Raw genomic sequence first — 46,032 nt, forward strand, 5'->3', positions numbered from 1 at the left:
AGTCTCTGCGAACACCGGCCCTATCCAACGACGCACACGACTCGGCGGAATGCTCAGCTACTACCAACGAGCGGCTGCGTGAGGTTCTCGTTCGGGAAATTGGACATTACGGGATGCCAGCGAGCAGCCAAGGGCTCACCGCATCCAGCAGGAGTTTGGCGAGCGGCGTTCCGACCCCGAACAAACCGGCAGCGGCCAACGCCGCCGCAACGCCCGGGTGTCGTAACAGCTTCATGCCCGGACGCTCGGCTGAACCCCGCTCGGTTTCCTGGGTCTACTTGCCGTGTCCGCTGCGTACAAGGTCATTGTACCCGGCTTCACGTCGTATGCCTCTCCGACTTCACGCGCCATCCCATCGCCGCGGCTACCCGTCTTACCGAAGTCGAACGATACGCTTTTCGATGGGTATCCCCTTTCGCTGGTTGGTTCATTGTGTGCCGCTTTCGCGGGCGGAGGGTGGTTATAGCCGAGCATCCGATAGCGGGTAGTGGAATAGGATTGAGAGTAGTTGCAACGGCAGTACCTGCGGTTTGGCTCGCCCTCGCATGGCAAGGGGGACGAGCACGCCGTGGCAGATCGACCTGATGGTCCTTGCGAAGCTGCTGCCTGTTCACTTGTCTCCTGAATTGGGGGCGACTTCGATACTTCCGTTCCTACGGGCAGTACGTATCTTTCGCCTTGTCTACTTATGGATGCGTCTCTCGTTTATAGTGGACGCTATGCGCGAGTCACTTTCGCACAGCTCAGCGATGAATGTTAAACCGGGGTACGTCGGCGAAACTTTCCGCACCCTGATCCGGCGGAATGACATTACTTCGATTGTGGCGCAGACTATCAGAACTGCTGGTTGACCTCGATCTGGTTTGCTAATGCAATAGAGGCACAGCCGGGCAACGATGAAACAACTTTTCGCCGACGAAGATATTGCGAGCTGATGTGGCGAAGCGGGCGCAGGTAGTTAAGGCTCGGGCATCAAGTCGGACTGAAGAGGAGCAGAACAGTGGCAAGCGAAATCAAGCCAATTCGCCGCGTGGTGACCGGAAACGATGCTCAGGGACGCTCGCGCGTCATCTTCGATAGTGCAGCGCCGAACGTAAATCCGGGAGCGATCCGGCCGGGAACGTGCATGACGGACGTGTGGGTGTACGACAGATGCCCGATACCGCTCGCGGACGATCGCGATTGTGGGCGGCTTCCGTTCAATTTCGAGCCGCCAGAAACCGGTGGACACCTGCGGATCGTGCAGTCCCCACCCAAACCCGAAGGCTACGATGTCTCCAGAGATCCCAACGCAGTGCCGCTGCACGAGCCGCGCAGGCGCTCGGGCGGCACGTGGGATCGGGGCGGCGCGAACGGCTACTCCTCGCCCGTTCACAAGTCGGAAACTGTCGATTATGGCGTGCTGTTGGAAGGCGAGCGCGTGCTCGTGCTGGACAGGAGCGAGCATGTAATGAAGCCGGGCGACGTCGTCGTACAACTCGGCAACTGGCATGGATGGCAGAACCCCCGTGAAGGCAGCCTCATGGCTTTCGTCATGATGGGCGCGCGGTTCGAGCGCTGACGATGAGCAATGCCACCGCGAAAACCGTGCGCCGGATCGTTACGATCGACGATGAGGAGGGCAAGTCGGTCGCCATCGCAGATAGTCCATCCCCCGACGTGCGGACCGACCATGCGCGGCCGGGTTATTCGTCGGCACGTATCTGGGTTACCGACCGCACGCCCGCGCGTATTGCGCGTATTCAAGGCGTACGCGAAACCGACCGCACGCCCGCGCGTATTGCGCGTATTCAAGGCGTACGCGAAACGCTCGACATGCCGCACACGATGGAGCCGCCGCCGCGCGGTTCGGTGTGCCGAGTGGTGACTTTTCCGCCCGATAAGGATTTCCGCGATCGGGTCACGGCACGGGACGTGGAGGCGTTCTTCCGCTCCATGGGCTCCCCGGGTGCCTCGACGTATACGCCCGATGCTCCGCACCCCTATATGCAGAAAACGAATACGCTCGATTTCTGCCTCGTGCTCGAGGGCGAGATCACGCTCGTTCTGGATATGGGGGAAGTTGCTTTGAGGGCAGGAGATACCGTCGTCCAGCGCGGGACAAATCACGCGTGGAGCAACCGCTCGGATCGCCCTTGCGTGGTTGCGTTTTCATCGCACGATGGCCGCTGGTAACGCATGCCGCGCAGGCAGGCAGCTCACGGGTGTGCGGCCTCACGTTTGCCGCGGCTGCGCCACCGGCGCAGGCTGTTGATGTGTCGCTCGGCGAGCCCGGCGTGCGCATTGATTGATGGGCCTGCCGCTATTCGATTCGTCCATTCACCGCCCGTATGAAATACCGCATCAACGAGCTCTTTTGGTCCATTCAGGGCGAGGGCGCAAATGCCGGCACAGCTTCGGTCTTCGTGCGGTTCTCCGGGTGCAATCAGTGGACGGGACGGCACGTCGATCGCCCGAAGGGCTTCGCCGACTGCGCCCGCTGGTGCGACACGGACTTCTTCCACGGTGAGCCGGTGACGCATGACAAGCTCGTCTCGCGGATCAGCGCGTTGCGCCAAGACGCGCAATTGGTCGTATTTACGGGTGGCGAGCCGGCACTGCAACTCACGTCCGAGCTGGTCGAGGACGTGGTTGCCTTGGGGTTACGCTGCGCAATCGAAACGAACGGGACCGTGGAGCTTCCTCGCGGCGACTACTGGGTCACCGTGAGCCCCAAAGGCGGCAAGCACGAGCTCCTCGTAACGCATGGAAGTGAGCTCAAGCTCGTGTACCCGCAGCTGGGGGTTCAGCCACCAGAGGTGGAGGCACTCGAGTTTCAGCACTTCTTCTTGCAGCCGCGCGACAACGCCCCGGAACACGCCGCGGCGTGCCTCGAATACATTCGGCGGCATCCGCGATGGCGGCTGAGCGTACAGATACATAAGCATCTCGGACTGAGATGAGAGTCAAGGCGGAAGTATCGATCGTGCGCAAGTTCGTCGCCGCGCATTCGCTGCCGACAATCGGGGTGGGCGAGCGACACGAACACTTGTACGAGGTTCACTGCGGCTATTCGAGTCGAATCGAAACACGAGTGGGCTGCGCGCGGCCGCTGCAACAGATTGCGAGCGAAATAGACGCAGTCGTCGCACGGATACAGGGAAAAAATCTGAACGTTGTGTTGCCGGTTCCGCCCACAGCGGAAATGGTGGCTTGCTGGCTGCTCGCTCACCTCCCTTCGCATTGGGAGTGGGTTGCGATCAAAGCGTACGATGGATTCGAATGCAAGATTACGCGCGAAGACGCTGAGCCATCCTTCAAGCTATTACGCGGGAAACGCAGTCGCGTGGTCAAGCGCTTGCGCGCGGGTGGACCGCGAGCACTTCGGTGATCTCAAAGTCGCCGACGGTTCACTCGGCAACCCGAAGTCGGCGCATTGCTCGTTAAAGATAATGATTGTAAAGACGAGGCCACTGACGGCGTTTCAAGACGTTCGCCGGCCGGTTGACGTCGCTATTCCGCTATTCCAACCGCGAACCGGAAGCTCTGATGACCTTGCCCCATTTGGCGACTTCCTGTTTGAGGTGTGCGTCCATCGCCTTCGGAGTCGACCCCATGGGCTCGAAACCCAAGTTCACCAGTTGCGAGCGGAAGTCGTCCGTGGCCAGAACAGCCGAGATGTGCTTGTTCAGGAGCGCGATCGTACTTGCGGGCGTATGCCGTGGCGCAACAAGTCCATACCAGTTGTCTGCGCTGTAGCCCGGCAGCCCGGATTCGGAGATGGTCGGCAGATCCCCAGCGGCGCGAAAGCGGCGATCGCCGGCGAGGGCGAGGGCCTTGAGCTTTCCGGAGCGCACGTGTGGGAGGCTCGAGCTGAGCGTCGCGATCATGACCTGCGTTTCTCCGCTCATCACGGCAGTGAGCGCGGGCCCAGCGCCTTTGTAGGGAACATGGACGAGCTTGATACCCGACATCGAATTGAACAGCTCGCCCGCCAAGTGGTTGATGCCGCCTGCGCCGCCTGAGGCGTAGTTGAGCTTGCCCGGCGAGGCCTTAGCCAGCGCGATGAGCTCGCGGATGGACGAGGCGGCGACTGAAGGATGAACGACGATGAGCAGCGGACCGGAAGCGACGAGCGACACGGCCGAGAAATCGCGCACGGGATCGTACTGAAGATTCGTGTAATAGCTCGCGCTCATCGCATACGACGCCGTTATGAGCAACAGCGTGTACCCGTCGGGAGAGGCCTTCGCTGCGATCGCCGCGCCCAGGGTGCTCGCTGCACCTGGGCGATTGTCGACGACGAAGGTCTGGCCCAGGCTGTCGCCCAGCTTCTGTGCGAGCAGCCTGCCGACGATGTCCGTGCCGCCGCCTGGCGGGAATGGAACGATGAGACGAACCGGTCGCTCGGGATAGGAGGCTGCGTCGGCAGCATGGACGCCGGCGAGGGGCCACACAAGAATGGCGGCTGCCGCTGTCACCAGTACATCACGCGCAACTACAAGGGCGTTCTTTATCCACATCACGATTCCTCTGCGATTTTTACGGTCACACAGCGCGTGTCCCCCCAGGTGGGAACGAAAACGGTGTGGTTGCCTGCGCCGCCGGCGACGAGAATTTGCACGTCTTCGGTACTATCGGCCAGCGGAACCGCGTCTGGTTCACGCTGTTGAAACCAGCGCGCGCGCCTGCTTTTCACCAAAGTAATGGTCTCGGGGTTGAGCGTTTGCAGGGGAATCCGTGTCCGTTCGAAAAATGCTCTCTTCACGTCGCGCTTGGACAATCCCGCAGCACCGAGCACGGCCGCCTGCTCCGGGCCGAAGATGATCAATGGCTCGCCGCCGGAGTAAAGATTCTTCAACCCCTCGCGGGGAACGGCGCGCGCGAGCACGTCCAGTATCTGCTCTGCGCTCGTGCGGGCATAGTGAATCACGTCCTGCGTGCCCGCGACGCCGATCACCGAAACGGTGCTGTCATTTGCCGCATAGCCGCGATCCACGTGAAAGGGCGCCCACGGGCTTTGCCTCTCGTTCTCAGCGATGCACAAGGAGTACTTGCCGGGCTGGCCATGACAAGCCTTGTCGAGCTTACCCGGTACACCGCCGCCGATATTCACAAGCACAAAGCGTAATGCGCGACCTATCGTTGCATTGCTCTTCCAGCCCTGGCCCAGCACATTGAATCCGGAATTGATCTCGAGCTGCTGGGCAATGGGGCCGTTGACGATGATCATCGGGGCGACCGGGTTTGTGGTCGCCTGCATCGGCAGGAGATTGAACGCAGGGCTGATCATCGCCTTGATTGCCGCAAGCACCACCGGGAAATGCCGCGGCTCGCAGCCTGCCATCACCGCGTTCACGGCGATCTTCTCCACGGTTGCGAGGCCCATTTTGGGCGCAATCACGCCCACCACATGGTCGTGGGGCTGCCGTACCGACGCGAGCAGCGCTTGCACCTTGCGCTCGGTCGGCACGGCAATGGGCAGGCCATCGGTCCAGCCCTGCGCGTAGAAATAGTCGTTCACCGCCTCCCATGATCCGGCAAGCGGCAGAACGCGCGGCGGCGTCTGCTCGAGGCGGCGCTCAAAGGTATCGGCGGGTGCACCTAACCTTGCCGTGATCTCCGGTAATACCTGGCGGCTGCGTTCGAGCACCGCTTCGCGCCCGAGATCACCGAAGGGGTGCGGTACGACGGCCAAGGTTAATCCGGGCACGCCCAACGCCGCCGCCACCTCCTTCGCGAGCTCAGCGAAGGCATTCGTCACGACGGTCAGTGTCGCAACGCCGGCTCGCTCGAGCTCTACCGAGTCATGGACACTCCATGACGTGCAGGAGCCTCAGTCCCCGACGGCGTTCACAACGAAGCGGCAGCGACCGGCGAGGGAGGCGATATCCGGGGCGGGGCCCGCAGACCGGGGCTTGGCGACGCTGACGATATTCGGCTCGCCGACTGTGGCCAGTTCGCGCGCCAGCGCTTGCACGAACCAGGAGACGTTCGGTTTGCTGTTGTCGATGAGGCCGATGCTGCGTGCCGCACCGGTACCAGGCCGAGGACGGGCGGCATGCGCGGGAACAGGCGTAAACGCATTGGCGATGGGGCTCAGGATGGGTTGCTTACGGGTTGGCATTTTGGGTTTCCTCTGCGAAGTGGCGCCGCACGCGACACAGACTCAGGTATGCACGAATCCGGGTCCGGCGCCACGATGCCGCATGAGCCGTTTCGGGTCACGGCGGAGTCAAGCTGGCACGCTGACTCTCCGGTATCGATTTGAGATCGCCTACCCACCCGAAAGCCGAGTTGCACCATAGCTGCTGTGAGGGCTTAAGTTGCGCCCGCTGGCGAATCGATCCGATGCGCAGCCCATAATGCTGCTCGGAGTTCTCGTCGGGCGGCGTGGCGTACATCTGCGTGCCGCATCGCGGGCAGAACCAGTGTGCGCGTTTGCGGCCACTGTCGGCAGTCTTGATGTAAATCGTCGGTTCGCCGCCGAGCAGCCGGAAGCTTCCTTTCTTAGCCAGAACGACCATGCGGAAGGCCGAGCTGCTCAGCACCTGGCAATCGGTGCAGTGGCAGATGATGACTTTGGACGGATCGATCTCGGCGCAGTAGGTGATGTAGCCGCAATGACAGCTTCCGTCGACGTGCATTTCAGTGCTCCGGCCGCGTGAATCGGACCGAGCACGCTACATTGCGTAGCGGTTACAGTCAACGGACGGCACGTCGGTGCCTTGCTGCAGCTTGTCGCCTCGGAGACGCGTGTTCATCCACCTTGGCATTACCGCTTGCCCGTCTGCGCCGCCGCCTGCATTCCGACCTCTACGGTCTTACGGTCCAGATGCGATGCGAACATCCGGATGAAGTCGTATACGTAAGCTCGAAGATAGTCATTGCGTCGTACACCGAGGTAGATAATGTTGGGCTCGAATAGATGGCTCGCGTCCATAGCCCGCAGCCGGGTGTCTCTCGATGTGTCGTAGGCAAGCGTCGCCACGATGGCGATGCCCATGCCGCGCTCCACGTACGCCTTGATCACATCGCTGTCGATTGAGCTCAGGACGATGTCGGGCGAGAGTCCGCGCGCCGCGAACGCCTTGACGATGCGCGATCGCCCGATGAACGGTGCGTCGTAGGTGATGATGGGATAACGTGCCAGTTTCTCCAGAGTAAGCTTTCGCACCTTCAGCAGCGGGTGATTGCGAGGAGTCAGCACGATGCGGTTCATCGAATAGCATTCGAACAGCACCAGACCCAACTCCTCCTCCGAGAACTCCGATCCGATGCATAGGTCGGCCTCACCGCTCGAAACCAGTTGGTTCACTTCGGCAGGCGTGCCTTGCCTCAGCATCAGCCGCACTTTCGGATAGCGCTGAAGAAATTCTTCCGCGATGCTCGGAAGAGCATATCGCGCCTGCGTATGGGTCGTGGCGACGGTGAGGGTACCGCTGTCCTCGTCGACGAAGTCTCGGCTGATCTTGGTGAGCGTGTCTGCGTCCTGAAGCATTCGGAGAGCGACGTCGACGATGGCCTGACCGGGGCGGGTCAGGCCGCGCAGGCGCTTTTGCTTGCGAGCAAAAACGTCGACCCCTAGCTCGCGCTCCAGGGAACGAAGCTGACGGCTCACGGCAGGCTGCGGCATGTTCAGCGCTTCGGCCGCCCTGGACACGCTCAGTCCGCTGCGCACGATGGTGACAATGATCCTCAGCTGCTCCAGTCTCATCCCAAATAACAGTTCTGATATAGGAGCATTCAATTCTAGTCATTGAGTGGACATAGGGCGAGTGGCAACATGCAGCGTTTCGATGCCGGAGGCTTGTGGTGGAACGACTGTACGTGTTGAATCCGTCCGTCGACGACGGGGGACAGGAACTCACGCTCGCGGCGCCGTTGAACCAACTGCGCAACGCGAAGATCGCGTTCGTCGACAACAGCAAGGTGAACGCGGACCTGTTCCTGAGCCATGTCGGCCCCCGGCTGGAAAGCGACTATGGTGCACAGGTCGCCTTTACGGTTCGCAAGCTCGCCCCGAAGGATCCGCTGTCGGAGGGCGAATTGAAGCGCCTGGCGGAGTGCGATGCCGTCATTCAGGGTTTCGGCGACTGCGGCACGTCCACTTCCATGAGCGTTGCCGACGGCGTGCGCCTGGAATCGCTCGGTATTCCCACGGTCACGGTCTGCAGTAGTGCCTTCTCGCATGCCGCTCGATCGCAAGCGGTCGGACGCGGTCTGGGGGCGCTGCCCATCGTCGAGATTTCGCACCCGATGCACACGGCGCCGAAGGGGGTGGTGCTGGAGCGGGCGGAATCCGCCATGTCCAATCTGGCTGCGGCCTTGACGCAGCGCCCGGCGTCGCAAACGGCGCAGCCCACGCCGAGCGTCGCCCCCGAGTTCCCGCTCGACCAGTCTCCGGCTGGCTTGCAGGAGTTTTTCTTCGACAACGGCTGGACCGACGGACTCCCCGTGGTTCCTCCGACGCGCGCTGCGGTGCGCGCGATGGTGGAGGCCTCACAACGCGATGCCGCGGAGACGATCGGCCCCATACCCCCGCGGATGCGCTCGGCAACCATCGAAAAGCTGGCCATCAACGCCGTGATGGCAGGATGCCGCCCGGAGTATTTTCCGGTGGTGCTGGCGGCGCTCGAAGCGGCCCTCGACGACGGCTGCCGGCTCTACGGCATCCAGACGGCTACGAACAACGGCACGCCGCTCGTCATCGTCAACGGCCCGATCGTGGCGAAGCTCGGGCTCAATGCCCGCGGCAACGTCTTCGGCCAGGGATTTCGCGCGAACGCCGCCATCGGCCGGGCTCTGCAGCTCATCCTTCGCAACATCGGCGGCGACCTGCCGGGCGATACGGACATGTCCACCCAGGGCCAGCCCGGCAAGTTCACTTTCTGCATCGCGGAGAACGAAGCCGAGAGCCCGTGGCCGCCCTTGCACGTCGAGCGTGGATTCGCCTCCGGCGACAGCACCGCCACGGTCGTCGGCGCCTCGGCCGGCCACAACGTGTTCACCTACGGCTGCGAAACCGGCGCAGAGATCATGGAGCATTTCGTCGGTGCCATGACGGCGCTCGGCCACAACAACGTGATCTTCCCCACCGGGCCGATGCTGGTGATCGGCCCTGAGCACGCCGGCGTTTTGGCCCGCGACGGCTACGACAAGCCGCGCATCCGCGAAGAGATCTTCAGGCGCGCGCGCATTCCGCTGTCGCGCTTCGCCGAGCGTACCGTGCGCGGGCTCAAGCACCGGCGCTCACGTTGGTTCACGCAGTTCCCGGATGCGACGGACATCGGCGTGGCGGACGATCCCTCGCACGTACTCATCGTCGTGGCCGGTGGCGCGGGCATCCATTCGCAGTTCGTGCCGACATCGTTCAGCTATCATGCGGTGACCCGGCGCATATCGCCTTGAGTCGATCTCCCGGGAAAATGCGAGGAGGAATGTTGTTGAAGGAGCATGTCTGTCTGGTCCTAACGGCCGCCGCCTTCGCCTGGTCGACAAGCGCGGCAAGTCAACAAACGTCGTCCGCCAAGGCGGACCCTGCGAGCATCGCGTCCTACCCCAGCCGCCCGGTGCGCTTGATCAACCCGTTTCCGCCCGGAGGCGGCTCGGATGCCGTGGCGCACCTGGTGAGCCAGCGCTTGTTCGGTCGCTGGAATCAGAATGTCATCGTCGACAATCGTGGCGGGGCAGGCGGTGCGATCGGAACCGGCATGGCGGCAAATGCGACGCCGGATGGCTACACGCTGGTGATGGCGACCGCCAGCACCGTGGTCGTGAATCCGCTCATCAACAAAGTCCCGTTCGAGCCGCTCGAGGACTTCGATGCGATCATACTCACCGCGTCGGTTCCGCTGATTCTCGTCGTCCATCCGTCCGTACCCGTGAAATCGGCGCAGGAGCTTGTCGCGCTGGCCAAATCCCGCCCGGGCACGTTGAACATATCGTCCTCGGGAGAGGGCACCATCAGCCATCTGGCGCTGGAGCTTTTCAAGCTCACCACCGGTGTCGACATGGTGCACGTGCCTTTTCGCGGCGGCGGTCCGGCCCGCAACGCGTTGCTCGGCGCCCAGGTGCAGGGCAACTTCGCTAACCTGCTGTCGGCGTCACCTCACGTCAAAGCGGGTAAGCTGAAGGCGCTGGGTGTTACCACGCGCAAGCGGGCGACTGGGTTGCCCGAAGTGCCGACCCTGGCCGAAGCCGGTATCTCCGGATTCGAAGTCGTCCAATGGAACGGGTTGCTTGCGCCGAATGGCACGCCCAAGCCCATCATCAACAAGCTCAATGCCGAGATCAACGCGATCCTTGCAACCCCGGAGATGCAAAAAATATTGATCACGAGCGGCGCCGAGCCCGAAGGCGGCACGCCGGAAGAGTTCATGAAGTTCATTCGCGACGACATCGCGAAATGGACCAAGGTTGTTCGCGCATCGAAGATCAAGGTCGACCGGTGAGCGGAGCGTCGCCGAGCCGTGGACCCGGCGAGGATCGCCGATCGCGGGCAGCTGCTGGCGAGCGGCCACGCGTGTACGTGATCGGCACCGGCGGCAGCATCTCCTGCATCGGCGAGTCGCGCATCGATCTCATCGACTACAACTACGCCGACAAACATTTTTCCATCGAAGAGATGCTCGCGCGCATTCCCGAGGCATGCGAGAAAGCGGAGGTGCGGGCGGAACAGTTCCTGAATGTGTACGGCGGCGACGTCACGCCGGACCAGTGGCTGACGCTCGCTCGGCGCATCAATGCGATCTTGCGGGAAGATCCACAAGCGGCCGGGGTGGTCGTAACGCATGGCACCTCGACACTGGAAGAGACGGCGTACTTCCTCAACCTGACGGTGAAGGCCGAGCGTCCCGTCGTGGTGACCGGCGCGATGCGACCGCCAACCGCCATCAGCACCGACGCCGACATGAATCTCTATGACGCGATCCGCGTTGCCGCGAGCCCGGAAGCATACGGCAAAGGGGTTCTCGTCGTCCTCAACAATCACATTCTGGCTGCGCGCGACGCGGTAAAGACGAGCACGTCGCGCCTGGAGACGTTCACGTCCAACGAGTTGGGCGTTCTCGGCTACGCCGATTCCGACGGCGGAGTCGTGTTCTACCGATCGCCTGTGCGCCTGCATACCACGAGTACCGAATTCGACGCGGACCGGATCGATGCGCTCGCGCGGGTCGATCTCGCTTACGCCTACTCGGGCGCCGACGGCACGGCGATCGAAGCGTTCGTGAAAAGGGGCGCTCGGGCGATCGTCGGCGTGGGTCTCGGCAGCGGCAGCGCGCCGCGTGCTTTTCTAAAGGCGCTCGAAGCGGCGCGCGAGCAAGGGGTTGTCGTGGTCGTGGCGAGCCAGTCGTTCAACGGCCGAGTAATGGCCAAGCGGACCTTCTTGTCTCGCGGGTTCGCCGTTGCGGACAACCTGCCGGCCAAGAAGGCGCGTATCGTGCTCATGCTCGCGCTTGCCGCACCGCGCTCGCGGGACGACATCCAGCGCATGATGCTCACCTACTGAATTCACAGGAGCCGCCATGAGCCAGAAGCGTGGAGAACCCGGGCCAGCCACCAGCCGAATCGACATTGCCGGCGTCCCGGTATACGTGCCGATCGGCACAGCCGACGTGCCCGCCCGGCGGCTTGCCCAGCGTATCCCCAGTCTCGACGGCGCGCGTATCGGCATCCTGGATAATTGCAAGGAATTCGCGGATGTCGTCCTGCGGGGGGTCGCCGAAGCGCTGCAAGCGCTTCATCCCAATGCGACGATCCGAACCTGGCAGAAGAGCTATCTCGGTATCGCTTCGCCGTACGCCGAAGAGATGGCCGCGGAATGCGACGTGGTCATCAACGGTGTAGGCCATTGAGGTTCTTCGACCCCTTGGACCGCGCGTGACGCGGTCGCGCTCGAAGACCTCGGCATCCCGACGACAACGATCGTCAGCACTGCTTTCGCTCCGCTGGCCCAGGTCGTGGCCGAAGGAATCGGCCACATGAGCTTGCCGATCATCGTCATCCCTCATCCCGTGGGCAATCGCGACCAATCGCGTATCCTCCATGCCGGGCGGGACATCGCGCAGGAGTGCGAACGCGTCCTGATTACAGAGGCCGGTGGGCTCGCACGGGAATTCGAGGGCAAGCAGTATCCGCTGCCTCGCGGCGTGATGCCGCGATAAGGCGCGAGCGGAAGATCCTGGACACGCGCAATCATGAACCACGCTTCTGCGCCCATCGTCGAATCGGATAGGACCTTCGACGAGATCAACGAGTACTTCTACGAGCGAGGGTGGAGCGACGGCCTGCCGATCGTGCCCCCCACGCAAGCCCGCGTGCAGGCGATGCTCGCAGGGATGCCCTGGCACGCTCCGGACGACATCATCAGCGTCGTCCCGCCCCGCATGGGTCGCGCGAGCATGCAGCAGATCGCGGTCAACGCCGTAATGGCCGGCTGCCGTCCGGAGTACCTCCCGGTGGTGGTTGCGGCACTGCAGGCGGTATCGGAGCCGGAATACGGTCTTGCCCACCGCCAGACGACCACGCACGCCGGCGCGCCGCTCATGATCATCAACGGGCCCGTGGTCCAGCGTCTGCGTATCAACTGCGGACGGGGGTTGCTCGGGCCGGGCTGGCGCGCGAATGCGACCATCGGGCGGGCATTGCGGCTCGTGCTCATCAATATCGGCGGCGCAGGCCCGGGCGTGGACGCGTCGCAAACCGGCCATCCCGGCAAGTACACCTACTGCATCGCCGAGTACGAGGAAGCGAATCCCTGGGAGCCCCTGCACGTGGAGCGCGGCTTCGAGTGCGGCCAGAGCGTGGTGACGGTCGTCAATACCGAGGCGCCGCACAGCATGACGGAGAACGTCCAGACGGACCCGGACGAGATCGTGCATACCTTTGCCTCCTCGATGGCGACGCTCGGTGTCAACAATCTGTATTCCCAAGGCACGCCGGTTCTCGCACTCGGCATCGAACATGCGCAGCACATCGCCTCCGCGGGGTGGAGCAAGCACAGGCTGCAAGAGGCGCTATTCGAGCGCGCACGCCAGCCCTGGGGACTCGTCAAGAACCGCGGCAAGTCCAAGGGACCGCGATTTCCGGAATTCGTCGATCGCAACGACGACAGCTCCATGGTCCCCATCATTCGCGAACCGTCGGATCTCGTCGTCATCGTGGCGGGCGGCGCCGGGGGCAAGTCGATGTTTCTCCCGACCGCCGGCGGTCAGAGTCTGGCGGTGTCGAAGCTCATCGAGAACGGATGAGGCGTAGCGCCGATCGGGGCCGATTTCCGGCTGCTGGCTCGCACACGCACCCAGCATAACTTGTGCTCAGCTGCGCGAAGCATGAAAAAGGAAGAAGCAATGATGTCAATGGCGTTCAATGCGGCTGCCGTGCGCTTGTGTGCGCTCGCGATGATCCTGATTCCCGGCGGCCATGTCGCGGCCCAACAGCCGTATCCGGCCAAACCTGTCCGAATGATCGTGCCTTTCGCGCCCGGTGGCGGCACCGATACCCTGGGACGGCTGCTTGCCCAGAAGCTGAGCGAACTTTGGAACGTCCAGGTGGTAGTCGACAATCGGCCAGGCGCCGGATCGACCGTCGGGACCGACGTGACGGCGAAGGCGGCGCCGGATGGTTATACCATCGGCGTCACCTCGATGTCGCACGCCATCAACGCGACGCTCTACCGCACGCTGCCGTACGATCCGATCAAGGACTTCGAATTCATTGTCCTCACCGTGCGCGTTCCCAACGTTCTGGTCGTGCACCCCAGCGTGCCGGCGAAATCGGTGAAGGAATTGGTCGCTCTGGCGAAGTCCCGTCCGGGAGAGCTTGTCTTTTCTTCATCCGGCGTAGGCGGCGTCTCACACCTCTCCGCGGAGGTCTTTGCGGCCACCGCTGGGATCCGCATGCTGCACGTTCCCTACAAGGGTGCAGGGCCGGCCATGATCGCGCTTGTCAGCGGCGAGTCGCAAGTCATGATGGCAACCGTGCCCGTGCTGCTTCCTCAGATGAAAGCCAAGCGCGTTCGCGCACTCGCGATTGCGAGCCTGAAGCGCTCGCCGCTTCTGCCGGAACTGCCGACCATCGCCGAGTCAGGGCACCCCGGCTTCGAGACGGACTCATGGTATGGGCTGCTCGTCCCCAAGAGCACGCCGCGCGCGATCGTACAGAAATTGAACGCAGACTCGAATCGTGCTCTGGATTCGGCCGATCTGAAGGTCGCGCTCGCCAAGCAGGGTGCACAACCGGCCGGCGGGACGCCGGACGAATTTCTGCGCTTCGTTCAGGCCGAGATGGCAAAGTGGCGTAACGCCATCCTAGATGCGAAAGTGCCATTGGCGAATTGAAATCGGAGATGACCCCCGCGACTGCGTCGTGTCTCGCTCCTCCGTGTGTGCAAGGCGGGTTATATTGATTATCGTCGATCGGCCGCTCGACCAGATCGGCTTCTTGGTAAAGGTTGTTGGCAATGGCACGACGCTCACGACTGACGAGGTAATCGCAACGATGACGCCATGATAGGCCTGTGGTGCGCAATGATTCGTGCATGGCGTTCGAGAACTCGGTGTCGCTGCAGACCCGCGTTGAATTTGGCAAGACGAGCGAATGCGGCACTTGGGCGAGCGCAACCTTCGTAGTGTTCTGGAATGTCTTCACGTGGGGGCATGCTGTTCTTGTGCTCGTTCGAATTTCGTCCCGAGCCGAGAACCTGGCCTTAGGACAGTCGAGCCGTTTACGCGCATCGCCACAGCCGCCGACTGAGGCAATCATCGATAAGACGAACGCTGCACAAGTCGAACGACTTGGCGTAGCGAGGCGTCGTCTCAGTGGGGTTGTCAGTTCGCTTGCGAAGATCTTCGGTCGCATCCTCAAGGCCCACGACAGCCACTGTGAAGTCAAAACTTTGCGCGAGACGTCTGGCCGGATCGTGCGAACCACATTATGGAGCATGGCCTTGTGCGGATGTGCGGGGGTATCATGGCGACTAAAGGAATAGACATAGTGCACTCGGAAACTATTGCGCTTTTCCTGTCGCTCGCAGTCCCGGGTCATTGAACTCGAGAATGCAGTCGCTGGCTTCGACGCGTGTATTTCTTGGCTAGTGGTCCTGGCCGTCGTCCCTATCCCGAACCCATCCGTTGCGGAGACGAGTTGAATATGAGTAAGCAAGAAACTCTGCTGATGTATGTGCCTTCCGCCCAGAGCGAACCGCACTATGAGCCGTACGGGTGGCAGCATTGGCCGGAATTTCCGTACATGTCGTATCAGTTTCGTCGGGCACTGGGTGAAACGCAGGAAGGGGGCGGTGCAGTCAGCGAATGCTTTCAAGCGGCCAGCCGCATGCAACCGGGCAATAAGGAAAGCTGGCACGCGGAATGGATCAAGGTCGGCGACCGTAACCGGCAGCGCGGTGACGAGGCGGAGCGGGCCGGTCACATTCGAACGGCGATGAATTGCTGGCTGCGCGCAGCCAATTACTACCGGCACGCGGAGTTCTGGCTACCACCGGACGATCCGCGGCGGCTCGCCACGTTCACGCTGTGTGAGCAGATGTCTCACAAGTTCCTGGCGCGCCTTGAGCCACCCGGAGAGGCGATCGAAGTACCGTACGAGAACGGGAAGACGCTGTATGCCTACTTTGTCCGTTCGCCTTGCGGCGGGGACAAGCAGCCGGTCCTCATCTCGTTTGGCGGACTGGACTCGTTCAAGGACGAGCTCTGGTTCATGGCAGGACGCGGAGCGGTGCAGCGAGGCATGTCGATCTTGATGCTGGATGGGCCGGGACAGGGCGGGACGCTGCGCCGACACGGTCTGTCAACGCGCTACGACTACGAAGTCCCGATCGGTTACTGCGTTGATTACCTCGCTTCGCGCAATGACGTGGATCCCAGCCGTATCGCAGTGTGCGGCTCCAGCCTTGGCGGATTCTATGCGGCCCGTGCGGGCTGCTACGAGCCGCGCCTCGCGGCATGCATCTCACACGGCGGGAACGCGAACGTCTACGAGAACTATCTGCGCAGAGACGAAGACCACGAGATGGCTTATCAGATCAAGTGGGTCTACGGCGCCAAGTCGATGCTGGAAGTGCGTGAGAAGGCGCGCGCGTTCCAGATCGGCGACGGCTTTGCGCGCATGAAATGTCCTTACCTCATTCTTCATGGCGGCCATGACGTGCTCGGGGTAGACCGCGCACGGCTTGCCTACGACAGCGCCAAGGCACAAGGCGCGAACGTCACGCTGCGTTTCGTCAGCGCCGAAGAGACAGGGGCAGACCACTGCCAGCACGACAACCCGACCATCGGTCAGGAGATCATGCTGGACTGGCTGGCGGACATGTTCGGCATCGATCAGAGCAGGCTGGCGCAAACCATCGTGTAGTCGGTCAGGTTGAACGACTGAGACTTATAAGCCATCAAAGGAACCATGGAGATGATGAAATCTGGAATCGCAGGATCGCTGTTCGCGGCGGTCGGTATGTCAGTGTGGGCCATCGCGGGCGGCGCGCTTGCGCAGTCGTGGCAACCGCAAACGAATGTCGAAATCATTATTGGATCCAGCCCCGGCGGGAGCTTCGATATCACCGCGCGGGCCATGCAGCGGATCTTCGAAACGACCAAGTTGGTGAATCAGTCGGTCACGGTCGTGAACAAACCGGGCGGGAACAATTCCGTCAGCTGGGTGTACCTGAACGGGCATGCCGCCGACGGCCACTACTTGGCGCTTGTCTTCCCGACACTCATTACCAACAAGCTGATGGGCAGAAATCCCATCTCCATCGAAGACGTTACACCGATTGCGCACCTCTACAGCGACTACATTGCATTCGGGGTGCGCGCCGACTCTCCGTTGAAGACGGCAAAGGATGTGGCGGAGGCGCTGCGGAAGGATCCGCAATCGATATCCATGGGGCTTACTGCCGTCGGAACAGCGCACCAGATCACGGCCGCCCGTCTCGCCAAGGCGGCCGGCGTCGATGCCAAGCAGCTGAAGTTCGTAGTGTTCAAGGGCGCGGGCGATGCCAAGACTGCAGTGCTCGGCGGCCACGTCGACGTGGTGATTTCGGCCCCGGCGAGCTTCGCGGGCGACCTCGATGCCGGGAAACTGCGCGTGCTGCTGGTCAGCTCGCCCAAGCGTATGGGCGGCGCACTCGCGGGCATCCCGACATTGAAGGAGCAGGGGTACGATATCGTCGTGACCAACTGGCGCGGGTTCGCTGGTCCAAAAGGGCTCGATGCGCCCAAGGTCGCCTTCTGGGAAGGCGTCTTCGAGAAGCTCTCCCAGAACGAGGAATGGAATAAGATCCTGCAAAAGTATGGCTGGGAGAACGAATACATGAATAGTCGCGAGTTCGGAAAATTTCTCGCGTCGCAGCGCGAGGAGCTGCAGGCGGAATTTTCCGCGCTCGGTCTGCTGAAGAAATAGCGGCTCCCTAGTTCATGCGCTGCTGCAGCTCCATTGCCTGATCGAGGTACCGTCATGCCTGAGATAGAGAAATATTCAGACGCCTTTTACTCCATGGCTTGGTATGGCCCGAAGGGCTATCCCGAACATCTCAATTCGGGCCGGTGCTATATCACGGGCCTGCTTGGAATGCTGCGTTATCACGGCGAACCGGATGTGCTATTCGCCGATGGAACCAGCGGCGACGGATTTTCGTTCCGTTGGTGCCCCGCATGGGGTGCCCCCGCCTTCAATGGCGGCAAAGGCGCTTTCCACGAGATCTGGGAATACACGCCACGTGCGCTGGGGTTCGTCGGCCACTGGGAAGAGGACCATGAGGGCGGCTGGGAGGAAGCGTGGGAGAAGCTTCGCTCGCTCATCGACCGTGGCATTCCTGTTCAGATTGCAACGCATTACAGCGTGATCCGTCCATACGGGGATGCGACATCGCCCGCCCTGGCGCTGCGCGGTACACGTCCCGGCAACAAGTATGCTTCCGGGCACCATATCATGGTGACCGGCTACGATGCGGAGCGAGGCACGGTCACCATCTACGAGCCTAACGACGTTCTGCCGCACGCGCGTTACGCCTGTCCGGTTGCAGCGCTGCGACAGGGCTGGGAGGAGGCGGCGCAGCGTGTCGACAACCGTTATCGCGAATGGAAACACCATCACCCATGGGCGAAGTCATGGAGCCTGCACGACGGGTACGGTCCCTATCAGATGTTGTGGGTCGAGTCGGGGCGCGACCCCAGCTGGGACATTGCCGTCTCCATCAGGCACAGCTTTCGTCGAAACTTGAAGATTCTGCGCGGTGATTATCCGAAGCCATACGCCATGTTCGGCAACCAGTGGATGATTCCGCATTGGGAAACCGGCGCGCCCGGCATGGCGGCCTGCGCCGAAGCCATACGCAATGGCGAGCTGACCGACATCATCGGCCCGATCGGCGAGCGGCGGCAGCTGTTCGCACAGGGGCAGATTCCGAACCACGGGGTATTGGGGCGCGTGGCTGCGGCGGGTTACCTCAAGCGCGTTGCGGCGGAGCTCAGCAAACGCAACCTAGCGTCGGACGCGGTGCGCGCGGCCGCCGATCTCATGGGCCAGTCGTCGGAAATCTTCCGCAAGCTGCGCTATGAAGGCGACCTCGAGAGGGCCGGCTCGTTGCTGGCGAGCATCGCCGACAAGGAACTGCAGGCCCTGGCGATGATGGAGCGTGGCTGGGAAGTCGTGCGCACTCTGCCCGCGGAACCTGCGACCACGGCTATCAGCAAAGTCGCCTGAGCGGGGCGAGCGCATTGCACTTCACATGGCGTGCTGCGCCCGCTCTTCTCTTCCCGAAAGCCCTACCTTGCTGCGGTATCCTTTGCCTTGGGACATGGAAGGGCTCGGGAGAGGAAGCGAGCGCTTCGTGCGCTCGATAGCTTCCTCTTTCACAAGATCTTCAACGGATTGATCGAAGCTTGCGTTGATCGATCTTAAACCGGTCTCCGAGCCAATCGGTCACCAGTTCTTGGCCGATGGTCGGATTATCGTGCTGACAGTGGTCTGCTCCCGTTTCCTCGGCCGTAACGATTCGCAGCGTGACGTCCAGCTTCTTTTCGGTTGCATAGGCATAGACCTTGTTGGCGCGTTGTACGCCATTTACGTCATGACCTCCATGCACGATCAGATAGGGACATCGCATCTGCTCCAGGACGCCTTCCAGTTTGAACGGCCGGGTCTTTTCGATCGCCTCGTCAATGGTGTTCGCGCCAAACACCCACATGACATGCCGTGATTTTTCGGGGGACCGTACATCCGGTCGGCTGCTGTATCCCTCATGAATGCTCCATATGGCACCGTGCGATATACAGGCCGATATGCGAGGTTCCATGGAAGCGGCTCGGGCAGCGTAGTAGCCGCCCAGGCTCGATCCGCAAACTGCAATGCGGCCCGGGTCCACGTCCTTGCGCGTGAGGAGCCAGTCAATGCAGCGCCCCACCGGAACCTCGTAGTCGTGCCGTGTGGCAATGCCATGGCGGCGCAACGTTCCGCCCTGTCCCGGCCCATCGAACATCAGGACGGCAATCCCGCGTTGCAGGGCGCCGTGCCCGACCATGAACCAGAGCTCGTCCTTGTACGAGTCCAGCCCCCCGCAACAAATCAGCACGGGCTGGCGATCCCCGCCGTACGGAGACTTCACGAAGTAGCCGTATAGCCCTACGTCGTTTTCGTACGGAATGGTGACCGTTTCTCCCGGGGGATCAAGCTGGGCCAAGTAATTCTTAGACATCGACTCGCACTTCTCGAAGGTGGCGAGTCGACGAGGGTCCTTCGGATCGAGAAAGAATTCGGCATGCCGGTAGTAATTGGCCGCGCGCAGCCAACAGTTCATAGCCGTGCGGATATGCCCTTGCGAGCGCGCCTCCTCGGCCCGACCGCGGTTGCGCTCTGCCACGCGCAACCACTCGTCGTGCCAGGACTCCATGTCACCTGGAATCATCCGGCTCGCGGCCTGAAAGCATTCGCTGACCGCGCCGCCGCCCTCCTGCGTTTCACCCAGCGCTCGGCGCAGCTGAAACGACATGATGGGGTACTCCGGCCAGTGGTGCCAACCATACGGTTCGTAATGCGGTTGGCGATTTTCGGTGATCTGGCTGATCGCCGCCTTTTCAACTTCGTTCATGGCCGTCTCCGTTCATTGGACCTTGGACAATCCGAGATCGGTCAACAGGGAGCGCAACTCATCATACTGCTCGCTCATGAATTTCCGTGTCTCGGCGCTGTCCATGTATGCGTCCGTGAGATAGAACTTTCCAAGCATTTCCTTCCATTCGGTCGTTGCGACCACGCGAGCGAGAACGGTGTCCCAGTAGGCAGCATGCTCAGGGCGCATGCCCTTGGCACCCACGACCATGTGGTAGAACGCTCCTACGGCGTCTACCCCCTGCTCCCGCCACGTGGGAACGTCCGCGAACACGCCGCCCAACCGTTTAGGCGCGGCCAGCGCAATCACCCGGAGTCGACCGGACTGTACATGCGGCAGCAGGATGGCTGGTGTTGCCGACACGACGTCCACGTGCCCGCCTAGCACTTCGGTGGTGGCATTACCGATCGACTTGTAGACAACAATGCGGAGGTCCCGCACCGGTATACCGCTTTTCTTCAAAGGCAGGGCTGCGGCGATATGGTTCATGTTGCCCAAGCCGACGCCGACCGTGATGCTGAGGGACTGCGGATCCTGCCGCAGCCGCTCGATCAAATCCTTGCCGGTCTTGATTGAAGAGTCCGACTTCACCGCCAGCATCATGTATTCCGTATAGAGCAGGGCGAGCGGTGTCATTTCGCTCGGCGGCGTCTTGGTACGGCCAACGATGTGAGCGGTGAGCAATGTCGGCGAGGCCACCATGAGATGATGCCCGCTGTCGGATTGCTGGAGTAGATGGCTGAGTGCGATTGCACCGCCGGCACCCGGCTTGTTCACGACCACCGCCGGCACTGGAATCAGTTGTTTGTCGCGCATGATGTTCTGAAGGAAACGACCGCTTCGGTCGGCCCCGCCGCCGGGCCCCGCACCGATGATGATCTCCACCGGATGCGTCGGCGCCCAGGTTTGGGCAGCTTTCGTTCCGGTTGACGACAAAGCCATTGCCGCGCTCGCGGCAACGAGGACGAACGCGAAGTGTCTCAGGGTTGTTGGCTGCATGCTCTGCCTCGATTGCGTGCTGATCAGATTGCTGAAAGGAGTCCGGCTGCTTGTGAACCGGTCTCTAGATGAGGGGTGCGGCGGCCGACCCCGCGAGCTTCGACTGGTCGATTCCGAAGCGGTCCGCAAGCCAGTCGCCGACGATCTCCTGGCCGATGGTCGGATTGTCGTGTTGACAATGGTCGGCGCCGGTCTCCTCGGCCGTGACCGAATAAAAGGTCACGTCGACGCCTTGCGTCTTCGCGTGCTCGAAAACTCTACGCGCGCGTTCGACGCCGCCGGTATCGAATCCGCCGTGAACGATGAGGTAGGGGCATTTCATCCGGTGAAGGACGTCCCATAGCCGCGCGTCGCGCATGTGCTCTCTCGCTTGCGCCACGCTCTGTGCGCCGGAAATCCATTTGATCTGGAACGCCATGTGGTAGTTCTCTCCGCGTTCCGCCCACAGCTGGTATACGTCGCCATTTCCGCCGTGCGAGACGCAGGCCGCAAGGCGCGGCTCGAAACATGCTGCGCGGGCAGCGTAATAACCGCCCAGGCTGGATCCGGATACCGCGATTCGCGACCGATCCACGTCGCTTCTCGTCTCGAGGTAGTCGATGCAGCGCGCGACAGGAACTTCGTAATCGTGCCGTGTCCGGATGCCTTGTCGCCGAAGGCTGGCGCCTTGCCCCGGCCCGTCGACCATAAGCACGGAAACGCCCCTCTGCACTGCACCCCGGCCGACCATGAACCAGAGCTCGTCCTTGAACGAATCGAGTCCGCCGAAGCAGATCAGGACCGGATGCCGGCCACCGGCATAGGGCGTGGGAACGAAGTAAGCAGCGAGCGTCTTTCCCTTCTCGTAGGGAATGTCGATCACTTCGCCCGGCGGGTTGAGTCGGCTGAAGTATTTCCGTGACATCGCCTCGCACAAGTCGAAGGTCGCCATACGGCGCGGATCGTCCGGTGGCACGTAAAACTCCGCATGACGGTAGTAGTTGGCCGCGCGTAACCAGCAATTCATTGCGGTCCGGATATGGCCCGCGCTCTCGGCCGCGTCTCCGCGTCGTCGATTCCGTTCCGCTACCTCGAGCCATTCCGCATGCCAGCTTTCCTTGTCCCCCGGACGCATCCGGGATGCCGCCTGAAAGCATTCGCTGACCGCTCCGCCGCCCTCCTGCGTTTCACCCAGCGCCCGGCGAAACTGAAACGACAAGGGCGGGTATTCAGGCCACTGATGCCAGCCGTACGGTTCGAAATGTGGATCCTTCCTATCAGTAATAACGTCTATCAGCTTTTTCTCGATGCTTTCCATTGATACTCGTTCCGTGTCATGAGACGGGCGCTACATTGTGTTGGTACGCTTATCGGGATCGAACTCAAACATACATGTCGATTGTAAGTGCACATACCGGCCATAACCCAGGATTTGCGTTTGCATCTTCGGTGCAATCCTCTCAAGGTGCGCCCGATACGATGTGCCTCGCTCAAATCCGCGCCGCCGTAAGGCGCGGTGCCGAGGATGGCAAGCATTTCCGCCAACCAGCGGTAATGGTCGGGGAAGTAGGTGAAATGCGCCGGCTCGTTTTTTGTTGGACCTGCGGCTTCGGTCAAAATAGAATCCGGAAGTGGTCGTGCTCATGTTCTCAGCTCGGCGTGCAGCCTAGCATATCGCGCGGCTCGTCAGACGTTCACCGATATCGCGATCCGAGCGCATTCAGCAGGGTGCTTTTTTGGGTTAGATTCGGGGCATGCCCCCAGTGTTGCGGATTCCCAAATGAAGCCACCGATTCAGGCCACGGTTTTCTTGCTGTTCGTTGTCTGCACCGCGGCTTGCGCACAGTACCCGGAGATTTACCCGAACCGGCTCGTCCGTTCCGACCATGCATGAGGCCGGTCTCGATCGCTTCATCGCGAACTCATGGTACGGCTTGTTCGTGCTGGCAGGTACGTCGAAAGACATCGTGACTCGGCTGAATGTAGCGCCTGTCAAGGCGCTACGCAGCGATGACCCCGCGCCGCCCTGGCGGCGCAAGGCACCGATACGGTTGGCAATGATCCTGCCGAGTCGCCGCACATATTCAAAGTGAACTGGCGAAATGGTAGCAGGCGGTGAAGGACGCCGCGTCAAACCCGAGTGAAGTCGCCGGAGCATCGACTGGCGGTGCGCAACGTGCCGCCACTATATCTTATTGGCGCGAACGATAGTAGCGAGCGAGCAGGCTCGGTCGCATCGAGTAACTGAACCAAAGGAAACGACCATGAAGTGGGTCAAGTACGAGCGCGAAGGCGCGATAGTCATCATCACCATGAATCGGCCCGACCGATTGAACGCCTGGGGCGTGGACACCGCGCGCGACTTGGGCGAGGCGTTCCAGCGCTACAACGATGACGACGAGGCACGCGTGGCGATCCTGTGCGGGGCGGGCCGCTCGTTTTGCGCCGGCGGCGATGCCAAGGATTACAGGGAACGACAAGCGCCGTGGAGCCAGTCGCCCCAGGACGAGATGGGCATATTCGGCCGAGGCAAGCTATTCAAGCCCGTCATCGCCGCTATCCAGGGGCACTGCTTGGGCGCCGGCCTGTTGCTGGTCGCCATGCGCTGCGACATTCGCATCGCTGCTGACAACGCTCAGTTCGGCTTGCCCGAGGTCCAGGTCGGCATCATGAACTGCGAGGTGGGTATGTCCAACCAGGCTATCCCGCTGTGCATAATGATGGAGTTGACCATGACGGCGGACCCGATCAGCGCACAGCGTGCGTACGAAGTCGGTATGATCAACAAGGTGGTGCCGGCGACCGATCTCATGGCCGAATGTCGAAAGATGGCCGAACGCATCGCGAAGAATGCACCGACCGCTATCCGTCTCAGCAAGGAAGTTCTGCTCAAGGCCTACGAGGTGCGGGCAGAGGCCAAGCGGCTGGAAAGTGAATTGTTCCAGCAATCATCCAGCTCGCATGACGCGATCGGCGGGTTTAGCGCCGTCGCGAACAAGCAGAAACGCGTCTGGTAAGGCGCGGCGATGGCCGAGACCGTCAAACCTCTCACCGGCATTCGGGTGCTCGACCTCACGACGGCGCTATCCGGGCCCTATGCGAGCCAGCTCATGGCTGACCTCGGCGCCGACGTGGCCAAGGTCGAAAGCATTACACATTCGGACAATACACGTGGTGTGCACCCCTTCATTGGCGAGGTCAGCCACTACTTCGTCGCGATCAACCACGACAAGCGCAGCCTGCAGCTGGATCTGAAGCAAGGTGCAGACAAGAAAATGCTATTGCGCCTGGTCGAGAAGGCGGACGTTATTCTAAGCAACCTGCGCGCGGGTGCGCTCGACGCGCTGGGCCTTGGATGCGGCGTGCTCGCAGCCCGCAACCCGCGACTCATTCAGTGCCTGATCTCCGGCTTCGGTCAGACCGAGAGCGCCTATCGCAGGAAATCCGCGTTCGACGCGACCATGCAGGCGATGACTGGCTTCATGAGTGTGACGAGCGAACCCGAGGGCGGGCCCTTGCGATGTGGCGTCTCCATCGGCGACATCATTCCGGCGGTTTTCGCGGTGCAGGGAATCACGACGGCACTCTACAACCGCGAGCGAACCGGCAAGGGCGAGGTGGTCGACGTGGCGATGTTCGACTGTCTCTTCAGCGCGCTCTCGTACTACATCACGCTCACCCAGGCGACGGGAGCGTCGCCGGCGCCCTCGGGTACGACGCACGCATCTGTGGCCCCGATGGGACGTTTCCAGGCAAGCGATGGCTGGCTGATGATAGCCGCCTTCACCGAGGGTTTCTGGCGCAACCTTTGCCGGGCGATCGGTCGGCCCCATTGGGCCGAGGACTCCCGCTTCATCACGATGAAGGAGCGGTTAGCCAATCGCGACCTGCTGATGGACGAGCTGAGCGTGGTATTCCGGACCAGGACCCGGACTGAATGGCAGGCGATCCTGGACGAGTACGACGTGCCACACAGCCCGGTACTCAACGTTCTCGACGTGCTCCATCATCCAGTGGTGCAGGAGCGCAATTTGTTGCGGCCTCAAGCGCTGCCAGGCGGTGGCACTGTCCAGGTCAGCCGCCAGCCGGTGGTCTACGGAGCGCAAGTGCCGGATGTGCAACCTGCGAGGCCCGCGCCGGCATTGGGACAACATTCCGAGGAAATCATCCGGGAGTGGTTGCGCGAATGAGTCCTGAAAGTGGACTTCCGCCGCAGGCCATGTCGATCGGGTGCGCATAAACCAGGCGCCTGGTGGCTACGGCACGATCACGATCTTACCCGTCACCCTGCGCTGCGCGATAGCTTCCAGCGCGCGCGGCGCGTCCGCGAGGGTGTACCGGGCCGTAACGACCGGATCCAGCTTGCCGGCGCGAATCCAGTCGACCATTTCCGCGACGTTGGCGCGGCCCCCGGCTGCATTGCGGCGCGAATAGGTATCCCATGCCACGCCGACCAACGAGCAGCCCTTCAGAAGGGGCAAATTGGTCGGAATCCGTGGTATCTCCCCACTCGTAAAACCCACGACCAGATAGCGTCCCAGCCAGGCCATCGAGCGGACCGCGGGTTCGGCGTATTGGCCACCGACGGGGTCCAACAGGACGTCGACTCCACGCCCTTCGGTCAGTGCTTTGACTGCCTCGCGAAAATCCTGTTTCTGATAGTCGACGAGATGATCTGCGCCATGCTTGCGGCATGTTGCCAGCTTCTCGACCGAAGACGCACATGCGATGACCGTGGCGCCCATTAATTTGCCGAGCTGCACGGCGGCCAGCCCGACGCCGCCGGCTGCCCCGAGAACCAGCAGAGTCTCACCGGGCTGCAAACGGCCTCGATCTTTCAGCGCGTGGTAGCTGGTGCCGTAGGCGAGCGGAAAGGCAGCCGCGGTAGTGAAATCCATGTCCTTGGGAATGCGCCAGAACCGGTCGGCCGGTACGATCGCTTCTTCCGCGAATCCGCCATAGCGCAGCATCGCGATGCCCGCGTCACCGACCGCCAGCCCGGTGACCCCGTCGCCCAGCGCGGACACGACGCCGGCGATTTCGTATCCCGGCGAGAACGGAAGGGGAGGGCGAAACTGGTACTTGTTCTGAATCATCAGGACGTCGGGAAAATTCACTCCGGCTGCCCTAACGGTTACGCGAACTTCGTCCGATCCCGGCTCGGGCGTCGGGACGTTTTCCATGACGAGGCCGCTGGGTCCTCCGTAATCCTTGCACAATACGGCGCGCATCGAACGAGCTCTCCTGTGCTACGGTCAATCCGATTTCTTGCGGAACTGAGGCGGACGTTTCTCCATGAAGGCTTTCACGCCTTCCTTCGACTCCTCCGTCTGGTAGTAGAGATTCAGGGCCTGGAAGCCGAGGCTGCCGATTCCACGCATGGAATCGGTCGCTGCGTTGAAGGAGCTCTTCGCAATGGCGATGGCCGTGGGGCTCTTCTCCAGAATCTCGGCGCACCACTTGTCGATCTCCTGATCGAGCTGATCGTGAGGCACGACGGCGTTGCACAAGCCCATCTGCAGCGCCTGCTCGGCGTTGTAGCGTCGGCACAGGTACCATATTTCGCGCGCGCGCTTCTCCCCGATCACCGAAGCAAGATACGCGGTTCCCCAGCCGGGGTCGACAGACCCTACCTTGGGACCGACCTGCCCGAAGATTGCCTTTTCCGAAGCGATGGTGAGATCGCAAAGCGTGGCGAGTACGTTGCCGCCGCCGATGGCGTAGCCTTGAATCCGCGCGATCACCGGTTTGGGCACTTCCCGCATCACGCCGTGCAGCTGCTCGATCGGCATGCCGATCGTTCCACGCCCATCGTACTGCCCGTCGTGCGCCGACTGGTCTCCGCCCGTGCAAAACGCGCGTTCTCCGGCGCCACCGAGCACAATTACGCCGATGTCGCGATCCCAGCCCGCGTTCGAGAACGCGTCAATCAATTCCTCAACGGTCTGACCACGGAACGCGTTCATGACCTTCGGCCGGGCGATCGTGATGCGCGCGATGCCGTCCTTCTTCTCCAAACGTATATCCTGATATGTCATCGTCTGCTCCCGTTAACCGTGCATGGTGAGACCGCCGGAGACGCTGATTGTCTGTCCGGTGATGAAGGCAGCATCGTCGCTTGCCAGGAAAGCGACGATGCCGGGGTAATCGTCCGGCTGTCCGAGGCGCCGCATCGGGATCGCGCGCGTCAGGCCGTCGATGAGCTTTGCGCCCGCCTCGCCCTCATCCGCGAACGATCGCAGCAGCGGGGTATCGGTGGGACCCGGACAAACGGCATTCAACTGGATATTGTGGCGTGCGTGCTCGCGTGCGAGCGTCTTTGTGAAAGCGATGATGCCGCCTTTGCAGGCGGAGTAGACCGATTCGCCCGATGAGCCAACGCGGCCCGCGTCCGAGGCGATGTTGATCACGCGCCCGCGCTTGCGGGCGACCATTCCAGGCAGCACGGCGTGGTGCATGTTGATCGGTCCATACAGATTGATGTCGATCAGCTGCTTCCACAGCTCGGGAGTCGAGGCCAGGAATGGGGCGGCCTTGTCCCATCCGGCATTGTTCACCAGTGCATCGATCGGGCCGGCATCGGCTTCGAATGCCCGGACGGCTGTCTGAATCGCGGCGAGGTCGGTGATGTCGACCGTGTAACCGTACGCCTTGCCTCCCGCCCGGCGGATGTCGCTTGTCGTTTCATCTGCCGCGCTCGCGTTCCGGTCCAGGACGCCGACCACGCAGCCCTCTGCTGCCAGCCGACGGGCAATGGCTTTGCCGATTCCGCTGCCGGCACCGGTAACGATGGTGATCTTGCCTCCGAGCCCTTTCATGGAACCTCCAATGGATGCATCTTCATCGATGCAGATTCGCTGCAACCTCGGGGCCGCAGCTGTCCGTATCAGCGCACTCAGCATTTCAAAGCGAGCCGGTATCCTTCCTCGATCGCACGGCGGGCGTCGATCGCGACAGCATCGCGTGCACCTCCGATCAAATGTACCGGCACCCCCAGGGCTTCGAGTTCGCTCGCCGGAGGATGGATCGCCTCCTGGCCGGCGCAGACGACGACGTCGTCTACTGCAATGGACTGCGCCTTTCCCTGGACGGAGAAGTGCAGCCCGGCATCGTCCACGTGCCGGTATTCGCATCCGGTCAGTATGGTGACGTTGCGACGCTGGAGCGCCGTGCGGATGATCCAGCCCGTGGAGATACCGAGCCGCGCAGCCGGACGGCCCGGCGCGCGCTGGAATAAATGCACGGCGCGCTGCGCAGGCGCCGGCCGCGCAGGTGCGATGCCGCCGGGCATGTTCACGCTCCGGACGACGCCCCACTCGCGATAGAACTGCTGCTCGTCAGCCGCGGCGGTTGCAGTGAGGTATTCGGCAATATCGAAGGCGATGGCGCCGGCGCCGATCACGGCCACGCGCTCGCCTGGCACGACGCAGCCTTTCAGGACTTCGGGATACCACGAGACCTTTGGGTGATCGAGTCCGCCGAAACGAGGTTTGCGCGGCACGACCCCCGTGGCAAGCACGATGCGATCGAAGAACCCGTCGCGCGTCAACTCTGCGGTGAGCGCAGTGGCCAGCCGAAGCTCTATGCCGAGACGGCGCACTTCGTGGTCGTAGTATGCCAGCAGGGATGCGAACTCCTCCTTGCCCGGCACCCGGCAAGCGAGCTGCAGCTGACCTCCGATGCGGATTTGCGACTCGAATAGCGTCACTGCATGACCGCGAGCTGCGGCCGTAATGGCGAAGGCGAGACCTGCCGGTCCCGAACCGCCGACCGCGATGCGTTCACGCTTGCTCGCCAGAGCGGCAGGGTAGTCCAGTTCGCGTCCCGCGCGAGGATTGACCAGACAAGTCGCGATGCGATCGGTGAAGATGTAGTCGAGGCATGCCTGATTGCATGCGATGCATGGTGCAATGCTCGCCGCCCGCCCGGTGCCTGCCTTGAGCAGAAAATCGGGATCGGCCAGCAGCGGCCGTGCGAGCGCGACGAGATCGGCCTCGCCCAGCGCAAGTATGTCTTCGGCGAGCTTCGGCGTATTGATTCGGTTCGATGCGACGACCGGTATCGACACTGCGCCTTTGAGGCGCGCCGCGGCGAAGCGCCATGCCCCGCGTGGCACCATGTGAGCGACCGTCGGTACACGCGACTCGTGCCAACCGATTCCGGTGCTCAAGGCGTTCGCACCGGAGCGTTCCAACGCGCTGGCGAGCGCCGCGGTTTCCTCGGCTGTTGCCCCGTCCTCGACCAGGTCCAGCGCGGATATGCGGTACAGGATGGCGAATTGCGGGCCCAGCCTTGCGCGCATGCGCCCGACGACCTCGAGCGCAAAACGCATGCGATTCTCGGCGCTTCCGCCCCACGCGTCACGGCGGTTGTTGGTGCGCCGGGCAGTAAACTGGTTGATGAGATAGCCTTCGGATCCCATCACGTCGACGCCGTCGTATCCGGCTGCCTGCGCGAGGATGGCACACTCGACATAGTCCTCGATCGTGCGCTCGACCTCGTCGGCACGCAGCGGGCGCGGGGTGAAACGGTTGATAGCGGCCGGTACGTTGGAAGGGCCTACTGCGGCGTCATGCTTTGCGTAGCGGCCTGCGTGCAATATCTGCATCACGATGGCGCTGCCGGCCTCGTGTACCGCCGCGACGATAGGCGCGTGGTCGCCCACCGCGCTCTCGCGGTCGAGCACCGCAGCGCCGGGCTCCATGCGGCCCTCGTAGTTCGGCGACACACCTCCCGTGACAATGAGCGAGGCGCCGCCTCGTGCGCGTTCGGCGTAGAACTGAGCGAACGCACCGGAGCCTTTCCCAGCCAGCGGCAGGCGCGTGTGCATCGAGCCCATCACGAGTCGGTTACGCAGCAAGAGCGGTCCCACCCGAAGCGGCGAAAGCAGCAACGGGTAAGTTTCTGCCGGGTGCACGGAGTCTTCGGCCGCCCCAGCCATCACGTGATCCGAATGTGCGCCCAGCGAACCCGCCGCACGTACGAGCTCTCGGCCTGACCCGATAGCAGCGAGCGGCCGCCGTCGGGCGATTCGCGGCTGTGCGTGCAGGTGACCGGGTTCATCACGCTTCCGGAGGCTGCACGCCGCTCATTGTTTCGATATCGGCGTCGGAGTATCCCAGCCCGCGCAGCACGCCGTATGTGTGCTCGCCAAGCCGCGGCGGAACGAGCCGGATGCTGCCCGGTGTACGTCCGAACTGCGTGGCTATTTCGGTCGTCACCATCGGACCTTCGCTGGGATGATCGTAGTGACGAAAGAATCCGGTTTCCCGAAGATACGGATCGTTCGCCATGGCGGCGAATGTGTTCACGCGTCCGTTCGGCAAATCGGCCGCATCGAGCAGTCGTTGCCATTCGGCGCTGGTCTTGTCCTTCAGCCGTTCGGCGAGAATCGCGTAGAGCGCGTCGATGTGGTGGGTGCGCGCTTCCAGCTTTGCGAAGCGCCCATCCGAGGCAAGCTCCGGTCGTCCGATCACTTCGAACACCCGGCGCCATTGATCGTCACTTACCGCGAGCATGCAGATGTGGCCGTCGCGGGTGGCATAGGGCCGCCGATGCGCGGAAAACATCCGGGTATAGCCCAAGTCCTCCCGCTCGGCGCCAAAGAAATCCGTCCATAGATGCTCGACCAGATTGAACGACAGCATGGTCTCGAACATCGGCACTGCGACTTCCTGACCTTCTCCGGTGCGCTCGCGGCAGAACAGCGCCATCCCGATCGCCGAAGCCAGCGCATGTGCACAGAACTTGTCGGCCAGGATCATGGGTGCATAGCGCGGCTCGCCGATGCTGCGCGCCATCATCGCCGCCACACCGCTCTCGCCTTGAATGACGTCATCGAAGGCGGGTCTCTCGCGGTGAGGCCCATCGGTTCGGTATCCGGGCCCGCACGCGTAGACGATGCGCGGGTTTCGCGCGCTGATGGCCTGGTAGGACATGCCCAGCCGCTCCGCTGTGCTGGGGCGCACGCTGTGGATGAGCACATCCGAGCTCTCGACCAGGCGCAACAACGCCGTGCGGGCGTCTGGCCGCTTCAGGTCTAGTACGATGCTGCGCTTGTTGCGGTTGGTGTTCAGGAACAACGACGCCATGCCGGTATGGCGCGATCGTCCGGTATGGCGCATCGGATCGCCCCCGGGCGCCTCGATCTTGATCACGTCGGCGCCCATGTCGCCGAGGATCTGCGCAGCGAGCGGGCCTAGCACGTTGATGGTCAGATCGAGAACCCGGATGCCCGCCAGTGGGCCGCTCATGGTCACTGACACCGGATCAAGCAGGTTTTTGCTTGCATTTGATCATGCGCAGTGGCGTGTAGACGAGCGCCACCGTACCGTCCTGCTTCACCACGCGATTGCTGGTGCGCACCAGTCCCCGGCCGGGCTTGCTTTGGCTCAAGCGCGACTCGGTCACTTCGCACTCGACATGGATCGTGTCGCCGGCGAACACCGGGCTCTTGACGTCCAGTTGCATGTTGAGAAAGGCATAGCCGGTATGCTGCATCGTGGACTGTACGAGCAATCCCTCGGCGAAGGTGTATACCAGCGCTGCCGGAGCGAGGCGTCCCTTGATGTCGGATTCCAAGCGCAGGAATTCGATGTTGGTGAAGAGCACCTCGACCATGCCGGTGCAGTTGACGAAATTGACGATGTCGGTTTCGGTCACCGTGCGGCCGATCGTCTTGAACTTCCGGCCCAGCGGAAGATCCTCGAAGTGAAAGCCCAGCCCTACTGTATCCATATCGACTCCCGAGAGATGCTATAGGCGTAAGCGCTCAACGCCGCGCCGGCTTGCCGAGCAAGCTGTTCGCGATGATGTTGCGCTGTATCTGGTTGGTGCCCTCGATGATCTGCAATACCTTGGCGTCCCTGAAATAGCGCTGAATAGGAAACTCGGCCGATACGCCGGCCGCGCCGAAGAGCTGCACCGCATCGGTGGCGACGCGCATCGCGACATCGGTGGCGAAGCATTTGGCCATCGCAGCCACGGGCGCAAGCGCGGGTCCGCCGACGCCGGCATCGACCAGCGCCGCGGCGCGGTACATCAGCTGGCGGGCGGCTTCGGTCTGCATCGCCATGTCGGCGACCATCCAGCGAACGCCCTGAAAGTCGCTGACGGATTGTCCGAAGGCGCGCCGGTCCTGGATGAATTCGATGGCATGATCCAGTGCGCCCTGCGCGAGTCCCACGCCGCGTGCCGCGATGATCGGGCGCGACTGGTTGAATGCTTCCATCACCACCTTGAAGCCCAGACTGGCGTCGGAGCCCAGGCGGTCCTCGTCTGGAACAAACACGCCATCGAGAAACAGCGGGCAGGACGGAATGCCCCGTGCGCCCATCTTGTCCTCTTTGCGGCCGACTACGAAACCGGAAGCTTCTTTCTTGACGATGAACAGCCCGATCGCAGGCTTTCCTGTTTCGTCCTCGAACTTGGCCGCCACCAGCACGAAATCAGCGGCTGGCGCGTTGGTGCACCAGATCTTGGCCCCGTCCAGGCGATATCCGTCGGCAACTTTGGTCGCCCGGGTCCTGATCCCCCGCACGTCCGAACCGCTCTGCGGCTCGGTGGTGGAAAACGCGGCCCGAAGCTCACCGGTGGCGAGGCCGGGAAGGTAGCGCTCCTGCTGCGCCTGGGTTCCGCCTGCCAGGATGGCTCCGAAGGGAAGCCACTGTACCACCAGCAGGTAAGCGGTGTTGTAGCAGACCTGTCCGAGCTCCTCCACCGCTATGCAACCCGATAACATGCTGCCGCTGCCGCCGTACTTCGCCGGGAACGGCAGCGTAAAAAGCCCGAGTTCCTTGAGCAACTCGAACATGTCGGCTGGATACTCGGCGTCGCGGTCTATCGCGCTCGCGCGCGCCGCCACTTTCTCGCGGGCCACGCGCCGGATCAGGTCCTGGATCTGACGCTGTTCGTCCGTCAGTGTGTAGTTCATCGGAGCAGCAGCCCCTGAAGATGCGGCGGGGCCGTGAAAGGATCACAAATATTGAACGGTGTTCGGTATAATGAACGCCCGGTCTCGCGCTGTCAATGTCGAAAGGTGTCGAACGGCCACCATCGACATCGTCGCGCGGGCCTGACGAGGAGGATCGACTTGGAACATCATGACAATTCGCCGCGCTCGCTCGCGCGCGTGCTCGGCGTTTTCGACGCCATTGCGCACGCAGCCGACGGGATGACGCTGGCGCGCCTGAGTGCCGAGCTCGAATCGCCCAAGAGCAGCCTGCTGACCTTGTTGCGGCCGTTGGTGATGAAAGGATATCTCACGCACGACGGCGGCACCTACCGCCTCGGACCCGCGATCTTCCGGTTGGCGGCAGATATCCTGTCCATGCGCAGCTTTCCGAAGCTGATACGCCCGTTCATGCAGCAGCTCATGGAGCGCAGTCAGGAATCGGTATATCTGGCGGTGATCGACAAGGCCGCACGCTGTGTGACCTACGTCGAGGGCGTCGAAAGCCCGCAGCCGGTACGTTACATGGCGCCACTCGGCGCGCCGCGACCGCTGTACTGCTCGGCGGCCGGCCGTGCACTCCTTGCCCATACCGACGAGCAATGGCGCGAGCAGTACCTGAAAACCGTGACTCTCAAGCCCATGACCGACCGCACGCTCACCAATCGCGCGGAACTGCGCAAGGAGATCGAGAAGATCCGCAAGACGGGTTTGGCGATCAGCATAGGCCAGGCAATTCCCGGCGCAGCCGGGCTCGCAGCGCCGATTTTCGACGCACATGGCAATGTGCCGGCCGCATTGCTGATCGGCGCGCCGGTAGACCGGTTCGAGCGCAACCTGCCGTCATTGCGCAAGCTGATGAAGGAAGTCGCGACGCAAGCCTCCGGAATCTTTCCCGGTCTCCCGGGCTAGCGGATGAGCGGTTTGGCACCGGCGGCGAGGAAGAAGGTTTGCGCCCCGCAGCGTAAGCGGACCGCATGCCTATTCCGCGACTCGGTCGAGCGCAGTCGCGCACTTACGTCGACTCGATCCGGCATATGGAGCAGGAGCACACGCCGTACTATCGTGCAGGACTTGCGGAGCCCGGGTAACCGTGCCTCCTCAGCTCCTTGACAGGTCATGGTCGCACCTCGACAATTCTGAACAGCGTTCGTATTTCTAAACGCGCCGATTCACCCTGCCCATTCCGACCAAGCGCTCGCATCGATGACGTTCACCTCCTTCAGCTTGGCCGACATCGAAATGCCGTCTCATATCGAGGCTCTGCGGGAAGAAGTCCGGGCATTTCTGCGCAGCGAGCGCGAGGCGGGAACGTATGTTCGCGAGCCGGCGGGCTGGGATCGCTACGATGCGGCTTTCAGCCGCAAGGTCGCTGCGCGCGGGTGGATCGGCATGACCTGGCCGCGCCAGTACGGCGGCCACGAACGTACAACGCTCGAGCGCTACGTCGTCACTGAAGAGCTGCTCGCAGCCGGTGCGCCGGTGAGGGCGCATTGGCTCGCAGACCGGCAATTCGGCCCGCTGTTGCTGGCGGCCGGTTCGGAATCGCAGAAGCGCACGTATTTGCCCAGGATCGCCGCTGGCGAATGTTTCGTGTGCGTCGGCATGAGCGAGCCGGATTCAGGTTCCGATCTTGCGTCGATCCGGACCAGCGCGGTGGCGGTCGAGGGCGGCTGGCGCGTGAGCGGGCGCAAAGTGTGGACGAGCTATGCGCACATGGCGCATATCATGAATCTGTTCGCCCGCACGACGCCTTTCGATTCCAATAATCGACATGCTGGCGTGACCCAGTTCATCGTCGAGTTGAACTCGCCGGGAATATCGATCAGGCCGATCATAAACCTTGCAGGCGATCATGACTTCAACGAGGTCCTGTTCGACGAGGTGTTCGTGCCTGGCGAAAACGTGATCGGAGACGTCGGCAACGGTTGGAAGCAGGTGTCGGGTGAGCTCACTCACGAGCGGGCAGGCTCGGAGCGCTGGCTGAATGCGTATGGGGTGCTGGTGCACCTGTTGCAGAGCGCGGGCGCGCAGCCGGAGCCGCGGGCGGCCGAGCGCATCGGACGTCTCGTCTCCCATCTGTGGACGCTGCACCGTATGTCCTTTTCACTCGCCGGTCTGCTCAATCGCGGCATTACGCCGCACGTCGAGGCCGCCTTGGTGAAGGACTTGGGCAATCAGTTCGATCAGGATATTCCGGAGACCGCGCGCGCGGTTCTGCAGGAGGAGGATCGCGCCTGCCTGCCGGCGGACGATCGCTTCAATGCGATGCTGGATCGCGCGCTGCTCTATGCCCCGTCGTATCCCATCCGCGGGGGCACCCGCGAAATCCTGCGCGGCATCATTGCGCGCGGGTTGGGGTTGCGATGAGCGAAGTTCGCGATCTCCTCCTGGAAAGTGCGAACCGAGTCTTCTCGGATCACTGTACGCGCACAGCGATGCAGACCGCCGAGGCGGGGAATTGGCCCGCTGCGCTATGGCAGGCCCTGGAGCAAACCGGTCTGGCCGCGGCGGGTGCCTCCGAGACGCGCGGCGGAGCCGGTACCGACATCGCCGACCTGTGCGCGCTGGCCCGCGTGGCCGGATCCTGGGCGGTACCTATGCCGCTGATCGAGACGTGGCTCGCGGAGCAGATGCTTGCCGCGGCCGGAATGCAGCCGATACAGGGTCCGCTGAGCATGGGCCCGGTGCTGCGCCGCGACCACGTGCGTCTCGAGCGTGACGGCGCACGCTGGGTGCTGTCGGGCGCGATGAAGCGCGTGCCGTGGGCGCGCGATGCCTCGGCGCTGGTCGTTGCTGCGGATACCGTCGAGGGAACGCGGACAGTGGTGGTGCGCGACGTGCCGGGTGTGGCCGAAGACTGGAACTATGCGCGCGAGCCGCGCGATTCCGTGCGGCTGGACGGGTGCCAGCTGTCCGACGAATGCGTCGGCCCGATCGATCGCGGCATGGGGCGCGCCGAGCTCTTCTTCCGCGGCGCGCTGTTTCGCTCCCAGCAGATGGCTGGGGCCATGGAACGAGTGCTCGAGCAAACCGTAGCTTATGCCGAGGAGCGCATTCAGTTCGGGCGTCCGATCGGGAAGTTCCAAGCCGTGCAGCAACAAATTGCGGCGCTGGCATCGCAGGTCGCCGCGAGCACAGCCGCGGCCCAGGCTGCTGCGGAGGCGAATGCGGAGGGCCTCGCGCGATTCGAGATTGCCGCAGCCAAGGCGCGCATCGGCGAGGCGGTGTCGACTGTCGCCAGTGTGGCCCACCAGGTACATGCAGCCATGGGCTTTACCCACGAACACTCGCTGCACCGGAGCACACGCCGGTTGTGGGCATGGCGGGACGAGTTCGGCACCGAGTCGGAATGGCAGGCCTGGGTGGGAGTCGTCGCGGCCAGGGTAGGCGGCGAAGGGTTGTGGCCCTATGTCGTCGCGGCTCGCAAGCCGGATCTGGGCGCGCCGCTGCCATAGTAGACGAACACCCAATGGAGACTAGTTCGATGAAGGCTGCAGCAGCCGCTGGACCACTGGATTCGCTCCGGGTCCTGGACTTCACCAACATGCTGTCCGGGCCCTACTGCACACGGCTGCTGGCCGATCTAGGCGCGGAAGTGATCAAGATCGAGCCACCGGCCGGTGATCACAATCGCAGCCGTCGGCCCGTTCGAAACGGCTATAGCAGCTTTTTCGGACATCTCAACTGCGGTAAGAAGAGTGTCGTGCTGGATCTGAAGTCTGCGAACGGTCGCGAGGCGGCGATCGGCCTGGCGAAGAGCGCCGACATCATCGTCGAGAATTGGCGTCCTGGGGTAGCCGATCGTCTCGGCGTCGGCTACGAGGCGGTGGCAAGAACCAATCCCTACGTCATCTATTGTTCGATATCGGGCTTCGGCCAAACCGGCCCGATTGCGCAGCGCCCGGCCTACGCGCCCATCGTGCATGCCGCAAGCGGCTTCGATATGGCGCAGGTCGAATACCAGGGCGGCGGCCGGCCGGCGAACACGGCTACCTTCATCGCCGATGTCTTCGGCGGTATGTCGGCGTTCGCGGCGGTGCAGAGTGCCTTGTACCAGCGAGCGCGAACCGGCCGTGGCCAGTACATCGATGTCGCGCTCATGGATGCGATGCTCAACCTGCTGGTCTACGAGTTCCAGGAAGCACAGGCGCCGAGCGACGAGAAGATCCGCGTGTACCAGCCGCTCAAGACGAACGACGGCTACGTGGTCGCTGCGCCGACGAGCCAGAAGAATTTCGAACAACTGGCGCGCGCGGTTGGCCATACCGAATGGATCGAAGATCCGCGTTTCGCGCAGACGCGAAGCCGTGAGGCGCACTGGTCGGAATTGATGGACCTGATCGAGCAGTGGACGCGGACGCGTTCCGGTGAGGAATGCGAGGATACGCTCCTTGCGGGCGGCGTGCCGTGCACGCGCTATCGCACCGTGAAGGAAGCGATCGAACACCCGCAAATGCAGGCCCGTGCCGGGATGGCCCGGGTCAAGGACAAAGTGGGCGAGTATTGGGTGCCCAATGCGCCGTTCCAGATGCCTGGCCTGCACACGGCCGCCCGGCCTCACGTGCCGGAACTCGGTGAGCACACGGTCGAGGTGCTCGTCACGGTGCTCGGCTATACCACGGAACAGGCGCAGTCCTGCTCCCCGCTTCCGCGACCGGCGCACGAGCGAGTCTGAATCAAGGAGAAATGGGCATGGCAGCAGACACACTGATTTTGTTCGACGTCGACGAGCACGGTATCGCCACCATCACGCTCAACCGCCCCGAAAAGTACAACGCCTTCACCAAGGACATGATTCAGCGCTGGGGAGCCTTGCTGGATCGCTGCGAAAGCGATCCGGCAATCAAGCTCGTCGTGCTCACCGGCGCAGGCAAGGCGTTTTGTTCCGGCGGCGACATCGGCGCGCAAAAGGACCGGGCTAACAACGACAGCCTGGAACGCAAGGATTTCCTGTGGCGGCACGTGCACAAAATCGCATTTGTTATGGAGCGGATGGACAAGCCCACGATCGCGGCGATCAACGGCGCGGCCCGCGGTGCCGGGCTCGACATGGCGCTCATGTGTGATCTACGGATCATGGCCGATTCGGCGACTCTTGCGGAGAGTTATATCAACGTCGGACTGATCGCCGGAGACGGCGGCACGTACTACCTGCCGCGGCTTATCGGAACGCCGCGGGCGCTGGAGCTCTTCTGGACCGGGCGCGCAATCGATGCGGCGGAGGCCGACCGGATCGGGCTCGTCAACAAGGTCGTGCCGTCGGAGCAATTGATGCCGGCAACCTACGAGCTGGCGCGCGCAATTGCAGCCCAGCCGTTCGAAGCGATCCGAGCCTACAAGCGTGCCGTTTACCAGGGCATGACAATGAATCTTGCCGCGCACCTGGACATGGTGTCATCGCATACATCGATCCTGCGCGACACGCCGGACCATCGCGCCAAGGTCGCGGCATTTCTCGAGCGCAAGCGCACCCGCTGAATCGATCCCGCTGGCCGAGCAGGCTGTCGTGCGGCGAGCTGACGGAACTGTACCCGCCCGAGCGTTCTGCCAACGGAGTTCCTGAGACACGCCGAGCTCGCGCCCCCCGGCTTGGTTTGAGGTCGTCGCAGCCCGTTTTCGGGCCATGCGTGTTTAGGCCACCAAGAGTTTGCGCAGTGCTCGGACGTTTCCAATGCGCTCGAAACTCCAGAGCTTTGCGAGGAGCGTGCGCGTGCGCCGGGGTCCGAGAACCGGCCCCATTAGATCCAGCGCCTTTTCTTCCATATCCTGACGAGTCTGAGGATTCGTGTACCAGCCCTTCGCCGCCATGGTTCCATGGCGCAGGAAGCGGCCGTCCTTGGCGGTTATTTCCATTGCGCAGCGCCACGTGCGCTCACCGTCCTCCAGCGCCGTATCACCTACGACGTCTACCTTTCTTCGAAGGCCCCGGACCCGACGGTCGGTCATGCGCCGGTAATCGTGCGATGAACCGAACGTCACTGTCCCGTCGGCCGGCATCAAAGCGAGTAAGTGCTGTACGCAGATATCGGGCATGCTGCGGCGGTCCACAACTTGCAGCTGCTTCTTCGGCATGTGCACCAAGATTCTTGCGACGTCCCGCGCGCTCAGGCCATGTTCCTGAATGAGCTCGTACAACACCTGCAGCGGAGCCTGAATCGGCGCACCCACGCTCCAGCGTTTGATACTGCAGTTCATTATCTCGAAATCGCGACCCAATCCCTTGATCAGTCGCCGCGGCTCCGGCGATTCCGAAAAAATCGAGAGGAAGTCGGGCACGCCGGAGAAAACATCATCGACGCCTGTAAAGCCGCACGCGGCCATCAACGCAGCCGAAACGCCATTGTGTGCCGGCATGCCCCCAGCACGTAGGCCTTTTCGACATGATGCGAATCGCGCAGCATCGTATAGATACCGGCTGCATTCTGCCCCGCGTAGGACAGCGCGTAGCGAACGACAGTGGGATTCAGGCGCAGCAATGCCGCGCAAGCAGCGGTTGCACCAAAAGAGCCGCCGATGGCGCCGCCGTGATGCCGCGAGCGCTCGCCAAGAGACATGAGACGCAACGCGCGTAGTAGCCGCGCCGCGACGTCATAACCAAGCACGATCGCGCGCAACACCGCAGTGCCGCCGAGTTGCTCTTTGTCCGCGATCGCCAATGCGGCCGGTACGATGCACGCGCCGGGATGCAGGCGCAATGCCATAATGGTGTCGTCGGTCTCGTCGGCGTGGCCACACATACCGTTGGCCAATGCGGCTGCCAGAGCGGAAGTGACGAGGCGGCTACCGATCACGACGGACTCGGCATTTCCGCCCAGAGCCGCCACATATTGCAGCGCCTTCCTGCCAGGTTCGAGACGGGATCCGGAAACCACGGCCGCGACCGTATCGACCAAGTGGATCTTGGCGCGCTCTCTCACCTCGACAGGAAGCTGGCTCTTCGAAGCGTCTGCAATGTACTCGCTCAGCGCTTTGGTCACGGGCGAAATTCTGGTGCGTGGGCCAGTCACTTTGGCTCCGGTGACGAACAGCTCATTGGGGCTTGGCGCCGGTAGCAGCGACGAGCTTCGCGTTTTGTGCAAGTTCGTTACGAATGATCGAACCGAACTGCTGGGCCGTCGTGGTCCGCGGCTCGAGCGCCTGCTTGGTCAGCAAGGCTCGGATGTCCGGTTCCGCGACAACCTGAACGATGGCTGTATTGAGGCGGTTTACGACCATTGCGGGGACTCTTGCGGGCACCAGAATGCCGAACCAGGACGAGCGGTCGTATCCCGGTACCCCGGACTCATCGAGCGTCGGAATCGCGGGCAGCGCTGCCGAGCGCTGCTTGCTGCTGACCGCTAGCGGCCGAACTTTGCCGGCATTGAGCAAGGGCAACGCCGCTGTGACGCTCGAGAACCCCATATCGACCTCACCGGAGGCGTTGGCCGCAGCGGCGGCCGATCCACCTTTGTAGGGGACATGCACGAGCTTCAGCCCTGCCACGAGTTCGAGCAGCGACGTGGCGAGGTGCGAGGAACTTCCGATGCCGGCGGAGGCATAGGTGAAGATGTCGGGGCGCGAGCGTGCGAGGGCGAGGAGATCTTTGGTACTCTTCACCGGGACAGACGGATGGACGAGAAGAACGAAGTTGCTGTCCGCGATAAGGGATACGGCAGCGAGATCTCGCTCGAGGTCGTACGGGAGATCCCGCCTCAGCGCTGAATGGATAGTGCCGCCCGCGTTCATCAGCAGCGCCGTATAACCGTCCGCAGGCGCCGCTGCAGCGCGCTCGATCGCGATCGATCCGCCTGCTCCTGTTCGATTCTCGACCACCACTGGTTGACCCAAGAGAGCGGACAGCCGCGGCGCGACGATGCGGATTGTCGTATCCGCGCCGCCGCCGGCTGCTTGTCCGACCAGAATTCGGACGGGCTTGGACGGATAATCTTGTGCCGCGGCGTTTGACGGCAACATGCCCTGGCATGCCAAGACGACAAGGGCTGCATGGAGCAGATGATTTCGAATTCTTCGCATGATTACCTTGGCGGGCTGTGAAATACCGGAACGATGTTTGTTTCGGACAGGCAGTCCCGAGGTGAGGCGACCTGTTCGGCAAGGGGCTTACGCCGCGATGTCATCCACGTTCGACGGGTCGGGGCGCAACTCGCCGCGGTCGATGCGCCGTACGAGCTCGGTGACAGCGGCGTGCGTTGGCGCGGGCACGCCGACCTCGACAGCCTTGTCGGCGACCAGGCCGTTGGTGAAATCGATCTCGGAGCGGCGTCCGCGCATTACATCCCGGCCGACCGAGGAGTGAGACGGCTCAAGCAGCGTAGCCATCCATGCCGTCAGTCCGTCCTGCACGCGCTTCAGCGCCGCGGCATTCCGAGCGATTCCGGCGTCGTGCCAGTCGTCGGGCGAAATGCCGAGTATGGTTCCGATGCGGAAGCCGAGCGCGCGCCCGACCGCTACCGCTTCCCCGCCGAGTTTCACCCCAAGGCGATGGATTTTGCCCCGGCCGACATAGACGTGCGTATTGTCCAGGCCGGTCGCTCCGAGCAGACCGTGTGTTATGGTATTCGCCGAGAGCTTGGTCCAACGCTCGCCCCACAGATTCTCGGTCACCGCGGCACGATCGACCGCGTTGAAGATGCGAGCGAGCTCGGTGACCCGCTCGGTCACGAGACCATGAACCTCACCGACCCGGAACACGTTGTGCTGCGTCGCGCTGCCCGGCTCCTGGTAGCGTTTGATGCGACCTGGTTCGTAGGCATTTACGCTGATGGTGCTCACCGTCGTGCCGACCGTTCGACCCCATCCCACTGCCCGGGCAATGCGCTCTTCGTTGATTCCGTTCTGCATCGAGACCACGTAGCCGCGCGGCGCCAGGTACGGGCGGATCATCATCGCAGCCCATTCCGTGTCGTACGACTTGGTGCAGATGATGGCGATGTCGACGGGCTTGCGCATGAAGCCTTGAACATCGGAAACGTGGATGGCGTTCACCTGCACAACGTGCTCACCCTGCGAGCCGCCCAAATGCAGCCCATGGCTGCGCATGGCTTCGACGTGCTCCGGCCATGGATCGACCAAGGTCACATCTTCGCCGGCGCGCGCGAGATGCCCGCCGACGTAGCCGCCCACTGCGCCCGCGCCGATGAAGACAAGATGCTTTCCCATGGCTCCTCCAACTCAGAGCGTCGCGAGCAGCGGCGCGATATTGTCCATTCGTCGTTCGATTTCCCCTCGCTCGACGCGCTTCACCAGGGCGAGTAGGGCGCTCTGCATGGGCGCGGGAACGCCGAGCTGTGCGCCCTTGGCAACTACGTATCCGCAGACGTAGTCGATCTCCGTGCGGCGGCCCTTAGCGAGATCCTGTCCGATAGAGCCGAAATGCGGCTCCTTCGAGCGTTCCATCCATCGCCTCCAGCCGGCTTCGAGCTCGCTCAACGCGCCTGCGTCGCCCTGCGATGCTTGCAGCCACAACATCGCCGGCATGCGAAGGATCGGCTCCAGCTGATGGCCCAGCGCGAGCGCGACCGAGATTGCCTCGCCGGCACAACGAATGGCGAGCGACCGTGTGCTGTCATCGCGCATGAGCGTATGATCGCTGATGCCCGTCGAACCCAGTATGCCGTGATGCATGGAGTTGGTGACTAGCTTGGACCAGCGCTCGCCCCACAGGTTGGTCGTCACTTTCGCGCTGTCGACGCTGCCAAGCAACTCGACCAGTCGAGCCGCGCGCGGCGTATGGCGTCCGTGCACTTCGCCAACGCGAAATACCGTGTAATCGAAGCCACCCGGCGTACGCGCCCGGGATACTTCGCCGGGATGCGGGGCTGCGACGCTGATCGTGCTGGCTATGCAGCCCAGAGTACGTTCCCAACCGACGACCGCGGCGATATCCTCTTCGTTGAGACTGTTCTGGACCGATACGACGCACCCGGACGCGCTAAGGTATGGCCGGATCATCATCGCTGCCCATGCCGTGTCGTATGACTTGGTGCAAACGAGGGCGACGTCGATCGGCGTGCGGATGAGCGACTGCACGTCGCAAAGATGCAGCGCTTCGACAGGGATCTTATCGGATCGCCCGGGCTCGGAGATCAGAAGCCCGTCGCGACGTATCTTGTCGATGTGCGCAACCCAGCCATCGATCACGCGCACGTCGTGGCCTGCCTGGGCGAGCTTGCCTCCCGATATATCCGCCGACGGCGCCTGCACCGACGACGGCCACCCGAGTCTGCGACATAGTGTCCTCCGAATGCCGGTCGAATCCCGTCAGGATCGTACGCGGAATGTGCTCATGCTCGAGTTTGACACGACCGGATTGCCTGCGTATCGTACGATGAACGACGTTCAACATACTGAACAGGGGCCGATAATAGGTTCCGTGTGCAAGCGTGTCAACGAAGCGGAATGTCAGGTGATTGACTCTATCCCGCTCGCATTCGATGCTCGCTTCGCCGGGTGCGCCGTAAGGCGCCATTTTTCTTTCGATGCGGTGATCCACTAGAGGAGGATGTATGGCAAAGCTGCGTCACATCGCAATCACGGTCGACGACATGGAGGGGACTGCTTCCTTCTACGAGAAAGCTTTCGAGCTGAAGCGTGTGCGGCAGTCCGATGTCGCGGTGATGCTCTCGGATGGTGTCATGAGCCTTGCGATCATTCACTCCGGGAACGTGAATGCGGAGGGACGAAAGGGCCTGCACCATATTGGCTTCCTGGTCGACGACATGGAAAGTGGCGCAAGCCGCGTGGAGGACAATGGCGGCACCTACCATGGCCAGATCCGCAACATCGGCGATGGTCCGAAGTCCGAACGCAAGTATCGTGACCCTAATGGTATTCACTTCGACGTGGCGACCGTAGAGCACGCCCGCAAGGTATGGTGTATCCCCGGCGAGTAGTGTGCTCGGTGCGCTGAGTGAAGTTGCTGAGCGCGAAGAATCACTCGAGTCGAGCAACGGGTGAAACTTCGGCACATCTGGATCGTAAGGGCCGCGGTCTCTTTTGCATGGGATTGGTGGCGATCGAACGATCGGCGAGCGACGTTGACACCACTGGGGTCACTGGGTATCGTATATGTGAATGTCGTTCACAATGATGAACGCACCCAAATGCGTCGCATAGTCCCCGAGCCGTCGAGCTGCCGCACCGGTTGATTGCGGCCTGCGGCTCAAGGAGTTCACAGTAGTGTCATCCTCGTCTACGATCGCTCGAGCCTCCACCGTCAGCGCGGCTCAGCCCCTTCTGTTCAAGCCGATCGAGATCCGCGGCATCACGCTGAGAAACCGCATCGTAGTGTCGCCGATGGCGCAGTATTCGGCGGTCGATGGCTTCATGACCGACTGGCACTTCGCGCATTTCGCCAAGTTCGCGATGGGCGGGGCGGGCACCGTATTTACCGAAGCGACCAAGGTCGAGCGCCGTGGGCTGGGCACGGTCGGGGACATGGGCATCTGGAAAGACGAACACGTCCCGCCGCTGCGGCGGCTCACAACGTTCTTGAAAGAGCAGGGCGCGACACCGGCCATTCAGCTCAATCATGCCGGCCGCAAGGCCGGGACGTTCAAGCCCTGGGACGGATTCGGTCCGATCGATCGCAGCGTACCTGTCGAAGGCCAGGAGCACTGGGAGGTCATTGGGCCGAGCGCCGTGGAGTACCTCGAAGGCTGGCCGCTTCCGCGAGCGATGACGAAGGAAGACATTGCGGAGGTGAAGGGGAACTGGGTGAAGGCGGCACGGCGTGCGGCCGATGCTGGTTTCGACATTCTCGAAGTCCATGGCGCGCATGGATACCTGCTCCATGAATTTCTCTCACCCGCGTCCAACAGGCGCACGGACGAATACGGCGGGACACTTCGTAATCGCATGCGCTTCGCATTGGAGCTCACCGAGGCGGTGCGTGGCGTATGGCCCCATGACAAACCGTTGTTTTTCCGTGTGTCCGCAGTCGACGAAGGTGGCTGGACGCTGGACGATACGATCGCGCTTGCACGCGAATTGAAGCCGCTGGGAGTGGACCTGATCGATTGTTCCGCAAGCGGCATTTCGATACGTTCTCCAACCGCGAGCCGCGTTGCACCCAAGCTCGGCTTTCAGGTTCCCTATGCAGAGCGCGTGCGCAAGGACGCCGGCATCAAGACGATGGCGGTTGGACTGATCGTGCATGCCCGGCAGGCGGAGGAGATCCTCGCCAAGGGTCAGGCAGACCTCGTCGCCATCGGGCGCGAGCTCTTGTACGACCCGTTCTGGCCGGCACATGCCGCGCGCGCGCTCGAATACGACACGCAATTCAAAAGCCTTCCGGTTCAGTACGGATGGTGGCTGGATAGGCGCCGGAAGACCGGTTACGTCGAGGAATAGAAATAGAACAGCGCACGTGGACGAAACGGTGGTCATGATGTCGCAAGATCAGGCGCTGGTCACCATCGCGGCGGGTGGCGACGTAGGCACCGGGCACAATCCGCCGGAGATCGCATTCGCATCCGTGCGCCGAGTGCTCAGTCGAGCGGACATCCGCTTCGCACAGGTGGAGCGTCTGTACTCGGAGCGCGGAACGTACCAGTGGCAAAGTCTCGCCCGCAATCTGGAGGTCCGCCAGCCGCCACAACAGGCGGAGGTGTTTCGGGGCGTTCCTTTTGACGTCCTGTCGCTCGCATCGAATCACACAGGGGATTGGGGACCCGAGGCGGTGGAAGACACGGTGGATACGTTCCGTCGCCTCGGCATACCAACGGTAGGCGCGGGTCGCAACATTGCCGAAGCGCGGCGCCCCGCAATCATCGAGAGGCAAGGGCTGCGGATAGCCTTCCTCGGCTACTGCTCGGTTTTGCTGCCCCAGTACTGGGCGGATGACGAGCGCGCGGGCTGCGCACCCATGCGGGCCCATACGCTATATTGTCATCGTCGTTCCGATAGTCGTGTGAATTGGTCGGGATGAACGTCGTGGATTTTGTTCGTGCGTTTTCTTCGAGGCGCTCTATCTCAAGGGTCTTTTTCGCGCCGTTTG

General features: G+C 62.5%; 44 protein-coding genes and 2 pseudogenes. 25 read left to right on the forward strand and 21 right to left on the reverse strand.

The window, feature by feature from the left end; all coding sequences use genetic code 11:
- Positions 1-112: 112 nt before the first annotated feature.
- Positions 113-235 (reverse strand): annotated as a pseudogene (locus GEV05_15075) (EamA family transporter).
- Positions 236-1,000: 765 nt separating this feature from the next.
- Here GEV05_15075 and GEV05_15080 point away from each other — a divergent pair.
- From GEV05_15080 to GEV05_15095, 4 genes are all read left to right on the forward strand, one after another.
- Positions 1,001-1,561, forward strand: a complete 561-nt coding sequence (locus tag GEV05_15080) for a hypothetical protein (protein ID MPZ44693.1) — start codon at positions 1,001-1,003, stop codon at positions 1,559-1,561.
- A gap of 2 nt (positions 1,562-1,563) precedes the next feature.
- The gene (locus GEV05_15085) at positions 1,564-2,175 is read left to right on the forward strand and encodes a cupin domain-containing protein (GenBank protein ID MPZ44694.1); all 612 of its coding nucleotides are present in this window, start codon (positions 1,564-1,566) and stop codon (positions 2,173-2,175) included.
- Positions 2,176-2,330: 155 nt separating this feature from the next.
- Positions 2,331-2,942 (forward strand): 7-carboxy-7-deazaguanine synthase, encoded by a 612-nt coding sequence (locus GEV05_15090; GenBank protein ID MPZ44695.1) that lies wholly within the window; start codon positions 2,331-2,333, stop codon positions 2,940-2,942.
- Positions 2,939-3,370: a hypothetical protein gene (locus GEV05_15095; GenBank protein ID MPZ44696.1), complete on the forward strand. Its 432-nt coding sequence runs from the start codon at positions 2,939-2,941 to the stop codon at positions 3,368-3,370. Before GEV05_15090 ends, GEV05_15095 begins: the two co-directional genes overlap by 4 nt.
- A 130-nt stretch (positions 3,371-3,500) precedes the next feature.
- On the opposite strand, the gene GEV05_15100 is transcribed toward GEV05_15095, so the two are convergent.
- The 5 genes from GEV05_15100 to GEV05_15120 form a co-directional block, all read right to left on the reverse strand.
- Positions 3,501-4,502 (reverse strand): tripartite tricarboxylate transporter substrate binding protein, encoded by a 1,002-nt coding sequence (locus tag GEV05_15100; protein ID MPZ44697.1) that lies wholly within the window; start codon positions 4,500-4,502, stop codon positions 3,501-3,503.
- Positions 4,502-5,743, reverse strand: a complete 1,242-nt coding sequence (locus tag GEV05_15105; protein MPZ44698.1) for a hypothetical protein — start codon at positions 5,741-5,743, stop codon at positions 4,502-4,504. Before GEV05_15105 ends, GEV05_15100 begins: the two co-directional genes overlap by 1 nt.
- 72 nt (positions 5,744-5,815) lie before the next feature.
- Positions 5,816-6,106, reverse strand: coding sequence for a hypothetical protein (locus GEV05_15110; protein ID MPZ44699.1), 291 nt, complete (start codon positions 6,104-6,106; stop codon positions 5,816-5,818).
- A gap of 97 nt (positions 6,107-6,203) precedes the next feature.
- Positions 6,204-6,626 (reverse strand): GFA family protein, encoded by a 423-nt coding sequence (locus GEV05_15115; GenBank protein ID MPZ44700.1) that lies wholly within the window; start codon positions 6,624-6,626, stop codon positions 6,204-6,206.
- A 128-nt stretch (positions 6,627-6,754) separates the two neighbouring features.
- Entirely contained in the window at positions 6,755-7,696 is a 942-nt protein-coding gene (locus GEV05_15120) for a CysB family HTH-type transcriptional regulator (GenBank protein MPZ44701.1), read from the reverse strand.
- A gap of 98 nt (positions 7,697-7,794) precedes the next feature.
- Here GEV05_15120 and GEV05_15125 point away from each other — a divergent pair, with 98 nt between their 5' ends.
- The 10 genes from GEV05_15125 (at position 7,795) to GEV05_15170 (ending at position 18,699) form a co-directional block, all read left to right on the forward strand.
- The gene (locus tag GEV05_15125) at positions 7,795-9,390 is read left to right on the forward strand and encodes a hypothetical protein (GenBank protein ID MPZ44702.1); all 1,596 of its coding nucleotides are present in this window, start codon (positions 7,795-7,797) and stop codon (positions 9,388-9,390) included.
- Positions 9,391-9,419: 29 nt separating this feature from the next.
- A complete protein-coding gene (locus GEV05_15130) occupies positions 9,420-10,433 on the forward strand; it encodes a tripartite tricarboxylate transporter substrate binding protein (GenBank protein ID MPZ44703.1) in 1,014 nt (337 codons plus the stop codon).
- Positions 10,388-11,491: an L-asparaginase gene (locus GEV05_15135; protein MPZ44704.1), complete on the forward strand. Its 1,104-nt coding sequence runs from the start codon at positions 10,388-10,390 to the stop codon at positions 11,489-11,491. The genes GEV05_15130 and GEV05_15135 overlap by 46 nt, the downstream gene beginning before the upstream one ends.
- Positions 11,492-11,507: 16 nt before the next feature.
- Positions 11,508-11,837: a hypothetical protein gene (locus tag GEV05_15140; protein ID MPZ44705.1), complete on the forward strand. Its 330-nt coding sequence runs from the start codon at positions 11,508-11,510 to the stop codon at positions 11,835-11,837.
- Between the two features lie 126 nt (positions 11,838-11,963).
- Positions 11,964-12,146, forward strand: a complete 183-nt coding sequence (locus tag GEV05_15145) for a hypothetical protein (GenBank protein ID MPZ44706.1) — start codon at positions 11,964-11,966, stop codon at positions 12,144-12,146.
- 33 nt (positions 12,147-12,179) lie between these two features.
- Entirely contained in the window at positions 12,180-13,232 is a 1,053-nt protein-coding gene (locus GEV05_15150) for a hypothetical protein (GenBank protein ID MPZ44707.1), read from the forward strand.
- 150 nt (positions 13,233-13,382) lie between these two features.
- Positions 13,383-14,321: a tripartite tricarboxylate transporter substrate binding protein gene (locus GEV05_15155; GenBank protein MPZ44708.1), complete on the forward strand. Its 939-nt coding sequence runs from the start codon at positions 13,383-13,385 to the stop codon at positions 14,319-14,321.
- Between the two features lie 739 nt (positions 14,322-15,060).
- Positions 15,061-16,353, forward strand: coding sequence for an alpha/beta hydrolase (locus GEV05_15160; GenBank protein ID MPZ44709.1), 1,293 nt, complete (start codon positions 15,061-15,063; stop codon positions 16,351-16,353).
- Positions 16,354-16,398: 45 nt separating this feature from the next.
- The gene (locus GEV05_15165; GenBank protein MPZ44710.1) at positions 16,399-17,397 is read left to right on the forward strand and encodes a tripartite tricarboxylate transporter substrate binding protein; all 999 of its coding nucleotides are present in this window, start codon (positions 16,399-16,401) and stop codon (positions 17,395-17,397) included.
- A gap of 33 nt (positions 17,398-17,430) precedes the next feature.
- On the forward strand, positions 17,431-18,699 hold the full coding sequence (locus GEV05_15170; GenBank protein MPZ44711.1) for a hypothetical protein: 1,269 nt from the start codon (positions 17,431-17,433) through the stop codon (positions 18,697-18,699).
- Between the two features lie 160 nt (positions 18,700-18,859).
- On the opposite strand, the gene GEV05_15175 is transcribed toward GEV05_15170, so the two are convergent.
- The 3 genes from GEV05_15175 to GEV05_15185 form a co-directional block, all read right to left on the reverse strand.
- Positions 18,860-20,083 carry an alpha/beta fold hydrolase gene (locus GEV05_15175; protein ID MPZ44712.1) on the reverse strand — a complete coding sequence of 408 codons (1,224 nt, stop codon included), beginning with the start codon at positions 20,081-20,083 and terminating at the stop codon, positions 18,860-18,862.
- Positions 20,084-20,095: 12 nt separating this feature from the next.
- Positions 20,096-21,103, reverse strand: a complete 1,008-nt coding sequence (locus tag GEV05_15180; protein ID MPZ44713.1) for a hypothetical protein — start codon at positions 21,101-21,103, stop codon at positions 20,096-20,098.
- 64 nt (positions 21,104-21,167) lie between these two features.
- On the reverse strand, positions 21,168-22,400 hold the full coding sequence (locus GEV05_15185; GenBank protein ID MPZ44714.1) for an alpha/beta hydrolase: 1,233 nt from the start codon (positions 22,398-22,400) through the stop codon (positions 21,168-21,170).
- Between the two features lie 568 nt (positions 22,401-22,968).
- On the opposite strand from GEV05_15185, the gene GEV05_15190 reads away from it, so the two are divergent.
- The 3 genes from GEV05_15190 (at position 22,969) to GEV05_15200 (ending at position 25,272) form a co-directional block, all read left to right on the forward strand.
- Positions 22,969-23,175 carry a hypothetical protein gene (locus tag GEV05_15190; GenBank protein MPZ44715.1) on the forward strand — a complete coding sequence of 69 codons (207 nt, stop codon included), beginning with the start codon at positions 22,969-22,971 and terminating at the stop codon, positions 23,173-23,175.
- 171 nt (positions 23,176-23,346) lie between these two features.
- Positions 23,347-24,099 (forward strand): enoyl-CoA hydratase/isomerase family protein, encoded by a 753-nt coding sequence (locus tag GEV05_15195; GenBank protein MPZ44716.1) that lies wholly within the window; start codon positions 23,347-23,349, stop codon positions 24,097-24,099.
- Between the two features lie 9 nt (positions 24,100-24,108).
- Positions 24,109-25,272, forward strand: coding sequence for a CoA transferase (locus GEV05_15200; protein ID MPZ44717.1), 1,164 nt, complete (start codon positions 24,109-24,111; stop codon positions 25,270-25,272).
- A 66-nt stretch (positions 25,273-25,338) separates the two neighbouring features.
- On the opposite strand, the gene GEV05_15205 is transcribed toward GEV05_15200, so the two are convergent.
- The 7 genes from GEV05_15205 to GEV05_15235 form a co-directional block, all read right to left on the reverse strand.
- A complete protein-coding gene (locus GEV05_15205; protein MPZ44718.1) occupies positions 25,339-26,313 on the reverse strand; it encodes a zinc-binding dehydrogenase in 975 nt (324 codons plus the stop codon).
- A gap of 24 nt (positions 26,314-26,337) precedes the next feature.
- Positions 26,338-27,120, reverse strand: coding sequence for a 1,4-dihydroxy-2-naphthoyl-CoA synthase (locus GEV05_15210; protein MPZ44719.1), 783 nt, complete (start codon positions 27,118-27,120; stop codon positions 26,338-26,340).
- A gap of 12 nt (positions 27,121-27,132) precedes the next feature.
- Positions 27,133-27,900: a glucose 1-dehydrogenase gene (locus tag GEV05_15215; GenBank protein MPZ44720.1), complete on the reverse strand. Its 768-nt coding sequence runs from the start codon at positions 27,898-27,900 to the stop codon at positions 27,133-27,135.
- Between the two features lie 77 nt (positions 27,901-27,977).
- Positions 27,978-30,023 (reverse strand): NAD(P)-binding protein, encoded by a 2,046-nt coding sequence (locus GEV05_15220; protein ID MPZ44721.1) that lies wholly within the window; start codon positions 30,021-30,023, stop codon positions 27,978-27,980.
- A 121-nt stretch (positions 30,024-30,144) separates the two neighbouring features.
- On the reverse strand, positions 30,145-31,335 hold the full coding sequence (locus GEV05_15225; protein MPZ44722.1) for a CoA transferase: 1,191 nt from the start codon (positions 31,333-31,335) through the stop codon (positions 30,145-30,147).
- 16 nt (positions 31,336-31,351) lie between these two features.
- Positions 31,352-31,819, reverse strand: coding sequence for an acyl dehydratase (locus tag GEV05_15230; protein ID MPZ44723.1), 468 nt, complete (start codon positions 31,817-31,819; stop codon positions 31,352-31,354).
- A gap of 34 nt (positions 31,820-31,853) precedes the next feature.
- On the reverse strand, positions 31,854-33,014 hold the full coding sequence (locus tag GEV05_15235) for an acyl-CoA dehydrogenase (GenBank protein ID MPZ44724.1): 1,161 nt from the start codon (positions 33,012-33,014) through the stop codon (positions 31,854-31,856).
- A 180-nt stretch (positions 33,015-33,194) separates the two neighbouring features.
- Between GEV05_15235 and GEV05_15240 the strand changes: the two are divergent.
- The 5 genes and pseudogenes from GEV05_15240 (at position 33,195) to GEV05_15260 (ending at position 38,513) form a co-directional block, all read left to right on the forward strand.
- A pseudogene (locus tag GEV05_15240) lies at positions 33,195-33,944 on the forward strand (helix-turn-helix domain-containing protein).
- Positions 33,945-34,238: 294 nt separating this feature from the next.
- On the forward strand, positions 34,239-35,402 hold the full coding sequence (locus tag GEV05_15245; protein MPZ44725.1) for an acyl-CoA dehydrogenase: 1,164 nt from the start codon (positions 34,239-34,241) through the stop codon (positions 35,400-35,402).
- On the forward strand, positions 35,399-36,490 hold the full coding sequence (locus tag GEV05_15250) for an acyl-CoA dehydrogenase (GenBank protein ID MPZ44726.1): 1,092 nt from the start codon (positions 35,399-35,401) through the stop codon (positions 36,488-36,490). The genes GEV05_15245 and GEV05_15250 overlap by 4 nt, the downstream gene beginning before the upstream one ends.
- Positions 36,491-36,519: 29 nt before the next feature.
- Positions 36,520-37,710, forward strand: a complete 1,191-nt coding sequence (locus tag GEV05_15255; GenBank protein ID MPZ44727.1) for a CoA transferase — start codon at positions 36,520-36,522, stop codon at positions 37,708-37,710.
- Positions 37,711-37,727: 17 nt separating this feature from the next.
- Positions 37,728-38,513, forward strand: a complete 786-nt coding sequence (locus GEV05_15260) for an enoyl-CoA hydratase (GenBank protein MPZ44728.1) — start codon at positions 37,728-37,730, stop codon at positions 38,511-38,513.
- A gap of 153 nt (positions 38,514-38,666) precedes the next feature.
- On the opposite strand, the gene GEV05_15265 is transcribed toward GEV05_15260, so the two are convergent.
- The 5 genes from GEV05_15265 to GEV05_15285 form a co-directional block, all read right to left on the reverse strand.
- Entirely contained in the window at positions 38,667-39,389 is a 723-nt protein-coding gene (locus tag GEV05_15265; GenBank protein ID MPZ44729.1) for a hypothetical protein, read from the reverse strand.
- The gene (locus tag GEV05_15270; GenBank protein ID MPZ44730.1) at positions 39,356-40,114 is read right to left on the reverse strand and encodes a hypothetical protein; all 759 of its coding nucleotides are present in this window, start codon (positions 40,112-40,114) and stop codon (positions 39,356-39,358) included. Before GEV05_15270 ends, GEV05_15265 begins: the two co-directional genes overlap by 34 nt.
- On the reverse strand, positions 40,065-41,048 hold the full coding sequence (locus tag GEV05_15275; protein MPZ44731.1) for a tripartite tricarboxylate transporter substrate binding protein: 984 nt from the start codon (positions 41,046-41,048) through the stop codon (positions 40,065-40,067). The genes GEV05_15270 and GEV05_15275 overlap by 50 nt, the downstream gene beginning before the upstream one ends.
- Before the next feature lie 87 nt (positions 41,049-41,135).
- Positions 41,136-42,194 (reverse strand): 2-dehydropantoate 2-reductase, encoded by a 1,059-nt coding sequence (locus GEV05_15280; protein MPZ44732.1) that lies wholly within the window; start codon positions 42,192-42,194, stop codon positions 41,136-41,138.
- 12 nt (positions 42,195-42,206) lie between these two features.
- Positions 42,207-43,238, reverse strand: a complete 1,032-nt coding sequence (locus GEV05_15285; GenBank protein MPZ44733.1) for a hypothetical protein — start codon at positions 43,236-43,238, stop codon at positions 42,207-42,209.
- 302 nt (positions 43,239-43,540) lie between these two features.
- Here GEV05_15285 and GEV05_15290 point away from each other — a divergent pair, with 302 nt between their 5' ends.
- The 3 genes from GEV05_15290 to GEV05_15300 all read left to right on the forward strand — a co-directional run bounded on the left by GEV05_15290 (position 43,541) and on the right by GEV05_15300 (position 45,963).
- On the forward strand, positions 43,541-43,927 hold the full coding sequence (locus tag GEV05_15290) for a VOC family protein (protein MPZ44734.1): 387 nt from the start codon (positions 43,541-43,543) through the stop codon (positions 43,925-43,927).
- Between the two features lie 304 nt (positions 43,928-44,231).
- Positions 44,232-45,386, forward strand: coding sequence for an NADH:flavin oxidoreductase/NADH oxidase (locus GEV05_15295; GenBank protein MPZ44735.1), 1,155 nt, complete (start codon positions 44,232-44,234; stop codon positions 45,384-45,386).
- On the forward strand, positions 45,283-45,963 hold the full coding sequence (locus GEV05_15300) for a hypothetical protein (GenBank protein MPZ44736.1): 681 nt from the start codon (positions 45,283-45,285) through the stop codon (positions 45,961-45,963). Before GEV05_15295 ends, GEV05_15300 begins: the two co-directional genes overlap by 104 nt.
- Positions 45,964-46,032: the final 69 nt, after the last annotated feature.

The organism is Betaproteobacteria bacterium, from assembly GCA_009377585.1.
Taxonomy (GTDB): domain Bacteria; phylum Pseudomonadota; class Gammaproteobacteria; order Burkholderiales; family WYBJ01; genus WYBJ01.

Coding starts and splice junctions, on each gene's coding strand:
- GEV05_15140 (MPZ44705.1), top strand. CDS start 11,508: ATGAGCCAGAAGCGTGGAGAACCCGGGCCAGCCACCAGCCGAATCGAC.
- GEV05_15275 (MPZ44731.1), bottom strand. CDS start 41,048: ATGCGAAGAATTCGAAATCATCTGCTCCATGCAGCCCTTGTCGTCTTG.
- GEV05_15205 (MPZ44718.1), bottom strand. CDS start 26,313: ATGCGCGCCGTATTGTGCAAGGATTACGGAGGACCCAGCGGCCTCGTC.
- GEV05_15265 (MPZ44729.1), bottom strand. CDS start 39,389: ATGCCGGCACACAATGGCGTTTCGGCTGCGTTGATGGCCGCGTGCGGC.
- GEV05_15225 (MPZ44722.1), bottom strand. CDS start 31,335: ATGAGCGGCCCACTGGCGGGCATCCGGGTTCTCGATCTGACCATCAAC.
- GEV05_15135 (MPZ44704.1), top strand. CDS start 10,388: ATGGACCAAGGTTGTTCGCGCATCGAAGATCAAGGTCGACCGGTGAGC.
- GEV05_15100 (MPZ44697.1), bottom strand. CDS start 4,502: ATGTGGATAAAGAACGCCCTTGTAGTTGCGCGTGATGTACTGGTGACA.
- GEV05_15210 (MPZ44719.1), bottom strand. CDS start 27,120: ATGACATATCAGGATATACGTTTGGAGAAGAAGGACGGCATCGCGCGC.
- GEV05_15245 (MPZ44725.1), top strand. CDS start 34,239: ATGACGTTCACCTCCTTCAGCTTGGCCGACATCGAAATGCCGTCTCAT.
- GEV05_15215 (MPZ44720.1), bottom strand. CDS start 27,900: ATGAAAGGGCTCGGAGGCAAGATCACCATCGTTACCGGTGCCGGCAGC.
- GEV05_15250 (MPZ44726.1), top strand. CDS start 35,399: ATGAGCGAAGTTCGCGATCTCCTCCTGGAAAGTGCGAACCGAGTCTTC.
- GEV05_15190 (MPZ44715.1), top strand. CDS start 22,969: ATGCATGAGGCCGGTCTCGATCGCTTCATCGCGAACTCATGGTACGGC.
- GEV05_15230 (MPZ44723.1), bottom strand. CDS start 31,819: ATGGATACAGTAGGGCTGGGCTTTCACTTCGAGGATCTTCCGCTGGGC.
- GEV05_15090 (MPZ44695.1), top strand. CDS start 2,331: ATGAAATACCGCATCAACGAGCTCTTTTGGTCCATTCAGGGCGAGGGC.
- GEV05_15200 (MPZ44717.1), top strand. CDS start 24,109: ATGGCCGAGACCGTCAAACCTCTCACCGGCATTCGGGTGCTCGACCTC.
- GEV05_15165 (MPZ44710.1), top strand. CDS start 16,399: ATGGAGATGATGAAATCTGGAATCGCAGGATCGCTGTTCGCGGCGGTC.
- GEV05_15185 (MPZ44714.1), bottom strand. CDS start 22,400: ATGGAAAGCATCGAGAAAAAGCTGATAGACGTTATTACTGATAGGAAG.
- GEV05_15260 (MPZ44728.1), top strand. CDS start 37,728: ATGGCAGCAGACACACTGATTTTGTTCGACGTCGACGAGCACGGTATC.
- GEV05_15120 (MPZ44701.1), bottom strand. CDS start 7,696: ATGAGACTGGAGCAGCTGAGGATCATTGTCACCATCGTGCGCAGCGGA.
- GEV05_15150 (MPZ44707.1), top strand. CDS start 12,180: ATGAACCACGCTTCTGCGCCCATCGTCGAATCGGATAGGACCTTCGAC.
- GEV05_15155 (MPZ44708.1), top strand. CDS start 13,383: ATGATCCTGATTCCCGGCGGCCATGTCGCGGCCCAACAGCCGTATCCG.
- GEV05_15175 (MPZ44712.1), bottom strand. CDS start 20,083: ATGAACGAAGTTGAAAAGGCGGCGATCAGCCAGATCACCGAAAATCGC.
- GEV05_15180 (MPZ44713.1), bottom strand. CDS start 21,103: ATGCAGCCAACAACCCTGAGACACTTCGCGTTCGTCCTCGTTGCCGCG.
- GEV05_15280 (MPZ44732.1), bottom strand. CDS start 42,194: ATGGGAAAGCATCTTGTCTTCATCGGCGCGGGCGCAGTGGGCGGCTAC.
- GEV05_15110 (MPZ44699.1), bottom strand. CDS start 6,106: ATGCCAACCCGTAAGCAACCCATCCTGAGCCCCATCGCCAATGCGTTT.
- GEV05_15255 (MPZ44727.1), top strand. CDS start 36,520: ATGAAGGCTGCAGCAGCCGCTGGACCACTGGATTCGCTCCGGGTCCTG.
- GEV05_15115 (MPZ44700.1), bottom strand. CDS start 6,626: ATGCACGTCGACGGAAGCTGTCATTGCGGCTACATCACCTACTGCGCC.
- GEV05_15145 (MPZ44706.1), top strand. CDS start 11,964: ATGAGCTTGCCGATCATCGTCATCCCTCATCCCGTGGGCAATCGCGAC.
- GEV05_15085 (MPZ44694.1), top strand. CDS start 1,564: ATGAGCAATGCCACCGCGAAAACCGTGCGCCGGATCGTTACGATCGAC.
- GEV05_15195 (MPZ44716.1), top strand. CDS start 23,347: ATGAAGTGGGTCAAGTACGAGCGCGAAGGCGCGATAGTCATCATCACC.
- GEV05_15290 (MPZ44734.1), top strand. CDS start 43,541: ATGGCAAAGCTGCGTCACATCGCAATCACGGTCGACGACATGGAGGGG.
- GEV05_15235 (MPZ44724.1), bottom strand. CDS start 33,014: ATGAACTACACACTGACGGACGAACAGCGTCAGATCCAGGACCTGATC.
- GEV05_15130 (MPZ44703.1), top strand. CDS start 9,420: ATGTTGTTGAAGGAGCATGTCTGTCTGGTCCTAACGGCCGCCGCCTTC.
- GEV05_15095 (MPZ44696.1), top strand. CDS start 2,939: ATGAGAGTCAAGGCGGAAGTATCGATCGTGCGCAAGTTCGTCGCCGCG.
- GEV05_15220 (MPZ44721.1), bottom strand. CDS start 30,023: ATGGCTGGGGCGGCCGAAGACTCCGTGCACCCGGCAGAAACTTACCCG.
- GEV05_15300 (MPZ44736.1), top strand. CDS start 45,283: ATGCCGCGCGCGCGCTCGAATACGACACGCAATTCAAAAGCCTTCCGG.